Source organism: Pseudomonas quercus (assembly GCF_012033695.1).
Lineage (GTDB): Bacteria > Pseudomonadota > Gammaproteobacteria > Pseudomonadales > Pseudomonadaceae > Aquipseudomonas > Aquipseudomonas quercus.
In genome coordinates this window covers 1-57671 of the sequence record NZ_JAAVJI010000005.1, presented here as the reverse complement: position 1 = coordinate 57671, position 57671 = coordinate 1, and the positions used below count along the sequence as shown (strand labels likewise).

Sequence of the window (57671 nt, the reverse complement as noted above, 5' to 3'; positions counted from 1 at the left end):
TGCCACCCTAGGGAAAAACCAATGAACGCCCGTGCCTATGAGAGCCTGAAGTCCACCATCCCGCCCAGCGACTTCGGCCGCGTTGCTGTGTTGTATGGCGGCACCAGTGCCGAGCGTGAGGTATCGCTCAAGTCCGGCGCTCAGGTGTTGAGCGCGCTGCAGGCCGCAGGTGTAGACGCCTTCGGCATCGATGTGGGCAGTGATCTGCTGCACGTGCTGTTGCGCGAAAAGATCGACCGCGCTTTTATCATTCTTCATGGCCGTGGCGGTGAAGATGGCAGCATGCAAGGCCTGCTTGAATGCCTGGGTATCCCCTACACTGGCAGCGGCATCCTGGCGTCAGCCTTGGCCATGGACAAGCTACGCACCAAGCAGGTGTGGCACAGCCAGGGAATTTCGACCCCTCGCCATGCAGTGCTGGCCAGCGAAGCCGATTGCGTTTCGGCGGCTACGGAACTGGGCTTCCCTTTGATCGTCAAACCCGCCCATGAAGGTTCAAGTATCGGCATGGCGAAGGTGACCAGCAGCAACGAACTGGTCGCCGCGTGGAAAGACGCCAGCGCCTATGACTCGCAAGTTCTGGTCGAACAATGGATAGACGGCCCGGAATTCACCGTGGCCGTTCTCCGTGGCCAGGTCCTGCCTGCGATCGCCTTGGGTACGCCCCACACGTTTTACGACTACGACGCCAAGTACGTGGCAAATGATACCCAATACCGCATCCCCTGTGGCCTGGCCCCTGAAAAGGAACAGGAGCTGATGGAGTTGTGTCAGCGCGCCTGCGTGGCTATTGGGGTCAGCGGCTGGGGGCGGGTGGATGTGATGCAGGATGCCGACGGCACCTTCTGGTTACTGGAAGTGAATACCGCGCCAGGCATGACTGATCACAGCCTCGTACCCATGGCAGCGCGTGCCGCCGGGCTGGATTTCCAGCAGCTGGTAGTGTCCATTCTGGCCGACTCATTGCAGGCGAGGGGCTAACCCATGCGCGCCGTGAACCTTCGACATCAGCCCCCTGTGCCGGCCCGCAAGGCTCCGCCCCGCGGTGCTAGCCGCATGGCTGCCAAGGAGCCTGGGCGTGCGCGGCTGCCCGGCGGGGGGGGCGGCTTCCTCAAGCGGCTGATGTGGCCCTTGCTGTTGCTGGCGCTGGCGGCGGGGACTTACGAAGGTACGCAGCGCGCCTTGCCCTATCTGGACCGCCCGATTTCGAAGATCAACGTGCAAGGCGACCTCAGCTATGTGAGCCAGCAGGCGGTGCAGGAGCGTATCGCACCTTACTCCAATGCCCGTTTCTTCAGCATTGACCTGACCGGCATGCGAACCGAGCTGGAGCAGATGCCCTGGATTGCCCATGCCGAAGTGCGCCGCGTATGGCCGGATCAGGTAGTGATTCGTTTGGAAGAGCAATTGCCCATCGCCCGTTGGGGTGAGGCCCAGCTACTGAATAATCAGGGCCAAGCGTTCGCACCACGCGAACTGGCCAACTATGAGCACCTGCCACAGCTGTTTGGCCCACAGCGTGCTCAGCAACAGGTCATGCAGCAGTATCAAGTACTCAGCCAGATGCTCCGGCCTCTTGGTTTTTCCATAGTACGGCTTGAATTGCGTGAACGCGGCAGCTGGTTTTTGACAACAGGTGCAGGCAGTGCCGGCCCTGGAATCGACTTGCTGCTGGGGCGTGACCATCTGGTGGAAAAGATGCGCCGGTTCATCGCCATTTATGACAAGACCCTTAAAGACCAGATCACGAACATTGCCCGCGTCGACCTGCGCTATGCCAACGGCCTAGCCGTTGGCTGGCGCGATCCGAACGCGGCGGCGCCAGCGGTACCGACCGTGGCGAAGAATTGACAAGAGGCAGGACATGGCAAACGCGCAAAGCGGCAAAATGATCGTCGGGCTGGATATCGGCACCTCCAAGGTGGTGGCGCTGGTAGGCGAAGTCGCGGCCGATGGCACCCTGGAAATCGTGGGCATCGGCACGCACCCCTCGCGTGGGCTGAAAAAAGGCGTGGTGGTCAATATCGAATCGACGGTGCAGTCGATCCAGCGCGCCGTGGAAGAGGCCCAGCTTATGGCCGGTTGCCGCATTCACTCGGCCTTTGTCGGGGTAGCAGGCAACCATATTCGTAGCCTCAATTCCCACGGCATCGTGGCCATCCGCGACCGTGAGGTGAGCACGGCAGACCTGGAGCGTGTACTGGACGCGGCCCAGGCCGTGGCTATTCCCGCCGACCAGCGTGTGCTGCACACGCTGCCCCAGGACTACGTGATCGACAACCAGGAAGGTGTACGCGAGCCGCTGGGCATGTCCGGGGTTCGCCTGGAAGCCAAGGTGCATGTGGTAACCTGCGCAGTAAACGCCGCTCAGAACATCGAGAAGTGCGTGCGCCGGTGTGGCCTGGAAATCGACGACATCATTCTTGAGCAACTGGCGTCGGCTTACTCGGTGCTCACCGATGATGAAAAGGAGCTGGGTGTGTGCCTGGTGGACATCGGCGGCGGTACCACGGACATCGCCATCTTTACCGAAGGTGCCATCCGTCACACGGCGGTCATTCCCATTGCCGGCGATCAGGTAACCAACGATATTGCCATGGCGTTGCGCACGCCAACTCAGTACGCTGAGGAAATCAAGATCCGCTACGCCTGCTGCCTGGCGAAACTTGCAGGCGCCGGGGAAACCATCAAAGTGCCAAGCGTGGGCGATCGCCCGCCTCGCGAGCTGTCTCGCCAGGCCCTGGCTGAAGTGGTGGAACCGCGTTATGACGAGCTGTTCACATTGATTCAGGCAGAATTGCGCCGCAGTGGCTATGAAGACCTCATTCCGGCAGGCATCGTGCTTACCGGTGGCACCGCCAAGATGGAAGGTGCAGTCGAGCTGGCTGAAGAAATTTTCCACATGCCGGTGCGCCTTGGCGTGCCGCACACCGTACGTGGGCTGGATGACGTTATCCGCAGCCCCATCTATTCGACAGCCGTAGGCCTGCTGACCTATGGCCTGCAGAAGCAATCCGAGGGCGTAACCTTCACCGGCCTGGCAGGCCGTGAAACTCATTACGGGGATGAGCCCAAGGCGCCAGTATTCGAACGCCTCAAGAAGTGGGTTCAGGGCAATTTCTGACAACGGCAGTAGGCGAATAAAACTAGAGATTGAAAGGAGAGGGCATATGTTCGAGCTGGTAGACAACATTCCGCAAAGCCCGGTCATCAAAGTGATCGGTGTCGGTGGTGGCGGCGGCAACGCTGTCAATCACATGGTCAAAAGCAACATCGAAGGCGTTGAGTTCATCTGCGCCAACACCGATGCCCAGGCTTTGAAAAACATTGGGGCCCGTACCATTCTGCAACTGGGCACTGGTGTGACCAAGGGCCTGGGCGCTGGCGCCAACCCTGAAGTGGGCCGCCAGGCTGCCATGGAAGACCGCGAGCGCATTGCCGAAGTGCTGCAGGGCACCAACATGGTCTTCATCACTACCGGCATGGGGGGCGGCACCGGTACAGGCGCTGCGCCAATCATCGCTGAAGTGGCCAAGGAAATGGGCATTCTGACCGTAGCGGTGGTGACTCGCCCGTTCCCGTTCGAAGGCCGCAAGCGCATGCAGATCGCCGACGAAGGCATCCGTATGCTGGCGGACAGCGTTGACTCGCTGATCACCATTCCTAACGAAAAACTGCTCACTATCCTGGGCAAGGACGCCAGCCTGCTGTCGGCCTTCGCCAAGGCCGATGACGTGCTGGCCGGTGCAGTTCGCGGTATCTCCGATATCATCAAGCGCCCAGGCATGATCAACGTTGACTTCGCCGACGTTCGTACCGTGATGAGCGAAATGGGTATGGCGATGATGGGTACTGGCTGCGCCAGTGGCCCGAACCGTGCCCGTGAAGCCACCGAAGCCGCCATTCGCAACCCGCTGCTCGAAGACGTAAACCTCCAAGGTGCCCGTGGCATTCTTGTGAACATTACCGCAGGCCCAGACCTGTCTCTGGGTGAATACTCGGACGTTGGCAGCATCATCGAGGCCTTTGCGTCCGATCACGCCATGGTCAAGGTAGGCACCGTTATCGACCCGGACATGCGCGACGAGCTGCACGTGACCGTCGTTGCCACTGGCTTGGGCGCCAAGATCGAAAAACCGGTCAAGGTGATCGACAACGGCCTGCAATCCACCGCAGCCGCCCAGCAAACGCCGGCACCTGCACCGGTTCGCAATGACCAGGCAGCCGTCAACTACCGTGACCTGGAACGCCCAACGGTCATGCGTAACCAAGCCCACGCCGGTGCCGCTGCAGCCGCCAAGCTTAACCCTAACGACGATCTGGATTACCTGGACATTCCGGCCTTCCTGCGTCGCCAGGCCGATTAATGCAATTTATCAGGGCTATAAGGGTGATTGGTGTTCAGCAAAGGCAGGGTCTGTTATTATCGCCAGCCTTTGTTGATACCAGTTCGCAACTAGCGCTGAAGCGGCCATTGCCATGATTAAACAACGCACCCTGAAGAACATTATCCGTGCCACCGGCGTGGGCCTGCATTCCGGGGAAAAGGTTTACCTTACCCTCAAGCCTGCGCCCGTCAACACGGGTATCGTGTTCTGTCGTACCGATCTGAACCCTGTGGTCCAGATTCCCGCGCGTGCGGAAAACGTTGGTGAAACCACCATGTCCACTACCCTGATCCAGGGGGACATCAAGGTCGACACCGTGGAGCACTTGCTTTCGGCCATGGCCGGCCTGGGGATCGATAACGCCTACGTCGAACTCTCTGCGTCGGAAGTGCCGATCATGGATGGCAGCGCAGGCCCCTTCGTGTTCCTGATTCAATCGGCTGGCCTGGAAGAGCAGGACGCCCCGAAGAAATTCATCCGTATCCTTCATGAAGTGTCCGTGGAAGATGGCGACAAGCGCGCTACTTTCCTGCCTTTCGATGGGTTCAAGGTCAGTTTCGAAATCGATTTCGATCACCCTGCCTTCAAGGATCGCACCCAGAGTGCCAGCGTAGACTTCTCCAGCACCTCTTTCGTCAAGGAAGTGAGCAGGGCGCGCACGTTTGGCTTCATGAGCGACATCGAGTACCTGCGCAAGCACAACCTGGCCCTCGGCGGCAGCGTTGAAAACGCTATCGTGGTGGACAAGGAAGGCGTATTGAACGAAGACGGCCTTCGCTATGAAGACGAATTCGTCAAACACAAGATCCTCGATGCCATTGGCGACCTGTACCTGCTGGGCAACAGCCTGATCGGCGAATTCCGTGGCTTCAAGTCCGGGCACGCCCTGAACAATCGCTTGCTGCGCAAGTTGATCGAGCAGAAGGATGCCTGGGAAGTGGTCACGTTCGAAGACGCCAGCACCGCGCCTATCTCGTATATGCGCCCGGTTGCAGCGGTTTAAGTTCGAACCTCCTCTCTCTGTTCTTTCAAGGCCACCCTCGGGTGGCCTTTTTTATTCAAAGGCTGAAGGTTCGTTGTGGAAACTACGCGTGGGCCTTATGGGAGCTGGCGAAGCCTGCGAACTGGGCTGGGCACTTCATCCGGCAGGTTCCCGGCCTCCGCCTGTGGCTCCGACCGGCCCTACAGCTAGGCCGCCACCCCGGCGCCGATGCCTGGCCAGCCGTTCCAGAGCGGCCCGCAAGCTGGGGTCGGCGATGTTTTCGGCCGTTTCCTGCAAGCTGTCTGCCGCACTGTCAGACAAGTCCAGCCCAGCAGCACCCACAGGTGGAGGCGCCACGCTGGGTTGAACCTTGAATTGAATGCGCGAAAGGCCACTGAACTCAGGCATGCCGCTCAGGCCCTGCTGCAACCGCCGCTGCTGGTAGCGCAGGCGCGTGGCCCAATGCCCGTCTGTAACCACTAGCACCAAGGTGCCCTCCCGCCATTTAGCCACTTGGCAATGCGCGCGAGCGGCGGGTTGCAGCTGGGTATCCAGCAGCCGCTTGACCAGCGCCAGGCGCTGCGCCTGGCTCAGCAGTGCCTTGAGGGGCCGGGCCTCACGCAGCAGTGTGGCAGGCAGGCGGGCAGGGTGGGGGCGAAAGGCCAAATCTACGGTCTCCAGTGGGCCTGGCATGTTAACAGAAGGCCGCCAGCACGAAAGTCAGGAACATTGCCATGACGTTTGCTTCAGACGCTTGAAGTTGAAAAAAAAGGCCTTATTGTAAACCCGCCCCGTAAAAGCGCTGTGCCAGCATTGTGGCGTCGCCACTTTCCTCTCCATCGTTTCCGGGTAGAATGTTCGTTCGCGTGCGGCCATGAGGGCTGCTCGGGCGACTCCTTGGGGCCGCCCTCCATCCCTAAGTGTGGAAGATCCAGCCGATATGTTTGCGCCTTTGTTGAAAAAACTCTTTGGAAGCAAGAACGAGCGTGAAGTCAAACGCATGCTCAAGACGGTCGGCAACGTCAATGCCTTCGAAGAGAAGATGGTCGCGCTCTCGGATGAACAGCTGCGTGCCAAAACCCCCGAGTTCAAGGCTCGCATCGCCAAAGGCGAAACCCTCGACGACCTGCTGCCCGAGGCCTTTGCCGTATGCCGTGAAGCCGGCAAGCGCATCATGGGCATGCGCCACTTCGATGTGCAGCTCATTGGTGGCATGACCCTGCACGAGGGTCAGATCGCTGAAATGCGCACCGGTGAAGGTAAAACCCTGGTGGCAACGCTGGCGGTGTACCTCAATGCGCTGTCCGGAAAGGGCGTGCACGTGGTTACCGTGAACGATTACCTGGCGCGCCGCGACGCCAACTGGATGCGCCCGCTGTACGAATTCCTGGGCCTGACGGTGGGCGTGGTCACGCCCTTCATGCCTCCGGAAGACAAGCGCATCGCGTACAACGCCGACATCACCTACGGCACCAACAACGAATTCGGTTTCGATTACCTGCGCGACAACATGGCCTTCAGCCTGGACGAAAAATTCCAGCGTGAGTTGAATTTCGCCGTCATCGACGAAGTGGACTCCATCCTTATCGATGAAGCCCGTACCCCGTTGATCATTTCCGGGCAGGCCGAGGACAGCTCCCGCCTGTACATGGAAATCAACCGCCTGATTCCGCGCCTTGAGCAGCACATCGAGGAAGTGGAAGGCCAGGTGACCCAGCAGGGCCATTACAGCATCGATGAGAAAAGCCGCCAGGTGGAGCTCAACGAGTCCGGTCACCAGTTCATCGAGGACATGCTGACCCAGGCAGGCCTGCTGGCCGAAGGTGAAAGCCTGTACTCGGCGCACAACCTGGGCTTGCTGACCCATGTCTATGCCGGCCTGCGCGCGCACAAGCTGTTCCACCGCAACATCGAATACATCGTGCAGGACGGCGGCATTCTGCTCATCGACGAGCATACCGGCCGTACCATGCCGGGCCGTCGCCTCTCCGAAGGCTTGCACCAGGCCATCGAAGCCAAGGAAGGGGTCAATATCCAGGCCGAGAGCCAGACACTGGCCTCTACCACCTTCCAGAACTACTTCCGCCTGTACACCAAGCTGTCGGGGATGACCGGTACTGCCGACACCGAAGCCTTCGAATTCCAGCAAATCTACAACTTGCCTGTTCTGGTGATTCCGCCCAACCGTCCGTTGGCCCGAAAGGATTTCAACGACCTGGTGTACCTCACGGCCGAAGAGAAGTACGTCGCAATCATCGCTGACATCAAGGAATGCATGGCCACGGGCCGGCCGGTGCTGGTGGGTACCGCGACCATCGAAACCTCTGAGCACATGTCCAACCTGCTGCAGAAGGAAGGCATCGAACACAAGGTGCTCAACGCCAAGTACCACGAGAAGGAAGCCGAGATCATCGCCCAGGCCGGTCGGCCTGGCGCACTGACCATCGCCACCAACATGGCAGGCCGGGGTACGGACATTCTGTTGGGCGGTAACTGGGAAGTGGAAGTGGCCGCGCTGGAAAACCCCACCGATGAACAGATCGCCCAGATCAAGGCCGACTGGCAGAAGCGTCACCAGCAGGTGCTGGAAGCCGGTGGCCTGCATGTGATCGCGTCCGAGCGTCACGAGTCGCGCCGTATCGACAACCAGCTGCGTGGCCGTGCTGGCCGTCAGGGGGACTCCGGTTCCAGCCGCTTCTACCTGTCCTTGGAAGACCCGCTGATGCGTATTTTCGCGTCGGACCGGGTGAAGAACTTCATGAAGGCACTGGGCATGCAGTCCGGCGAGGCCATCGAGCACCGCATGGTGACCAACGCCATCGAGAAAGCGCAGCGCAAGGTTGAAGGCCGTAACTTCGACATTCGCAAGCAACTGCTCGAATTCGACGACGTGTCCAGCGAGCAGCGCAAGGTGATCTACCACATGCGCAACAGCCTGCTGGCGGCGGACAACATTGGCGACACCATTGCCGAGTTCCGCGAGGAAGTGCTCAACATCATCGTGTCCCAGCACATTCCACCGCAGTCCTTGCCTGAGCAATGGGATATCCCAGGCCTCGAGGCCGCTTTGCAGGCCGACTTCGCCGTCACACTGCCTATCCAGCAGTGGCTGGACGACGATGACAAGCTGTATGAAGAGACCCTGCGCGAGCGCCTGATGGCTGAAATTCTGGCGGCCTACAACGAGAAAGAGGACCAAGCCAGCGCCGAGGCCCTGCGTACGTTCGAGAAGCAGATTCTGCTGCGTGTGATCGACGACCTATGGAAAGACCACCTGTCTACCATGGACCACCTGCGCCACGGTATTCACCTGCGTGGCTACGCTCAGAAGAACCCGAAACAGGAGTACAAGCGCGAGTCCTTCACCCTGTTCCAGGAACTGCTGGATTCGATCAAGCGCGATACCCTGCGTGTGCTGTCCCACGTGCAGGTACGCCGTGAAGACCCGGCCGAAGAGGAAGCCCGCTTGCGCCGCGAGGCCGAGGAGCTGGCCCAGCGCATGGAGTTCCGTCACGCCGAGGCACCTGGCCTGGACCAGCCCGAGGTGTTGGAGGAGAGCACTGAAGGTGTTGTGGAAGCGGCCTTGGCGCCCATTCGCAACGAGCAGAAGCTGGGCCGTAACGAAGTGTGCTGGTGTGGTTCGGGCAAGAAGTTCAAGCACTGCCATGGCCGTATCGAATAACACGCACCTTTGAATAATCTCTGTTTTTCGTGTTGAATCACGCCGCGACTGGCCTTGCCATCGCGGCGTTACTTTTTCAGCGCTACCCCTTACAAGGAGTCTTACATGGCGGTTGGTCTTGGTCCCTTGCCTGTGCTGCACCCTGTTTCCGGTTTCGAGCTAGGCATCGCCTCGGCAGGTATCAAGCGGCCAGGGCGCAAGGATGTGGTAGTGATGCGTTGCGCCGAGGGCAGCACCGTGGCCGGCGTGTTCACCCTTAACGCCTTTTGTGCGGCGCCCGTGATCCTGGCCAAGCAACGTGCTGGCGGTGCCGTGCGTTACCTGTTGACCAATACGGGCAATGCCAATGCTGGCACTGGCCAGTCAGGGCTGCTGGCGGCCGAGCGTACCTGCGAAGCCTTGGGGCGGCTGACAGGCGTGCCAGCAAGCGCCGTGTTGCCCTTTTCAACGGGTGTGATCGGCGAGCCGCTGCCAGTGGAAAAAATCGAAGGCGCGCTGCAAGCTGCCTTGGACAACCTGTCCGAGCACCACTGGGCCGACGCCGCCACGGGCATCATGACCACTGACACCTTGCCCAAGGGCGCCAGCCGCCAATTCACCCATGACGGCGTTACCGTTACGGTAACGGGCATCAGCAAGGGTGCCGGGATGATTCGCCCGAACATGGCCACCATGCTGGGCTACATCGCTACCGACGCCAAGGTCGCCCAACCCCTGTTGCAAGACCTGATCCGCGATGCCGCGAACAAGTCGTTCAACCGCATTACCATCGACGGTGACACCTCCACTAACGACTGCTGCATGCTGGTCGCCACAGGCAAGGCTGCACTGCCTGAAATCACTGACGCTCAAAGCCCATTGTTCCAAGGGCTGAAGGCTGCTGTCTTTGAGGTGTGCATGGAGGTGGCCCAGGCCATCGTTCGCGATGGCGAAGGTGCTACCAAGTTCGTGACGGTGCAGGTCAATGGCGGAGGCAACCACCAGGAATGCCTGGATGTAGGCTATGCCGTTGCGCACTCGCCACTGATCAAGACTGCCCTGTTCGCCTCAGACCCTAACTGGGGGCGCATTTTGGCCGCCGTTGGCCGCGCGGGTGTGCCAAGCCTGGATGTAAGCAAGATCGACGTGTACCTGGGTGAGGTGTGTATTGCCAGCCAGGGCGGCCGTGCGCCTACCTACACCGAGGAGCAGGGCAGTGCTGTGATGGCGTTGCCGGAGATCGGTATCCGTATCGAGCTGGGCCGCGGTGAGTGCAGCGAAACGATCTGGACAACCGATCTTTCCCACGAGTATGTGAAGATCAACGCCGAATATCGCACCTGACCCGCGCAAGCGACGAGGAGGCACAATGAAACGGGTTCATGTAGCGGCTGCTGTGATTCGCCGCGCCGATGGCAAGGTGTTGATTGCCCGGCGCAATGCCGCTCAGCACCAGGGCAACCTGTGGGAGTTTCCTGGGGGCAAGCTGGAGGAGGGCGAGTCGCCCACGGCTGGCTTGGCACGAGAACTGGCCGAAGAGCTGGGCATTCAGGTCACGTCGGCCCGGCCTTTGATCAAAGTCGCCCACGATTATCCTGACAAGCAGGTGCTGCTGGATGTGTGGGAGGTGGACGGCTTCGAGGGCGAACCCCAGGGTGTCGAGGGGCAGCCATTGGCATGGGTCGCCCCCAAGGCCTTGGGCAACTATGACTTCCCGGCAGCCAATGCGCCCATTGTGAGTGCAGCGCGCCTCCCCGCCGCCTACCTGATTACCCCCGATGGCCTGCCAGGCCCTGAATTGCTGGGCGGGCTGCGTACGGCCATTGCCCAGGGTGCCAGGCTGGTGCAACTGCGCGCGCCAAACCTGTACGACCCTCAGTACCGGGACCTGGCAGTCGATGCGGCAGGGTTGTGTGCGGCCAAGGCGCAGTTGATGCTCAAGGGGCCGCTGGAATGGCTCGGGGACTTCCCTAGCGCAGGCTGGCACCTCACCGCTGAGCAGTTGCGCAAATATGCTCCCAATGGCCGGCCGTTCCCGGCAGACCGTTGGCTGGCCGCGTCCTGCCACGGCCCTGAAGAGCTGGAGCTGGCAGAACGCATGGGCGTGGATTTCGTGACGCTCTCGCCAGTACAGCCCACGCAAACCCACCCCGATGCGGTGCCTTTAGGATGGGCGCAGGCCGAGCAATTGATCGCAGGCTTCAACAAGCCTGTGTTCCTGCTCGGTGGGGTTGGGCCGGGTGATACCCAGCGGGCCTGGGAGATGGGGGCTCAAGGTGTCGCCGGCATTCGCTCGTTCTGGCCCGAAAAGCCGGCCTGAGTGTTCTGCCTGCTACGGGTTTGTGCTGCGGGTTTGTGTAGGAGCCTGCGAAGCGCAAGCGTAGCGGGCGAACAGGGCCTGCAAGGTCCATGTAGGGTGGCGGTTTGTGGGGCCCGTATTCGCATTCGTGCGTCCTGGCCCGAAAAGCTGGCCTAAAAGACGATTGGCCTGTTCCCGGGCTATGCCCGGTCCCATAAGGGCGAATGGGACCGGCTTAGTCTTCAGCGTGCCACCGCCTGTGCCCACAGCACCTCTTCCACACCCTCCAGCCGGGCGATCATTCTAGCGGCCACGAACAGCAGGTCCGATAGCCGGTTGAGGTAGGCCAGCCCTACACCGTCCAAGGGCTCTTCGCGCTGCAGCTGCTGGCACCTGCGTTCGGCAGTGCGTGCCTGGGCACGGCACATGTGCGCTTGCGCAATGCACACAGAGCCTCCAGGCAGAATGAAGTTGCGCAAGGGGCCTACCACCTCGTTCCAGGCATCAATGGCCGCCTCTACGCGTTCCACTTCACTGTTATACAACGCGCGATGGCCCGGCATGGCCAATTCGCCGCCCAGGTCGAACAGGCGGTGCTGGCAGGGGGCAAGTACGTCCTGCACCTGTGCCAGGTGGGGTTTTTCACTCAAGTGTGCCAGTAGCAGGCCCAGTTGGCTGTTGAGGGTATCCACTTCACCAATGGCCTCTACCCTGGGGTGATCCTTGGCGACCCTGCGCCCGTCTCCCAGCCCAGTCTCTCCAGTATCCCCAGTACGTGTGTAGATTTTCGACAGCCTGAAGCCCATGTCATGCTCCTGAGGCGATGGCGCTTGTCACGGCTGGCTGCACCAGCGGCAGGCGCAGGGTGAAGCAGGTGCCCACCCCCAGTGTCGACTGCACTTCCATCTGCCCTTTGTGGTTATTGGTAATGATGAAGTAGGACACGGACAACCCCAGCCCAGTGCCCTGGCCTACTTCCTTGGTGGTGAAAAAGGGCTCGAACATACGCTTGCGTACATGCTCTGGCATGCCCACGCCGTTGTCTTCCACCTGTATTTCCGCCCAAGGGCCATTAAGGCGTGTGCGCAACACAATACGGCCTGCCTCACTGGGGTGTTCACGCTGGTGAATGGCCTGGGCCGCATTTTTCAGCAGGTTGAGTATCACCTGCTCCAACTCATTGGCCGTGCAGGGAACAGGGCCTAGCCGGGGGTCGAACTGGCGCACAATGGACGGGCCTCGGAAGTCGAAACCGATGCTCAGATCAAAGTCGCTGCTGGCGATTTCCACAGCCTGGTCGATCAGGGCAGGCAAGTCACAAGGCGCCAGTTGCCGATCGCTGCGCCGGCTGAAGCTAAGCATGTGGGTCACGATCTTGGCTGCGCGTGCTCCGGCGCTGTGTATACCCTCCAGCAGTTGGGGGATCTCACGGGCCTGCAGGTAACGGTTGATACCTTCAAGAGGAACGCCTGCGGCCTGTGCCTGTTCCAGGTTCTTGGGCAGGTCTGGAGACAGGCGGCGGCGGACATTCTGCACGTTGTGCAGGATGGCCCCCAATGGGTTATTGATCTCATGCGCCATGCCCGCCGCCAACCCTCCCACGGACAGCATTTTCTCGGACTGCACCATCATCTCTTCCAGCGACAGCCGCTGTGTGATGTCGTCGAGCCGGATGACCACGCCACGGCCCGCACCGCCTGCCAAGGGGTAGCACGTCAGTGCATAGTGATGGGCTACGTCATCCTTGAGCCAAGTGACGCGCTCCACTTTGACCACGCGGTGTTGCTCCACCGAGGCACGCAGCTGCGTCAGGAAAGGTTTGAGTGGTTCGAAGGCCAGGAATATGGGCTGGTTCAGCGCCTCGTCCAAGGGGGTGCCTGAGAGGGCGCTGGCCTCTTTGTTCCATTGGGTGACGTACAACTGCTCATCCAGGGCGATAAGCGCCGAGGGCATAGAGTCGATGATGCTGTTGAGGTAATTCTGAAAGCCGGTGAGCTTTTTCTCGATCTTGCTGCGTACCTGCACTTCAAGCTCAAGCTTGCGATTGGTATGCCGGGTTTCCTCGGCAAGGCCTTGGGCCGCGTCATAGGCACTCTGGGCATCATCGCGTGCGCGCTTGAGCTGCTGTTCCCGCGCCTCCATACGCGACAGCATGGTGTTGAAGGCTTCGGCCAGGCTGCCGATTTCGTCATGGTTGCCGGGCAGGGCGCGCAGCGAATAGTTTTCCTCGCGTGTGACCTGCCGGGTCAGCTCTTCCAGGTCGTAGATGGGGCGCGTGATCAACCGGCGGATCTGCCGCGCGATAATCATCCATAGCAGCACACTGAACACCAATATCCCCAGGCTGGCCGTAAACGTGCCGGTATAGAACGCCACAGGCAGTTCACTGGACGCCACTAACAGCAAATGGCCTGGCAACCCGTCATCGGACGGCAGCTCAGCGACCTGGGTACTGCGGAATTCGGTCAAACGCCACTGGCCCAGCTCCTCGAACACATGCGGCACCGACAGCTTGCTGCCATGCTGCAATTGCGCCAGCCGCTGACCATCCGGCGCGTATACCGCGGCCGCACGCAGGGGCGAGTAGCTGTCCAGCTCGCGAAGCAGGTCATTGGCGGCCTCGGCAGAGCGGGCGGCCTGGTGCGCCAGCTGCGGCTGGCTGACCAGCCGAGCGATGGTCTGCATGGCCTGAGGCGCCATGCTCTCGTGGGAAATCCAGTAGGCAGCCGTGATGAAGGTCAGGTTGGCTGCTACCAGTACCGTGACCATCAGGACCAGCAGGGCGGCCAGCAGCTTTTGCCCAACAGGAAGGTTTTCGAGGCGCTGTCGCAGAGGCATCACACATCCAGCTCAAGGGAACGGAGCGAGTGTAGCAAGGGTGCGCTTAGTCTGTGGGTAAGCCTTCGCTTAGTCTGTGGGCAAGCCTTCGGCATGAAGGTGGGCGATCAGGTTTTGACGAAGCTGTTCAAGCGCAGGTACAGCCACGCAAAGGCGTGCTGCTTCAGCGCAGGCATAGCCGATCAGGTAATGGATTTCGGTTCGGCGCCCTGCTGTCACGTCCTGGTACATGGACGAATAATTCTGCGAGGTGGCGGCTATCACCTCCCATACAGCGTCCAGCAGCCCTACGGCAGCGTTGGGTAGGCCAACTGCCTGTAACAGCCGTGCCAGCTCCTGGCACAGGCCAGTGATCGCAGGCGCATGCTTGGTCAATTCGCCGTTGCGGCACCCATGAAGCACGGTCAGCGGGTTGATGGCGCAGTTGATAGCCAGCTTGCGCCATAGCCTGGCCAGTATGTCAGGCGTCCATTGGTGGGGAATGCCGGCCTGTTCCAGCTCGCTTAGCCACAGGGGGGCAGGCCGGGCGCCTGTGGGGCCTAGCCAGGTGAAGCCTTGCCCGGCAAACACGACGGCACCGTCGTCACGCCTGAAGGCACCTTCGGTGGTGGACGCCAGTGTGACGCAGGCTTCGGGGAGGGTGGCCGCCAGGGCGTGCTGGCTGCCCAGGCCGTTCTGCAACAGAATCACCTGTGCGCCGGGTACCAAGCGGTGCCTCACAGCCGCCACAGCCGCGGCTACGTCGTAGGCTTTGCACGCTACCAGCAGCTGGGCAATGGGTTGCGGGGCATCCGGCAGGTCGCCGGGCAGCCGGAAGGTGCGTTCAACACCGCCCTCTACCCACCGTAACCCAGGGCCCTGCTCATAGCGGGCCAATTGCGCGGGGCCGCGCATCAGAAGGCGTACGGTTGACCCCGCACGTGCCAGCCGGCAGGCCCACAGGGTGCCAATGCTGCCTGCGCCCAGTACATGCCAGGGGGGGGGCGCCATGGTTTCAGGTTTTGGCGGGCAGGCGGCGGGCGTTGACCAGCCCGGAAACATAGGACTCCTGCAACAGGCGGCTGGCCTCACCAAACAGGCTCACTGGCTCTATGGGAAGGCTTTTCTCATCCAGCCCTACCAGGCTGATGCCTGCGCTCAGGTCCACCAGGCCGCCGCTGGTCATGAACCCCCTGAGGTTCAACCCGTCATGGAGGCGCTTGAAACTGCTAGGCGCGCACTCCTGCAAGCTTCTGGGCAGGGTGAGCAATACAAAGTGCTGGTCATCCACACGCGCCAGTACGTCCAGCGGGCGAACCATCTGCTGAAGGCGACGGCCTACGCCCTGAAGGAGTTCTTCATAGAGGGCCTCCCCATGTTGCTGCTGCAGGGTGCCAGCGTTCTGCAACCCGATCAGCAGGTAGCACAGCGCACCCCCGCGGGCCTGGATCTGGCGAAGGCTGTCTTCGAGTTTCTGGCGCAGGTAGCGTGCATTGCCCAGGCCGGTCAGCGAGTCCACCAGGTTGCGTTGCTCCAGGCTGGCGATGTTGTCACGCAGCAGCCTGTTTTCGCGGGCCAGGCGCTGCAGTACGCTGTGCATCCGATCCCCGGCGTGCACCCGTGCCAGCAAGTGCGCGCCGATCAGCTCAGGTGGCAGTAGGTCGTCAACCCCCAGGTCGGCCGTTTCGTCGAGCACCTGTTCGCTTGCCTGCTCGCTCAAAAGCAATACCCAGGTATGGCCGTTAGTGGCCTCGTCCAGCACCCGAACCTTTGAGGCCAGGCGCATGCCAGCCTCACCGTGGGCCACCAGCAAGTCAGCCGCACGTTGGTCCAGTTCACCCGGTGCGTCCTCCACGGTGCAGGTACGTACGTCGTGATACCCCCCTTGCGACAGCAACTCAGCCGCGCAGTGGCGCATGCCTGCATCACCGATGGCCAGGAGAATACTCAGGTTGGGGTTTGACATCTGGAGCTCGCACTCTCGCAAGGAAGGAAGGGCCGCTGTGTAGCGGAAGCAATGCTGCCCACGGGCTTGTGACCAGATTCGGGAGGAATGCGTGTCTCAATGCTGGCACTCGTTATAATGATCCGTGCTTTTAGTCGTCAAGCCAAGTGCGCAGGTTTATCGTGCTTAACCGACAGAATCACTCGTACGCCGCTTATTTGTAACATTTTGGAGAAAACTCAATGCCCTCGTTCGACGTAGTGTCCGAGTTGGACAAACACGAAGTCACAAACGCCGTCGACAATGCTGTCAAAGAGCTGGACCGCCGCTACGACCTCAAAGGCAAGGCGCAGATGTCCTTCAATGACAAGGACAAGACGGTCAACCTCACCGCCGAGGCGGAGTTCCAGCTCGAAGCTACCTTGGAAATCCTGCGCATGGCACTGGTCAAGCGCAAGATCGATGTGCAGTGCCTGGAAGTGAAAGAGGCTTATGCCTCCGGCAAGGAGATGAAGCAGGACGTGGTCCTTCGCGAGGGCCTGGACAAGGAAATGGCCAAGAAAATCGTGGCCCGCGTCAAGGATGCCAAGCTCAAGGTCCAGGCTGCCATTCAAGGTGAGCAAGTGCGTATCACGGGCAAGAAACGCGATGACCTGCAGGAAGCCATTGCGCTGCTACGGGGTGAAGAATTCGGCATGCCGCTTCAATTCAACAACTTCCGGGACTGAGGCACGCTTGGGAAAGTAGCCGCCCAGGCGCTTTCCCGAGGAACCATCACGGGTGGATCGGCGTCGGACGGCTGTTAACGGGGCGCCTGGTCCGCCCCTCGAAAGCCGATACAGGAGCCCCCTATGGATCTGAACGCCCAAGTCAACCACCTTGTCCGTGCCTCCCAGGCCTGGATACCCATGATCATGGAATACGGCAGCCGTGTGCTGCTGGCCGTGACTACACTGCTCATCGGTTGGTGGCTGATAAACAAGGTCACGCGGGAAATTGGCAAGTTGCTGGCCCTGCGTCACGCCGACCTTGCCCTGCAAGGGTTCATCAGCACCCTGGCCAACATCATTCTCAAGATCCTGCTGTTAGTGAGCGTGGCCTCGATGATCGGTATCGAGACAACCTCCTTCGTGGCAGCGATCGGTGCAGCCGGCCTAGCCGTAGGCCTGGCCTTGCAAGGCAGCCTGTCGAACTTCGCAGGCGGGGTGTTGATTTTGCTGTTCCGGCCCTTCCGCATCGGTGACTGGATCGAAGCCCAAGGGGTAGCCGGAACCGTGGACGCGATCCAGATCTTCCACACGGTGCTACGCACGGGTGATAACAAGACCGTGATTGTGCCTAACGGCAACCTGTCCAACGGCATCATTACCAACACCAACCGCCAGCCGACCCGCAAGATCACCCTGGACATTGGTGTGGACTACGACGCAGACCTGCAAAAAGGCCGCGAAGTGTTGCTGGAACTGGCCAAGGACCCGCGCGTGCTGGAGAGCCCGGCACCGGAAGCGGTGGTAGCCGCATTGGGCGACAGCGCTATTACCCTGTCGCTGCGCCTGTGGGTCAATACTGGTGATTACGGTGGCGTTCTGAACAAGCTCAACGCCGAAGTACGTGACCGGCTGCGCGATGCCGGTATCGACATCCCGTTCCCGCAGCGGGTGATTCGCCTAGTGCAGGAAGATGGCAAGCCGTTGCCCGCGTCGCCAGCACCTCAGGCCAAGGCCGATTAAGGTTTTTCCGGATCAGCTTCGCTGCTGGCAGCTTCCATGTCAGCAGCGTTGTGATAGCGCCAGTGCAGCAGGATCAGGAACAGCGTAGGTACACCCATCAGGGCTGTGATAAGGAAGAAGGTGTGATAACCGTACTTCTCCACCATCACGCCCGAGTAGCCCCCGATCAGGCGGGGCAGCAGCAACATGATGGAGCTAAGGAGGGCGTACTGTGTGGCCGAAAACTTCAGGTTCGTGAGGCTGGACAAGTAGGCCACGAAGGCGGACGTCGCCAAACCTGAACTGAGGTTGTCCAGGGAAATGGTCACAATCAGCATGCGCAGGTTAGGACCCATGTCTGCCAACATCAGGAACAGGATGTTGGTCGCTGCCGAAGCCGCCCCGCCGATGAACAGGATAGGCATGATGCCGAACCGTACAATCAGCAACCCGCCTGCACCTGCGCCTAGCAAAGTCATCACCAGCCCGAACACCTTGCTGACACTGGCAATCTGATCCTTGGTAAAGCCCTGGTCGATATAGAACACATTGGCCATTACGCCCATGACTGTGTCCGACATCCGGTACGTGGCAATCAGGCCGAGCAGCAGCAAGGCTTGCCAGCGATAGCGCAGAATGAAGTCGTTTACCGGCGTAAGCACCGGGGCCAGGCCGCGGCGGCCTACGGCAGACAGGCACAGCGCGGTGAGGATCGTATACAGCAGCGCTCGAAGAAACGCGCGGTCCTGCAGCAGCAGGTCCAGTGGGCTCATGTCACCACTGAGCACACTGGCGAAATCGGTGTTATACAGCTGCGTGAACATGGCGGGCACCGATACCAACAGAATGATCAGCACAACCACTGACGCGACCTGGTGGATGAACCCGTAGCGTGCTGCTGACAACTGGGTGCGCAGTGGCACAGGTGGCTCACGCATGAGCAGGGTGGTGACCAGCGCGGGCACCATCAGTACGCCGAACAGCAGATAGGTACCGGCCCAGGCTTTGTGCAGGTAGGCAAACCCCGTAGACCCGAACCATTCTGCGAAGAACAGCGCGCCAGCGGTGGCCAGCAGCGCTGCTACGCGATACCCCGCCATGTAACTGGCTGCTAGCGCGGCCTGACGCTGGTCACCAGCGATTTCAAGGCGATAGGCATCCACGGCAATGTCTTGGGTGGCAGACGCGAAGGCCACGACCACGGCAATGGCGATCAACCAGGACAGGTGCTTTTGAGGGTCGCAAAAGCTCATGCCGATCAGGCCCAGGATAACCAGCGCCTGGGCAAGTACCAGCCAGGAGCGCCGTCGCCCCAGGCGTGCCAATAATGGCAGGCGCCATTGGTCCAGTAGCGGAGACCATACCCACTTGAAGGCGTATGCCAGGCCGATGAGACTTGCATAGCCGATGGTTTCCCGCGCCACGCCGGCTTCACGCAGCCACACCGACAAGGTAGAGAACACCAACATGTAAGGCAGGCCAGAGGCGAAGCCGAGAAGCAACAGCACCAACGTGGAGGGGCTGGCATAGGCGGCCAAGGCGGCGCGCCAGGTTTTACCGGGCATGGGCGGAGCGGTGCCTCACATCTGCAAAAACAAAGCGCGCACTCTAACCGCTGTGCTCGCCTGGGCGCCAGCCATGGCTCAGGATATCCACACGATTCCCGTTAATTGTCATGCCTTCGTCTTGCAGGCGAGCACGCTGTTCATCTCCGCTTGGGCTACCCACTGGCAGGCTCAGGCGCCCCCCGGCGGCCACTACGCGATGCCAGGGCAGGGTAGAGCCAGGCGGCAATTGGCTCAGCTGGCGGCCTACCCAACGTGCCGCACGGCCAAGGCCTGCCAGCTCGCCCAACTGGCCGTACGTCACCACATGCCCTGGCGGAACGGCAGAGAGCACCGTATATAACGCCAGCTTGCGGGCGTCAGGTAACGGATCCGTTACATTATTACAGTCAGCGAAGCGGAACTCATTTGGCATAATCAGGTCAGTCCTGAGCCCTGTGTTGTCGCAAGATAACGTTGATCTTCCACGAAACCGAGTCCGTAGTCGCCTATGTTCACCAGAACCCTGCTGTGTGTGGCTGTCACCTGCACCATGTCTTCCGCCTTCGCCGACACTGTCTGGTTGAAAAACGGCGACCGTATCACCGGTACCATCAAGGTATTCGATGGCGGCAAGCTGATGGTCGATACCGCTTACGGTGGGTCTATCCCGGTGGACATGAAACAGGTCAAGACCTTGCAAAGCGACCAGCCGCTGCTGGTACGCCAGGACGCGAACGATGACGAAGTCATCAATTCGCTCAAGCCCTCGGACGAAGGCAAGGTCGTGCTATCCAGTGGAGACGCGCCCCAGACCGTGGAACTGGCCAGCATTCACCAGCTGATGAAGCCCAAGCCGCTGGTGCAAGACCTGAACTGGAAGGGCAACATCGATGCCGCCATGGACTTCAAGCGCGCCGATACCAATACCGACGACTACAACATCGGCTTCAAGACCACAGCCCGTCATGGCCAGTGGCGCCATATCGCCGACGGCGAGTACAACCGCGAAGTGGAAGACGGCACGACGGGTACCGACAACTGGGGCATGGAGTACTCCCTGGACCGCTTCCTTACGGACCAGTGGTACTGGCAGGGCCGCCTGAACTACAAGCACGACAACATTGAAGACATACGTCGCCAGCGCACCGTGGGTACTGGCCCAGGCTATCAGTTCTGGGACAACGAGCTGGGAGCGTTCTCCCTGGGCAGCCTGGTCAACCGCACCGACTACCTGTTCGCCGATGACTCGAAGGAGAACTTCTACTCGGTGGCTGTGAAGTGGGATTACAACCGCTACCTCATTGGTAAAACCGTCGAGTTCTTCACCACAGGCGAACTGGGGCGGCCTTTGAGCAACGTTGCGGACTACAGCCTCGATGCCGAGGCAGGCCTGCGCTACAAAGTGACCGAATGGGCCTCGCTCAACCTCAAGTATGAGAAGGATGTGGTCACCGGTACGACCAATGGCAACAACCTGGACAGCAGCCGTTACACCGCTGGCTTCGGCGTAACCTGGTAATACATCACCCGCGCAATACCTGGAAACACCTGCGCCAGCCCAGCACTGGCGCGGCTTTCAGGGCTTGTTGAAAGTAATGTCACAAGCGTTGGCTTGAAATGAGGCGTATCGTCGTCACATATGCAGGTGACTTTCGCCGAGGATAGTTCGATGCGTGCGTTTCTGGTGTTGCTGCTCCTGTTTCCTGTGCTGGAGCTTTACGTTTTCTTCAAGGTGGGGCAGGCCATAGGCTTCTTCCCGGCCTTGCTGCTGATCATCGCGGGTTCTGCAATAGGGGTGCTGGTACTTCGGGTCGCGGGCCTCGCTACCGCCCTGCGAACGCGGGCCAGCCTGCAAAGCGGAGAGCTGCCGGCCCAGGATATGCTCAACGGCGCAATGGTGGCCGTGGGTGGCCTGCTGTTGATCATTCCAGGGTTCATCAGTGACCTTGTTGGCCTGTTCTTCCTCTTGCCCATGACTCGTCGAGTGATGGCTGACAAGCTCAGTGCCCGTACCCAGGCACATGTGATGCGCCAGCGTTCGTTCACGGATGCAGGGCCAGGCGTGCCGCCACAGGGCGCCCGGCAGCCAAATGTGATTGAGGGCGAATACGAACATCGCGATTCCTGACCCCTGGCTTGTAGCTCTATTACGCCTCCGTTTTCGGGGGCGTAGTGCATTCTGGGCGACAGAAAAGGCAAAAAATTTTTCAGGGCTGGCCTTGCAATCCAGGTGCACGGCCTTATGTATGGGTCACCGCAAGGTTCCGGCGCGAATGCCGGTCAATAATCTGCGTTGGGCCTATCGCGCAACGCGACCGGCGATAGCCGGACTGCATCAATGGGCCGGGTGAACCTGGCCGATGAACAACCATAATTAGGAGAGATCGACAATGAAGCTTCGTCCTCTGCATGACCGCGTCGTCATTCGCCGCAGCGAAGAAGAGTCCAAGACCGCCGGCGGTATCGTTCTGCCAGGTTCGGCTGCCGAGAAACCCAACCGTGGTGAAATCGTTGCAGTTGGCACCGGCCGCGTTCTGGACAGCGGTGAAGTACGTGCCCTGGCGGTCAAGGTCGGCGACAAGGTCGTATTCGGTCCTTACTCGGGTAGCAACACTGTCAAGGTTGATGGCGAAGACCTGCTGGTCATGAGCGAGAACGAAATCCTCGCCGTCGTCGAAGGCTAAGTGCCCGCACTGGCCTCCCGTCATCCCTTCTGCTTACAGGAAAACCATCATGGCTGCTAAAGACGTAAAATTCGGCGATTCCGCCCGCAAGAAAATGCTGGTTGGCGTTAACGTTCTGGCTGACGCTGTCAAAGCGACCCTGGGCCCGAAAGGCCGCAACGTTGTACTGTCCAAGAGCTTCGGCGCACCGACCATCACCAAGGACGGCGTTTCCGTTGCCAAGGAAATCGAACTCAAGGACGCCTTCGAGAACATGGGCGCCCAGCTGCTGAAAGACGTAGCCTCCAAGGCTAACGACGAAGCAGGCGACGGCACCACCACCGCTACCGTTCTGGCTCAGGCCATCGTTAGCGAAGGCCTGAAGTCTGTCGCAGCTGGCATGAACCCAATGGACCTCAAGCGCGGCATCGACAAGGCGACCATCGCCATTGTTGCCGAGCTGAAGAACCTGTCCAAGCCTTGCGCCGACAATAAGGCTATCGCTCAGGTAGGTACCATTTCTGCCAACTCTGACCGTGCCATCGGCGACATCATTGCCGAAGCCATGGAAAAAGTCGGCAACGAAGGCGTGATCACCGTTGAAGAAGGCTCGGGCCTGGAAAACGAACTGTCCGTTGTAGAGGGCATGCAGTTCGACCGCGGCTACCTGTCCCCTTACTTCGTGAACAAGCCGGACACCATGGTGGCCGAGCTGGACAACCCGCTGCTGCTGCTGGTTGACAAGAAGATCTCCAACATCCGCGAACTGCTGCCAGTTCTGGAAGCCGTTGCCAAGTCGGGCCGCCCGCTGGTTATCGTTTCCGAAGACGTTGAAGGCGAAGCGCTGGCCACCTTGGTGGTGAACAACATGCGCGGCATCGTTAAAGTGGCAGCCGTCAAGGCGCCTGGCTTCGGCGACCGCCGCAAGGCCATGCTGCAGGACATCGCCATCCTGACCGGTGGTACTGTGATTTCCGAAGAAATCGGCCTGACCCTGGAAACCACTACCCTGGAACACCTGGGCACCGCCAAGCGCGTGACCATGACCAAGGAAAACACCACTGTTGTTGATGGTGCAGGTTCCAAAGAAGACATCCTGAGCCGCGTTTCCCAGATCCGCGCCCAGGTTGCCGATACCTCGTCCGATTACGATCGCGAAAAACTGCAAGAGCGCCTGGCCAAGCTGTCTGGCGGCGTTGCAGTGATCAAGGTTGGCGCTGGTACCGAAGTTGAGATGAAAGAGAAAAAGGCCCGCGTTGAAGACGCCCTGCATGCTACCCGTGCAGCCGTTGAAGAAGGCGTGGTACCTGGCGGTGGTGTTGCCCTGGTACGTGCTCTGCAGGCCATCGTTGACCTTAAAGGTGACAACGAAGACCAGAACGTGGGTATCGCATTGCTGCGCCGTGCTGTTGAATCGCCGCTGCGCCAGATCGTGGCCAACGCTGGCGACGAGCCAAGCGTCGTAGTAGACAAGGTCAAGCAAGGTACCGGCAACTACGGTTACAACGCGGCAACCGGCGAGTACGGCGACATGATCGAAATGGGTATCCTGGACCCAGCCAAGGTCACCCGTTCCGCGCTGCAAGCAGCATCTTCCATCGCTTCGCTGATGATCACCACCGAAGCCATGATCGCTGACCTGCCGGAAGACAAGGCAGCTGGCGGCATGCCAGACATGGGTGGCATGGGCGGTATGGGTGGCATGGGCGGCATGATGTAAGCCAGCCTCACCTCGCTCCATGAGGCCCTGCCGGTAAAACGACAGGGCCAGCGTCAAGACAAACCCCTGCCTACGTGCAGGGGTTTGTCGTTTCTACGGGGTGCCTTTCTTCCAGCGCACCGCATTGGCCCTGTAGGAGCCTGCGAAAGCGGGCGAACCAGAGCCCTCAGGCGATCCTGAATAGGCGGTAAGCGCCCCTATCCCACCACCTCAACAGCTCCGCTAAGGGTAGCGACCGGCCGCCGGTACAACACCGCACAATAGGCCCCAAGGCAGATCCACCAGCAGAACACGGCCGTCCACACATTGTGGGAAAAGAAGTGTGCACCCTGAAGCATGCGGCCTACGGAAAAGATGACCCCTAGCCCCAAGGCAAAACCGAAGGCGTAGCGCGCCAGCCGCGGCCGCCGGTCACGCAAGGCGAAATAGAGCGCGAACAGTGTAAAGCCTGTGGCGGCATGGCCTCCCGGCCAGCAGCGGCCAGGGCTGTCGGTTACCGGCCGGGTGTCGAACACTTTGCTGTAGGTTTCGGTGCCGCCGAACTGCGTCAGGCTCCAAGGGCACTGCACAGCCGTAAGGGCTTTCAACGGTGTGACGAAACTGGTCGAGAGGGCCATCGACAGCACCACACAGCCCAGCTCCCTGCGCCACGGTTTGAGCTGGCGCACAACAAAAGCCCCTGCAAATGCCAGCAACGCGAACAGGGCAATTGCGATCACGGCCTGCTTGGCCCGGTCGTGCAATACGTTTTCCAGGAACGCACTGTGCCGGCCAAGGAATTGGCGTGCACGGCTGTCATAGGCCATGCGCGCCATCCACATGTCCAGGTTGGTGAATTCGAGCAACAGCAGGCCTACCACCAACAGCGCTGGAATACCCAATGCAAGTGGCCAGTTGAGCGGGCGGGAACGATGCAACACCATGGTGCCTCCAAATACTGGGCAAGGGCCGGATGGCGCCATACTGTGTCCGTGCATGCGTGGCAGTGGCGTCAAGCCGGTGTGAAAATTTCGGAGTGACGTTTACGCTGGCCGAAGGCAGCAAACAGGGGGTAAGCTGCCCCCCGCTTCAGGCCGTGCAGCGTTCACAGAGGAAACACCCATGCGCATTCTCGTGGTGGAAGACAACCGCGACATTCTTGCCAACCTGGCCGATTACCTTGGCCTCAAAGGCTATACGGTCGATTGTGCCCAAGATGGCCTGTCGGGGCTGCACTTGGCAGCCACCGAGCATTACGACCTGATCGTGCTAGACGTGATGCTGCCCGGTATCGACGGTTTTACCCTGTGCAAGCGGCTGCGCGAAGACGCCCGCCGTGATACGCCCGTGATCATGCTGACGGCGCGGGACCAACTGGATGATCGCCTGCAAGGCTTCCGGCATGGGGCAGACGACTATCTGGTCAAGCCCTTTGCTCTGTCGGAATTGGCTGCTCGGATCGAAGCCGTGATGCGGCGTGCTCAAGGCGGCGGCCGGCGAACCTTGCAAGTGGGTGAACTGCAATACGACCTGGACACCCTGGAGGTGACCCGCGAGGGCAAGTTGCTCAAGCTCAACCCTGTAGGGTTGAAGCTGCTGGCGGTGCTGATGCAGAAAAGCCCACACGTGCTACGGCGTGAGGTGCTGGAAGAAGCCCTGTGGGGAGACGATTGCCCGGACAGCGACAGCCTGCGCAGCCATGTGCATCAGCTGCGGCAAGTGATCGACAAACCCTTCGCCAAGCCGTTGCTGCATACCGTCCACGGTGTGGGCTACCGCCTCACCGAGGGGCGTGATGGAGTTTAAGCAAAGCCTCGCCCAACGGATCATCATCGCCTTTGCCTTGATGAGCGCATTGGTGGCTGGCGCTTTCGCCGTCGGTATCGTGGCCACTGTGCACCTGGTGGAAGAAAAGCTGATCTCTTCAGGCCTTGGAGGGGACCTTCAGCGCCTGCTGCTGATGGACACCATGGACGACTGGAGCCACCGGCCAGAGCCGGACCAGCTGTTCTATTTCAGCGATGGCCAAGGGGACTTCGCCCTTCCCAAGGACCTTCGGCACCTTTCGGCAGGGTTTCATGAGGTGTTTCGTGGAGACCTGTCCTACCACGCCATGGTCGAAATCGTAGATGGCCGGCGGTATGTGCTGCTTCAAGACCAAAGTGATTTCGAGGAGCGCGAGCGCATTCTGTTCGCCGTGGTTCTGGTGGGTTTCGTACTCAGCCTGGCGCTGGCCGGCTTCTTGGGCTGGGTACTGGCTCGCCGCGTGATGGCGCCGGTGATTCGCCTGGCCCGGCAAGTGCGGCACCGGGACCAGCTGCTGGGGCTTGCTCCACCCCTGGCGCCAGACTACGCCCAGGATGAAGTAGGGCAGTTGGCTGTTGCGTTCGACGCTACCCTGGGGCGGCTGCGCCAGGCGCTCACCCGCGAGCGGCTGTTCACCAGCGACGTGAGCCACGAATTGCGAACCCCCTTGATGGTGCTGGCCACGTCCTGCGAACTGTTGCTGGCCAACGATAACCTGGACACCCGCGCCCGTGCCCAGGTTGAGCGTATTACCCGTGCCTGCGAAGAAATGCGCGAACTGGTTCAAACCTTCCTGATGCTGGCCCGTGCACAGCGCAATGAAACCATGGGCGCCCAGACCACCCTAGGTAAAGTGGCCGACGACCTTGTGGCCCAATGGCAGCAACCCATCGCGCAGAAGGGTTTACGCTTGGTTTATGAACGGGGCGAACCTGGGGATCAGCACTTTAACGCCACCTTCCTGCATACCGTGATGAGCAACCTGTTGCGTAATGCCTTGCACTACACCGACCAGGGCTTCATTCGCCTGAGCCTGAACCAGGAAGGGTTCAGCGTCGAGGATTCGGGGGTTGGTATTCCCGAAGAGAAGCGCGAAGCCATGTTCCAGCCGTTCGTACGCGGTAATGAAAAGCGTGGAGAAGGCCTTGGGCTGGGCCTTTCACTGGTGCAGCGCATCTGCGATGACCAGGGCTGGGTAGTCACCCTCACCGCGAATGAGCCCCACGGTTGCGCGTTTCATGTAGTGCTGGGGCCGACGTCTCCCGTACACCCTGTGCGCTGAAACGTATTTTCAGACAGCGGCGTATTGAAACATCTGGCAACAGCAAGTTCGGCCTGTTAACGTCCATGACGGTTTTTTCACGTTTAGATGACTGGTCGATGACCTCCTGGCACCTAATGTGCGCACAGGTTTCAGGAGGTTCCAATGACCAGCCCCATCAAGCTTGAATTTTCCGAAAAATACGACGAAGCCCACGCGCAGCGTTATTTCCAAAAGCATCAGGACGGCTTGTCACGCCGCCTGTCACACATGCGCGATGTGCAGCTGGCACGCAAGGCGCTCGAACTGGCCGGCGATCCTAGCCTTGTTCTGGACCTTCCCTGTGGCGCTGGGCGCTTTTGGCCCATGCTGGCGGAAAAGCAGAACCGGGTGATCATCGGAGCGGACAATTCGCCAGACATGGTCGCCACGGCTTGCAGGATGCAGCCCAATGACGTAGTGGAACGCGTGCGGCCCATGCAGACGTCAGCCTTCGACATTGATTTGCCGGACAACGCGGTAGACAGCATTTTCTCCATGCGCTTGATGCACCACATCGGAGAGTCCAGCCATCGGCTGGCGATGCTGCGCGAGTTTCATCGTGTCACTCGGGATTCAGTCATTTTGTCGTTGTGGGTAGATGGCAATTTCAAAGCCTGGAAGCGCCAGCGTTCAGAACACCGCCGTACCCGTCGTGGTGAAGGGGCGGCTTACCAGAACCGGTTCATGTTGCCAGCTGCCACGGTCGAGGCCGAGTTTGCCCAGGCAGGTTTCAGGCTTCAGGAACGTTTAGATTTCTTGCCGCTGTATGCCATGTGGCGAGTGTATGTATTACGTAAGGAGTGAGGACCATGGCAGTACAACCGGCAAGCGAACTCAACCAGCCCAGCGGGCCTTCCGGGTTCGATCACTACTGGCGTACCAAGGGCGAGTGGGTAGAGGAGCCCAATCGGCGGCGGGGCGGTGAAAGCGGTGTGCAGCGTGTATTGCTGGGCACAGATCACCTGATTTACGTCAAGCGCCAGGTGGGCCACATCTACCGCTCGCCTTTGCATCCTTTTGGCCGCCCTACCGTGTTGCGCGAGCGGGATGCCTTGCAAGGCTTGAGCAAGTTGAATGTGCGCGTTCCCAAGCTGTTGTTCTGCGATGCTCAACGTGACACGGCGCTGGGCTGGAAAGCCTTGTTGGTAACCGAGTCCCTCGACGGGTTCGAGGAGATTACTCAGTGGTATGAAAAAGGCGGCCGTGAACGTTACGGCGAGGCGGTGCACGACCAGTTGCTCAAGGACCTGGCCGATAACCTGGCCCGCATGCACCAGGGGCGCTGGCAGCACAGTTGCTTGTATATCAAGCACGTATTTGTGCGGGTAGTGGAAGGTGCCAGTGGCCTGCGCGCTGAGGTGGCACTGCTGGACCTTGAAAAGTGCAGGCGCCGCTTTACTGCCGCAGCCGCTTCCCAGCACGACATGAAGCAATTGCGCCGCCATTCGTCGTTCAGCAAAGCGGACTGGACCAAGCTGGTCTACTTTTATGAGAACGCGTTTGGTAGCGTTGTCAAAGGGTTAGAGCGATGAACCTACACATTGCACGAAGTTTGTTTCTGCTGGGCTCACTGGCAGTGGCGACTGCAGCGTTCGCGGCATGGGACGAGCCACGCCCCGGTGTACTACGCGCCGAAGACGGCCAGGGGTTCTGCGTGTTCCCGCGAGCCCAGAAGGGTGAGGCTGCCTCAGCGGTTCAGCCAAGCCACAACGCCCTGCTATTTATGTTTGGGCTGACCCAGGGCCTGCGCTCCGGCGCGTGAAGCGCTTCCCCTAGTTCGCAGGCTTCGCCAGCTCCCACAGTATGCAGAGGCCGGGAACTGCGGCGTGAAGCGCCCTATCCAGTTCGCAGGCTTCGCCAGCTCCCACAGTATGTATCGGGGGGCATGTAGGACCGGTCGTAGCCAAAGGCGGAGGCCAGGAACCTGCGGCGTGAAGCGCTCTCCCCAGTTCGCAGGCTCCGCCAGCTCCCACAGGATGCGTCGGGGGGACATGTAGGACTGGTAGTAGCCAAGGGCGGAGGCCGGGAACCTGCGGCGTGAAGCGCTCCCCCCAATTCGTAGGCTTCGCCAGCTCCCACAGTATGCGTCGGGGGTATGTAGGACTGGTCGTAGCCAAAGGCGGAGGCCGGGAACCTGCGGCGTGAAGCGCTCCCCCAATTCGCAGGCTTCGCCAGCTCCTACAGAGGGCTGGGCTGAATGCCTACAGCCCAACCACCTGCACATGGTTATCCCAATAAGCCGAAGGCAGGTCCAGGGGCGTACCTAACCATTGCCCTGAATGGGCACTGTAATAGCGGCAGCGCCCTTGGCCGGATGTCACCACAAACCCCCCATTCACCGCGGCCACACCGGCGCAGTCCGGCATAGGCGCATCCACCTTTACCTCAGCCGTGTCTAGGTGCCAGACGAAAAAGCGGTTCGAGCGCGGTGCGGTAATAGCCACCAGCCGCAGTTCGTCGTTGATCGCAACGCTGGCCGTGTAGTGCCCCATCGAGCGTAATTGTGCGTCGCTTACTGGGAAGGGCACGAACGCCTCCCCGGGCCGCTTGATCGCCAGCAACGGCGCCACTTCCTCTGCACTGCCCATGAATTGCTGGCATGCCGCCACGGTGCCGTCGTGGGCAATCGCCAAGTGCCGGATGCTGTTCATAGGCTGGGCCAAGGTTTCCTTACTGATCAGGGTGCCGTCCCGGTGCATCAGTACAAGGCTGGGCGCCATGGCGTTCAGGTTCATGTCTACACGGCTCTCAGCTTCAGTCCGGATGCCGCCGTTGGCAATCACCAGGGTTTCGCCATCGGGCATCCAGGCCAGCTCGTGGGGCCCGATGCCATGGGTCGTCAGCTCACCAGCAAAGGTTAGGTGTTCACCCGTGAACCGGTACAGGCCCACCACGCCTCTGCCTGGCTCAGTGGTGTCATTCTCGGTGGTGTACAGCCACTCCCCGCTGCTGTGAATCACGGCATGGCCATAAAAGTGCCTGCCTGGCCGGGCGTACAGGGTTTGCACCAGCCGGCCCTCACGCAGGTCAAGCAGGTAGCACTCAGTGCCCGGCCGCCTTGCGACGAACAATGCCAAAGGCTGCGAAGGGTGCTCGATGATGGCATGGCAGCGTTGGGACACCGGCGTGCTGAACGCCACACGCCCATCCAAACGGTAACCTACCGCGTAGTGACCACCTTGCGCGTCATCACGCGCAGACAGCAGCAAAGGTGTTGCGCCCCGGTTGCCGGCCAGCCGCCAGCCTCCCAATTGCAAGGCGCCGGTGAGCCGGCCAACCAGTGCCGAAAGCGAACGTGGCCACATGTCAGTCACCGTCGTTGGCATTGAAGCCCAGTTGAATGTTGAGTGCCCGGGCCAACTCGCCTTCGTGCAGCCGGTGAACCGTGTTCAGGCTGTCGTAAAGGTGGTTGAGCGTCTGCAGGCCGGCGGGGTCGGCCAGCAGTTCAGTCAGGGTTTTGGTGTTGTCAGCCAAGGCCTTGCCAGCTACCGCATAGGCGGCATCGATTTTCTGTGCCAAAGGCTTCTGGTCATCAGGTAGCAGGTTGCGCAAGCCCTTGCCGTCCACGCCGTTCCACACGGCTTGGGCCGCATTCAAGCTGGCTTGCAGGCTTTTCAGGGACGACTGGCTGCGCCAGGCTTCGGCCTGGTAAGGCTGAGGCACGCCTTTGCTCTGGCGGCCCATAGGGGCGCCGAGTTTTTTCTTCAAGCTGTCCAGCGCGGTAACCTGCGCACGCAGCAGGTCTGCAATGGCTTCGTGAGCATCGGCATAGCGTTGGTTGGGGAAGGTACTCAGCTGCGAGAGCATGCCGTCGTTACGCTTCCAGCCTTCGAGTATGTCCTCGGCCAAGGCTTTCTGATGGGCGCCAATGGCCACTAGCAGCGGGCAGTAGCTGGCCTTGCGTGCGCTGTCGGCCACTTCCGGCTTGCTGTCGAACAGGATGTATTCGTAGGCGGAGAGTCCTTGAACCACCACACTGGCCTTGGCCAGGGAGGCCGCGTCTACCGCGCCGCCCGCCACCAGTTGTTCGACCTGGCGGCCTACGAGGTTTTTCTTGTCCGGCCAGAACTGCACGGACCAGGGGCGATTACCTTCGGCCAGTGGGCCGATCAATAGGGGCTGCAAGGCCGCCCAGGCTTTCTGGGCAGCGAGGAAGTCTGCACGGGCCTTGTCCAGGCTTTCGGTGCCCTGGCAGAACGCCAGGGCGCTTTGGGCCAACTGGCGGTCGGCGTCTACCCACTGGCTGTAAGTAGGCAATATGACTTGTTTGGCCAGGGCGGCGCTGGTCACGGCCTGCGGGTCCTGAGGGGCACAGGCCCCAAGGGCCAGGGCGGCGAGGCTGGTGAACAACAGCTTGGGACGGAACATGAAAGGCTCCAGGGTAAAAGGGTAGGAATGTTATAGGGATTCGAGAAAGGCCACCAATGCCGCGCGCTCGCTGGCATCAAAGCCCAGTACATGAGCCTTGGCCTCGGCAGCTTCGCCGCCGTGCCACAGCACCGCTTCAAGGGGGGAGCGTGCACGGCCATCGTGCAGGAAGCGCCCACGGGGGTTCACGGTGCTCGACAGGCCCAGGCCCCACAGTGGCGGTGTGCGCCAGTCCTGCCCCCGTGCTTCGAACTCGCTATGGGCATCTGCCAGGCCGGGGCCCATATCATGCAGCAACAGGTCGGTATACGGGCGGATCACCTGGTTGGCCAGCTCGGGTTCGGCGGCATCGGCCCGCGTACGGTACTGGGGCACATGGCAGGTTTGGCAGCCGGCTTGATAGAACAGGGCCTTGCCCTGCAGCACCTGCGGCTCACCTTCGCCACGGCGCGCTGGCACACCCAGGTTGCGGCTGTAGAACAACACCAGGCGGCGAATATTGTCACTGACCTCGAAAGGTTCTTCGGCGCTCTGGTTGCCATTGATGGCCTGCAGGCAGGCCGCTTGGGCTGGCGTACAGTCGTCGTTCAGGTGCACTGAGGAGGTGATCCCCAGGTCGCCTGCAAAGGCATGGGCATTTTGCTGGTCCACGGTGGGCTGCGCCGCTTTCCAGCCGAACCGGCCAACAACCTGCTGCCCGGTAACATCGTCAAACACGCGGTTGGGCCGCCCTTTTACCCCGTTGCCAGCAAGGGCCTGGGCGCTTGCCGTGTCCAGAAGGGCCTGTTCCGGAATGGCCTCCAGCAGGCCCAGCCCGATCATCGGCGGGGCAATGCGGGCCGACATCCGTACCTCAGGGGCCAGTGCGCCGTAGCCCAATTGATCGATTCGCAGCCTAGGCTTGCGCAGCTCTACCGTAAAGCCATCTGCAAAGGTGACGGGCACGGGGTCATAGTCCACACGCACACGACCTTCGGGTGCCACACCTGGAATGGCCATGTCCTGTAGCTGCATGCCGTATACCGGCTCCGGTGTAAAGCCAAGCCGGCGTACAACGTCCAGGTCAGGATCAACCGTGGGCACAGACAGCCGTACCAGCATGGACACGGCGTTGGTGGCACCGGGCTCAGGTGGCTGGCCCCGGCCATCGCGAATGTGGCAGTTCTGGCAGGCGTTGGTATTGAACAGCGGCCCCAGGCCGTCACGCGCCGTGGTCGTGGAGGGCGCGATCACCCATGGGTTGCGAAAGAAGCTGTTGCCCACGCTGAAATCCACCCGGCGGGCCGGGCTCAGGTTGGCAGAGGGCAGGGCATAGGCGTTCACATCGGTGCGTTGTACGGTCGCTGTGCCGCCGGACAGGCGCTCACCTGGCTCGGGCTGGGTGAAACGGGGCGCCTGGTCGCACGCCGCCAGTGCAGCGCACAGTACCGTCAGCAACAGTGGCAAACGAAGCGGCATTGCGAACATCGGAACAACCTGTGCTGCAAAGATGCAAAAGCGAGCCACTGCAGGGCAGGGCTCGCCAGTAGGGCGGCCTTGAAGGCCTGCGATCAGAACTCGTGTTCAGCGTTGTCCGGGTTCAGGTCGGTGATACCCAGCTTGCCCGAGGCCTGCTCGATGGCGCCGGTCTGCTTGACCAGTGCACCAATAGCGTCCCGTACGATCTGGTTGCCGGCGGTATTGCCTGCAGCAATTAACTGGTCGAAGTGTTCACCCTTGTTGGCGTGGTCCACGATCACCTGCATCTTGGCTTCGGTATCGGCCAGGTCGGCCTTCAGGGCGTCATCCGTGGCGGGGTCGATCTTGGCCACCAGCGACGACAGGCTTGGCCCGGTCAGGCGTGTGCCGTCTGTGCGCACGTACTCGCCCAAGTACACATTGCGAATACCCTTGGCGTTGTAGAAGGCCGAATTGTGGGTGTTGTCGCTGAAGCAGTCGTGTTCGTCTTCCGGCGAATTAGCCTCCAGTGCCACCTTCAACCGTTCGCCTGCCAGTTCGCCCAAGGACAGGCTGCCCATGCCGAACAGCATTTTGCGCAGGCCACCGTCCACCGGCTCGGCTTCCAGGCTGGCGCGGTAATTGTCTGCTACGTTTGGCTTCCAGTTGCCCACCATTTCAGTGAGGTCACTGACCAGCAGGTCGGTGGCTGCCTTGAGGTAGGCGCGGCGGCGGTCGTTGTGGCCACCGGTGGCACCCTTGCCTTCGAGGTAGTCGCTGGCGGGGCGGTTGCCGGCGCCTGGGCCTGTACCGTTGAGGTCCTGGCCCCACAGCAGGAACTCGATGGCGTGGTAGCCAGTGGCGACGTTTGCCTCCGAGCCTCCCAGTTCATTGAGGCTGGCCAGTTTCTCCGGCGTGATGTCTTTTACGTCTACCTTGTCCTCGCCCACCTGGACCTGGGTGTTGGCGATGATGTTGGCGGTGGCGCCTGGGTTGCCCAAGGCCGGCTCGTAGCCCTTGGCGACGTAATCGATCAGGCCTTCGTCCAGAGGCCAGGCGTTCACTTGGCCTTCCCAGTCGTCGATGATGGTATTGCCGAAGCGGAAGGCTTCACTTTGCAGGTAGGACGGGCGAGCGGCCAGCCAGGCATCCCGTGCCGCTTTCAGGGTGTTGGCGTCAGGCTTGGCCAGGAAGGCGTCCACAGCACCTTGCAAGGTGGTGGCAGTAGTGAGGGCATCGCTGAACACCGCATACACCATCTCACTGTAGTGGGCGACCACAGCCTTGGCCGCGGTTTCGTCCAGGGCAACGGCCGCTGGCGTAGCGCTGGCGTTGGTGGCTGCAGGCGTGGAATGCTGAGCAGCGGCTTTTTCCTTGTCGCTGTCACCGCAACCGGCGAGCGAAATGGCGACAGCCAGGAGACTGGCAACCAAGGGCGTACGGATCATGGGCAATTCCTGCGTCAAAGTGGCGATAGGCGCCCGTGGCGCCGAACGAAGCGGGCCACATGATGCGAAGGATTTGCATTTGATGTAAAGGGCCGGGTGAAAAATAATTCATGGGCCCGGCAGGTTCACAGTGGCAATGAGCTAGCGCGTTCCGCTTGCTTGAGGAAGGCTAGCAATTCTCTGGCCGGCAATGGGCGGGAATAATAGTAGCCCTGGCCCTCATGGCACCCCTCGGCAATGATATAGGCCTCCTGCTCGGCGGTTTCCACCCCCTCGGCGATCACCTGCATGCCCAGGCTTTTGCCCAGCTGGATCACCGCACGCACAATGGTAGCGTCGTCTTCGTCGTCCAACAGGTCCTTCACGAAGCTCTTGTCGATCTTGATCTTGTCCAGCGGCAGCGAGCGCAGGTAGCCCAGCGACGAATAGCCGGTGCCAAAGTCGTCGATCGCAATCAGCGCGCCCGAGCGGCGCAAGCTCAGCAAATGCTGGGCAGCCGTGCTGATGTCTTCCATCAGGCCGGTTTCCGTGACTTCCAGCTCAAGGCTGCGCGGTGGTAGGCGGTAGGTTTGCAGGATATTGCTCACAACCCTAGGCAGTTCGCTGTGGTGCAGTTGCACAGTAGAAAGGTTCACGGCCATGCGCAGGTGGGTATAGCCTTGGTCATGCCACTCACGCAGTTGCTTGCAGGCCTGGTCCAATACCCACTCGCCAATGCCCACGATAGTGCCGTTCTGCTCGGCCAAGGGGATGAACTGGTCAGGTGGGATAAAGCCGAATTCAGGGTGCTGCCAACGTATCAGGGCTTCCACCCCTACAATGCGATGGTCCCGGTAGCTGATCTGCGGTTGGTACACCAGGAACAGCTGGTTACCCGCCATTGCATCGCGCAAGGCCTTTTCCAACTCACGGCGACGGCGCATTTCACTGTCCACGCTGGCCACGTAGAACTGGTAACGGTTGCGCGACCGGGTCTTGGCCAGGGTCATGGTCTGCTCGGCCTTTTGCAGCAGCTTTTCGGTGCTGTCCCCATCTTCGGGGAACAAGGTGATGCCAATGGTGGCACGCAAGCGAATTTCCCGACCGTCCAGCGCAAAGGGCGCGGCCAGATCATCCAGAATCTGCTGGGCGAGGGCGGCTGCTTTGTAGGGCTCTTCGATATTGGCCTGCACCAGGGCGAATTGGTCGCCACCCAGCCGGGCCAGTGCGCCCAGGCGCCCGCTATGGGCCCGCAGGCGGTCTGCCGTGGCCAGTAGCAATTGGTCCCCGGCCTGGTAGCTGAACTGCTCGTTCACCCCTTTGAAGTCATCCAAGCCCACACAGATCACGGCCACTCGCCGTTGCAGGCGGGCAGCATCGATCAGGATCTGGTCCAATTGCTGCTGAAGCTGAAGGCGGTTGGGCAAACCGGTCAAAAAGTCGTACTGGGACATGCGCAACAGGCTGTCCTCGGCTTCGCGGCGCAGGGTGGTATTGCGTTCGATCGAGGCCAGCAACTGGTTCGAGGTGCGTACCCATAGCCCCAATTCGTTGTGTTCGTGCCCCGGAGGCACCGGTAACTGGTATTGGCCTGGCCGGTCTGGCGTGATTTCGCTCAGGTGCTGCAGCAGGCGCGACAGTGGCTTGGTCAGCAGCCAGTGGTAGATCAGGTACAGCACCAGGCCCATCAGCATGGCGCGCAATACGCCGGACACGAACAGCACCCCAGAGCTGCGTACGAACTCGTCCCCGTAGGTAACGGTATCAAGGGTGATGTTCAGGTCGCCGTAGTACTCACTGTACGGCGGGTGGCCCACCAGCCGGATGCTGAACGAACGCTCTTGGCCCAAGGCCGGGTCGGTCAGCCAGCGGGTGGGCGAAGCCGTCAGTGGGCGTTCGCGGCTGGCCAGCATCTCATCACCGGGGTAGCCGATGGACGCCGCACGCACGGCCGGGTCCTGGAACAGGCCTTCGATCACCTGCATGGCCATTTCCTTGTCCAGGCTGTAGACCGCCTGGGTGGAAGGGTCCTGGAACATGTCAAGGATGCGCTGGGCGTCTCGGGCGATCATATGGCGGGTTTTATAGGCATCCAGCACAATCTGCCCACAGCTGAGCGCCACACCTACGATAAGCGTCGAGAGTAGTACGATCCTCAGCAGTTTCAGCGATAAGCTGTGCTTGAGTTTCACCTTCAAAGGAAGATTCCTTGTTCCGAGCGCGCGGTACTAGTCGGCCGAGTATTGGCAAAACCAGGGGTGACCGTCAAAGGGTTCGAGCAGATTCAAGACGCGGCGTGCCACGCAGCCGACGAAAAAAGTGCGTCACCTCTGTATCGGAGCGTAGCGAGGGAACTTGAGGGGGAGTGGCCAAAACCTGCCCAACGGTAAGGGCAGTGTGCTGAAGCGCTAAAACCAGGAGGGTGTAAGCCCGCGAACCGGAGAGTTCGCGGGTGATGCAGCTGGGCAAAGCGTTACGCTTTGAAGGTGCTGCCTTCGAACTGCTCGGCTACGAAGGCCCAGTTCACCACGTTCCAGAACGCTTCGACATATTTCGGGCGAACGTTGCGGTAGTCGATGTAATAGGCGTGCTCCCACACATCGCAGGTCAGCAAAGGCGTGTCGCCACTAGTGATAGGGTTGCCGGCGCCAATGGTGCTGGCCAAGGCCAGGGAGCCGTCAGGTTTTTTCACCAGCCAGCCCCAGCCGGAGCCGAAGGTGCCGATAGAGGTTTTACTGAACTCTTCCTTGAATTTTTCGAACGAACCGAAAGCCTCGTTGATGGCCTCGGCCAGCTTGCCCGACGGTTCACCGCCGCCGTTGGGCGACAGGCAGTTCCAGTAGAAGGTGTGGTTCCAGACCTGGGCGGCGTTGTTGAAGATGCCACCGGACGAGGACTTCACGATGTCTTCGAGGGTTTTGCCTTCGAATTCGGTGCCTGGAACCAGGTTGTTCAGGTTCACGACGTAGGTGTTGTGGTGCTTGTCGTGGTGGAATTCCAGGGTTTCCTTGGAAATGTGCGGCTGCAGGGCATCGTGTGGATAGGGCAGCGGCGGCAGTTCAAAAGCCATGTGAAACTCTCCTAGTCAGGCTGTTGCATTATGCGCAAGGCCGATCACGGGCGGCCGTGGCTGCACCCGCAGGGCGGGCACAGGCCGAGGATCATAGCACCCGTGGCAGGGCATCACCACGCGCCAACGTCAGGCGCTAGACACTGCGCGCAGGCCAGGCGCGCCTAACCGCGGATCAGCTGCACCGCCACTGCGAACATCATCAGGGCGACACACAGGTCCAGCACCCGCCACGTGGCCGGGCGCGCCAGCCAGGGCGCCAACCAGGCAGCGCCCAGTGCCAAGGTGAAAAACCACACCACCGATGCGCTGGCGGCCCCTGCTACATAGGCCTCCGGTACGGCCTGGCGCGCGCCGACACTTCCGATCAGCAACACCGTGTCCACGTACACATGGGGGTTGAGCAGGGTAACGGCCAGTGCGCTGAGCAGCACGGCCTGGCGCGAGCGTGGCGCCTGGTTGGCAGCCGCTAGGGCCTGCCGTGAACAGGCACGGCGCAGGGCGCAGTAGCCATACCACAACAGAAACGCCGCGCCGCCCCAGCGGGCAGTGGCTAGCAGAGTAGGGCTTTGGGCAAGTACGGTGGCCAGGCCGAATACCCCTGCGCTCACCAGCAGCACATCACACAGCACACACAGGGCTGCCACAGGCAGGTGGTGTTCACGCCTGAGGCTTTGAGCCAGCACAAAAGCGTTCTGTGCACCGATGGCAATGATCAGGCCGATCGCGATGATCAGCCCGTTAAGGTAACTCTGCAGCATGATCTGTCTCCCTTGAATAGGTGACAGTTTGCGGGCCCGTAAGCTATAAGAAAAACACATCTTGCTCATGAGGCATTAGCAGAACTGATGTTCGATTACAAACTGCTGTCGGCGTTGGCCATGGTGATCGAGCAGGGAGGCTTTGAACGCGCGGCCCATGTACTGGGCCTGTCGCAGTCGGCGGTATCCCAGCGCATCAAGCTGCTGGAAGCGCGGCTGGGTGAACCGGTGCTGGTTCGCGCCACACCGCCCATCCCGACCCCAGTAGGCCGCCAGTTGCTCAACCACGTGCAGCAGGTTCGGTCGTTAGAGCATGACCTGCGCGACGCTGTGCCCCGCCTGGACGACAGCACGCTGCCAGAGCGCTTGCGTGTGGCGATCAACGCCGACAGCCTGGCCACCTGGTGGGCTGATGCCGTAGCCAGCTTTTGCCAGGAGCGCGGGGTACTGCTGGACCTAGTCGTCGAAGATCAGGACGTGGGGCTGCGGCGCATGCGGGCTGGCGAAGTGGCCGGCTGCCTGTGTGCCGAGGCGCGGCCGGTGGCAGGCGCCCGCAGCGAAGCCTTGGGGGCCATGCGTTACCGGGCGGTGGCTACCCCGGCGTTCCTGGCGCGTCACTTTCCTCATGGCTTCACCGCACCTCTGCTAGCCCAGGTACCCGCGTTGGTCTACGGGCCCGATGACCTGCTGCAACACAGGTTCATGGCGTCATTGGGGCTCGATGGAGGGTTCGCGCACCACTTGGTGCCTTCCTCGGAGGGCTTTGTGCGCATGACTGAAGCGGGCCTGGGCTGGGGGTTGGTGCCTGAGCGGCAGGTGCAGGTGCAACTGGCCAGCGGTACGCTGGTGGAACTGCTGCCAGACCGGCCCAGCGATATTCCGTTGTACTGGCACCATTGGCGCAATGGCGGCAAGCTGCTCGCCGACCTGACCACCGAACTGGTAACCGCAGCGGGCCGTGCCTTGGTGCCGCTGGCAAGCGTCGGCCCTGTGGACGTGAACACCTGATGAGCAACCTATGAACATACTGGTCACCGGCGCAAGCGGATTCATTGGCGCCAGCTTCGCTTATTACGCCTTGAGCCAAGGCTTGGCCGTGCGTGCGACCGGGCGCCGGCGCGAGCGCCTGGCGCCCCTTGCCCAGTCAGGGGCTGAGGTTGTGGAGGGGGACTTGGCCGATGCGGCGTTCGCGCGCCGCGTCTGCCAGGGTATGGACGCGGTGGTGCAGTGCGCCGGGCTGGGCGGGCACTGGGCGCGTGTGGCGGACCTGGAGCGCGCCAACCTGGTTGTGACCGAAAACATTGTGGAAGCCTGCCTCAAAGAGCAGGTGCAGCGGTTGGTGTACCTGTCCAGCGCCCAGGTGTATGAGCGCCCTCGCACAACCCAGCCCTTGCGAGAGGATCAACTTCCCGCACGCCGTCGCACCGTGCAGGCCGATATTCGCGTTCGTGCCGAACAACGGGTGTTCGGTGCCGAGGAGTTCGGCCTCCAGGTACTGGTCCTGCGCCCGGCCCCAGTGGTGGGCGAAGGGGAGCCGACGTTCTGGCCCGGCGTGTTCGGCCGGTGCGCCAAAGGGCGCTTGCGTATTCTGGGCAAGGGCCTGAACACCGTGGACTTTACCACCCAGGCCAACCTGAACCAGGCACTGCTGGCGGCGCTGTACGCGGGTGAAGACGCCGTGGGCCGCGTGTACAACATCGCCAATGGCGCACCGGTACCCTTCTGGGACGTACTCAACTATGGGCTTCGCCAATTGCAGCTGCCGCCGTTGCGGGTCTATGCAGGCGCAGGGCTGGCCCGCTTCAAAGCCGGTGCCTCGGCCTTGGCCTGCGAGTACTGGCCTGGCCGCCCAAAGCCTTTACTGCTGCCCGCCGATATCGCTTGGATGACTGAGGATTTCGCCCTGGACATCACCCGCGCCCGTCAGTACCTGGATTATCAGCCCAAGGCCTCGGTGTGGGCCGGCATGGACGCCTTATGCCAAGGCTGGCGCGCCAGGGACACGTCCGGCAAATACCGCTAGCCACGGCGGCCGGCCTTCCGGCGTGGCCACGGTGGTAAACTGGGCGCCTTCTGCCACTTACCGTTCCGGAACGCTTGCACATGCGCAAAGACGCCTCAGACGATTACGACAATTTGCCCAGCCTTACGGCCAACGACCGCGACGACGATGCCCCTTTGCTTGATCAGCCGGCCAACCGCCACGAGGCGGTGTATTCACGCGACACGCCTGTGGTGAAGGTGAAGGCACCGGGGTTCGGTGCGCTCTGGGCGCTGGTAGCGGCCCTGTTCATTGCCCTGGGTGTGTTGGGTTGGTGGAGCTTCCAGCAGATGTCCATGATGGAGCAGCAACTGGTCGCCACTCAGGACAGTTTTGCCAAGGTCAGCGAAGAAGCCGCAGGGCGGTTGCAAGCCATCAGCGGCAAGGTGGCCGATGGCGAAAACAGCGTGGCCAGCGACACAGAAGCCTTGAAGCTGCAGGTGCGCCAACTGCAAGCCAAGCTGGATGACCAAAGCCGCCAGCAGCAAGGCACCAGCGGGCAGCAAGGTGCTACCGACAAGCGTGTGGAGCAGCTGGGTAGCCAGTTCAGTGCGCAGCAGGCCGCTGTAGAACAAGTACAGAACCAGCTCAAAACCCTGGCAGCCGACCTGGCCACCCTCAAGGCGGCACAAGAAGGGCAGGCGGCCCTTGATACCCAACTCAAGGGCTTGGCTGCAGACGTCGCTGCGTTAAAGAAACAGGGGGACCCTGCCAGCCGCATCGAACGCCTGGAGCAGGACCTGATCGTGGTGAAAAGCGAACTGGACAACCGCCCGGCCCCTCAGGCTGCCGGCCCCAGCACTACCGAGTTTGACAGTTTCCGAGGGCAGACCACCCGTAACATCAATGGCCTGCAGGCACAGATCCAGAACCTTCAGCAGCAACTGGACCGTAAAGGGCCATAAGGCCCCTTACGCCCCATAGGGGTGTTGCACGCCTTTAGAGCGCAGGGTAATCCACGTAACCTGTGGCGCCTTCGGCGTAGAAGGTTTCCGGGTGGGGTGCGTTCAACGGGGCATCAGCCGCCAGGCGCTCGGGCAAGTCTGGGTTGGCAATGAACGGTACGCCAAACGCGACCGCATCTGTGTCACCCCGGGCGATAGCCGCATTGGCGCTGGCCTTGGTGAAGCTTTCGTTGGCCACGTACACGCCACCAAACGCGGCTTTCAACTGTGGGCCCAGGCTGTCAGCCGCCTCTTTCTCGCGGGCGCAGATAAACGCAATGCCCCGCTTGCCCAGCTCGGTAGCCACGTAGGTAAAGGTTTCGGCACGGTTGGCATCGCCCATGTCGTGCAGATCCGCCCGTGGCGACAAGTGCATGCCTACGCGCCCTGCGCCCCATACGCCCACGACCGCATCGGTCACTTCCAGCAACAGGCGGGCACGGTTTTCCACGCTGCCGCCGTACTGGTCGGTGCGCTGGTTGGTGCTGGTTTGCAGGAACTGGTCCAGCAGGTAGCCGTTGGCGCCATGGATTTCAACGCCGTCGAAGCCGGCTTTCTTGGCGTTCTCAGCGCCCAGGCGATAAGCCTCGACGATCCCTGGAATTTCCGCCGTCTCCAACGCCCTCGGCGTTTCGAAGGCGGTGATAGGGCGCACCAGGCTCACATGGCCGGCCGGCTGAAGGGCGCTGGGGGCGACGGGTAGCTTGCCGTCCAGATAGCGGGAGTGGGAAATACGGCCCACGTGCCAGAGCTGCAGGAAAATACGCCCGCCCGCCGCGTGCACGGCCTGGGTAACCTTGGCCCAGCCGGCCACCTGCTCATCGTTCCAGATGCCAGGTGTGTTGGGGTAGCCCACACCCATAGGCTCTACCGAAGTGGCTTCGGACAGGATCAGCCCAGCGCTGGCGCGCTGAACGTAGTACTCGGCCATCAGGGCGTTGGGAATGCGGCCTTCATCGGCACGGCAGCGGGTGAGCGGGGCCATGAATACCCGGTTGGGCAGTTCAAGGTCGCCTACACGAATGGGGTCGAACAGCGTCGTCATCGATCAGGCCTTTCGTCAGTGGGTTGCAGGTGCCAGGCCGGCAGTGCCGCCCCGGTAAAATGTAAAGAAGGTCACAATCAGTGCGAGCACGGCCAAGGCCGCAGCGGCCAGGGGCACACGGGTAAGGCCCAGGCCGTGGTCAATCACGCTGCCGCCCACCCAGGCGCCCAAGGCGTTGCCCACGTTGAACGCGCTGATGTTCAAGGTGGACACCAAGTTCGGCGCAGCCTTGCCAAAGCTCACCACGTTCACTTGCAGCGCGGGCACGGCGGCGAAGGCGGCCATGGCCCATACGAACAACGTGACCTCGGTAGGCACCACGGCCACGCTGGCCCAGGCCAGCACCGTGCACATCACCGCCATGGCGACAAACGCACCGGCCAGGGTGCCGGCCAATTGCCGGTCCGCCAGCTTGCCGCCTACGATATTGCCCAGGGTCAGCCCCAGGCCGATCAGCAGTAGGGTGAGGGTGATGCCCCGGTCAGACACCCCTGTCACTTCGCCCAGCAACGGCGCGATGTAGGTGAACAGGGCGAACATGGACGCAGAGAACAGGGCCGTCATGCTCAAGGACAGCCAAATGCCACGACCCTTGAGGCCTGCCAGTTCGGCGCCCATGTCCAGCTTTTGCTCGTCGTGGCGGTTGGGCAGGAAACGCAGCAGCCCCACGAACGCCAGTACGCCGATCAGGGTCACGCCCCAGAAGGTGGCACGCCAGCCCAGGGCCTGGCCCAGCGCGGTGCCCAGTGGCACCCCCAGCACGTTGGCCAGGGTAAGCCCAGTGAACATCAAGGCCACGGCCGAGGCCCGTTTGTTGGGGGCGACCAGGTTGGCGGCCACCACCGAACCGATACCGAAAAACGCGCCATGGCACAGGGCCGTGACTACCCGGGCGAACATCAGTACGTTGTAGTCGGAGGCTACGGCGCACAGCAGGTTGCCCACGATAAACACGGCCATCAGCACCACCAGCGCCAGCTTGCGGGGCAGGCGTGCTGTGGCCATGGCCATGAAGGGTGCGCCCAGTGCTACGCCCAGGGCATAGCCTGTGACCAGCCAGCCTGCGCCGGGAATGGACACGCCCAGGTCCTGTGCCACATTAGGCAACAGCCCCATGATCACGAACTCGGTGGTGCCGATGGCGAATGAGCTCAGCGCCAGAATAAACAACGGAAGTGGCATGAAGGGTCCTTTCAGAGCTGGTCGCTCAATTGCGTGAGGAACAGCTGCAACTGGGCCTCGTTACGTTGGAAGTAATGCCATTGCCCCACCTTGCGGCTGGTTACCAGGCCCGCCCGTTGCAAGGTGGCCAAGTGAGCCGACACGGTGGACTGGGACAAGCCGCAGCGCTGGTCGATCTGCCCGGCGCACACGCCGTAGCCCAGGCTGTGGCACTGGCCTGGAAACTCCGCTTCCGGGTGTTTCAACCAGCGCAGAATGTCACGGCGCACCGGGTGGGACAGGGCTTTGATGATGTCGTCGAGGTTCATAGGCTTAGTGCCAAGGGCCAATAGCGGTACAAGGATCAGGGCATAACGGTATATCGCGATGCAGCGAACTATAAATCGTTATATCGCGATATACAAATATCGTTCTGTCGTAATGCCCCGGTTTCTGGCTATATGGCACCGCCACCCAGTGATACGCTGCAGGTATGAATTTTCTTGCGCACCTCCACTTGGGTGGCCCTTCCCCCGAGCAAATGCTCGGCAGCCTGTACGGCGACTTCGTCAAGGGCACGCTTGAAGGTCGGTTTCCTGCCCAACTGGAAGCGGGTATTCGCCTGCACCGGGCCATTGACCGCTACACCGACACCCACCCTCGCGTCTTGGAAGCCCTTGGCCGGTTCCCTGCCGAGCGGCGGCGGTATGCCGGCATCGTTCTGGACGTTTTTTTCGATCACTGCCTGGCGTTGCACTGGGCGGACTACCACCCCGAACCCCTGCCGGTGTTTACCCGGCGCGTGTATGACGTGTTGAACGACACGCCGGACCTGCCAGGCCGGCTGGCCCGCATGGCGCCCTACATGGTGATGGACGACTGGTTAGGGTCCTATCAGGACTTCGAAGTGCTTGGCCCTGTGCTGCAAGGTATTTCGCGGCGGCTGTCCCGGCCGGAAGGGCTGTTGGGGGCTTTGCCGGAGCTGCGTGCGCTGTATCCGCAGCTGTTGAACGACTTTCGGCTGTTCTACCCGCAGGTGCAGGCGTTCGCCTCAGGTTACGGGCAGGGGCAGGGCACCGTTAGCAACTAAACGGCCGGGGCTGGGTCTTTTTCCACAGGCCCTGTCTATTGAAGGATGTTCACGTGCGCTGTCCCCTGCGCGGCCTGGCCTGATCCATGGCCGGCCCTATATTCCCCTGGCGTGGCGATAACCGCTTCGAGCTGCTGGTCGACGGCCCTGCCTTTTTTCCGCGCATGCTGGCGGCTATCGAGGGTGCGCAGGAGTGCGTGGACCTGGAGCTGTACCTGGTAGAAGCTGGCGCGTGTGCGGACGCCGTGGTGAAGGTGCTGGTGGCCACCGCCGAGCGAGGTGTGCGGGTACGGTGCCTGTTCGATGGCTATGGCAGCCTGGCCTTTGCCGAGCCGTCGCGCCAGGCCCTGATCGCGGCCGGGGTGGAGCTGCGGCTGTATAACCCTGTGTCCTGGCGCCGAGGCGGGCGCAACCTGTTCCGCGACCATCGGAAAGTGCTGCTGGTGGACCACACCCTGGCGGTAGTGGGCGGGACAGGCGTTACGGATGAGTTCTGGCGACCCGGCGAGCCCACCAGCGAATGGCACGAAGTGATGGTGGAAATGCACGGCCCAGTGGTGAACGACTGGCAGATGCTGTTCGACCGCCAATGGCGCGCCAACGTGCGGCGTACCGCCTGGCGCCCACCCACCCATTTTGGCCTGCCGCGTGTACCGCCCATGCCGTCCAGTGGGGAAGGGTATGCCAGGGTGGCGTACTGCGATGCCCGGCAACACCGGGACATTCTCCGCTCACTGGTGCGCGCCCTGCATTCAGGCCAGAAGCGAATCTGGCTAGCCACGCCTTATTTCCTGCCCACCTTCAGTGTGCGCCGATCCTTACGCCGTGCCGCAGCACGGGGCGTTGATGTGCGCCTGCTGCTCACCGGCCCCCGCACGGACCACCCCTCCGTGCGCTACGCCGGGCATCGCTACTACCCAAAACTGATGCGCGCGGGCGTCAAGATTTTCGAATACCAACCCTGTTTCTCTCACCTGAAAATGGTGCTGGTGGATGACTGGGTAAGCCTGGGCTCGTGCAACTTCGATCACTGGAACCTGCGGTTCAACCTGGAAGCCAATGTGGAAGCGCTAGACCCCACGTTTACGGCTGCCGTGGTGGCCAGCTTCGAGGCAGACTTCGCTAACAGCCACGAAGTGACCCAGGCACACTGGCAAGCCCGCCCGCTATGGCGCCGAGCCAAGCAACGGGTGTGGGGCTGGTTGGACCGGCTGGTGGCGAACCTGCTGGATACGCGCGGCTAGCGCCTGCCCTGTAGGACCGGGCGCAGCCGAAGGCGGAGACCGGGAGCGGGCCGCCGCGGTGTATCAAGTGCCCAGGTTCGTCCGCTACGCGAACTCCCACAGGGGGCAATCCACGCTGTAGGACCGGGCGCAGCCGAAGGCGGAGACCGGGAACAGGCCGCCGCGGTGTGGCGGCTGCCCAGGTTCGTCCGCTGCGCGAACTCCCACAGAAGATAGGCGGCGCCAATGTGGGTTGCCTCAACCACCAACCCCTCCCAAACCCCCCGCCCCAGAGCAGCCGACTTCATAGGGTTTGTGAAAAAAACCTTAAGAAATCCCCCGTCCGTCCGATAGTTACTGTGCGCTCAGCTAGCTGGATCCACTCGTCCCGATTATTTGACGCCAAAAATTGAGCTATTTAGCATTGTGTCGAATGATGCCTTTGTGCCATTACTGGGAATGCTTCTGTGGAACGTTTCACTGCTCGGATCGCACTGTCTACGCTACTGCTCGGCTTGCCCTTTACAGCCATGGCCGCGCCCACGCCGGGCGACCAAGACCTGCTGCGTGACCGCCAACAGCAGTTGCTGGAAGAGCAGCAGCGGCGCCTGGAAGACCTGAAGAACCTGCCCGGCCAGCAGGCGCCTGCGCCTGCCCCCGCAGCCCCTGAAGACACCCGCTGTTTCACCATCAATACCATCGAACTCAAGGGCGCCGATACCCTGTCCGCTACCGAGCGCGCCCGTTTAACGCAGCCCTACATCGGCCAATGCCTGGGTGTAACCGGGCTGAACGCGCTGCTCAAGGCGGTCACCAACCTGTACATCGAGAAAGGCCTGGTCACCAGCCGGGCCTACCTGCCCCAGCAAGACCTGTCCAAAGGGCACTTGCAGGTGCTGGTGATCGAAGGCGCCCTGGAAAACCTCAAGGGCGACGCCAACAGCGGCCTCACCGACCGAGAACTGGCCATGACCTTCCCAGGCCGTACCGGGGCGTTGGTGAACCTGCGCGAAATCGAACAGATGGTGGACCAGCTCAACCGCCTGCCGTCCAACCAGGCGCAAATGGAACTCACCCCTGGCAAAGCCGTAGGCGGCAGCGACGTGGTGGTGAAGAACACCCCGCAAAAGCCGTGGCGCGCCAACTTGGCGCGCACCAACGATGGCCAGCGCAGCACCGGCGAGCAGCAGTGGAACACCGGCTTTGAATGGGACAACCCCCTGGGCCTGGCCGACCAGCTGAACCTGCGCGGCGGCCACGACGCCATGACCGACCACCAGCACACCAGCCACAACGCCGGCCTGGCCTACAGCCTGCCCTACGGCTGGTGGACCTTCAGCTACAACTACAGCGAAAGCGACTACCGCTCCCAGGCCGCCGCCAACGGCTTTAACTTCAAGCAGACCGGCGACAGCCAGACCCACCAGGTACGGGCCGAGCGCGTGATCTACCGGGATGCCCTGAGCAAGACCTCCCTGAACATCGGCCTGTCCAACCTGCGCACCAACAACTACATCGAAGACAGTCGCCTGGCCCTGAGCAGCAACCGCATCACCGAAGTGCAGTACGGGCTCAACCATGGCCGCCGCGTGGGCTCGGCGTTCCTGAACATCGACCTGGGCATGCAGCAGGGCATCAGCGCTTTTGGTGCCCAGGCCAACAACCACCCTGGCCCCGGCGAAGCCGATGCCCGCTACCGCAAGTACACCAGCACGCTGAGCTACCTGCAGCCCTTCACCCTGTGGGGCCAGAACCTGAGCTTCAGCAGCCTGGCCACTGGGCAGCGCAGTGAAGATGTGCTGTTCAGCGGCCAGCGCATGAGCCTGGGCGGCACCTCATCGCTGCGTGGCTACAAGGACCAACTGCTGGCCGGCGACAGTGGCGGCTACTGGCGCAACGAGCTGCGGCTCACGCGCCCCGTCACCCTGGGCTGGCTGCGCCCGGCGTTTGCCCAGTACGGCGCTGCCGTGGGCTACGACCAAGGCGTTATCAGCAACGACCGCTACAACGGCACCCAGCACGGGCGGCTATCCAGCAACGCCCTGGAGCTGTTTGCCAAGGGCCAGCATGTGGCCGCCAGCGTGACCTTCGCCCATTCGCTGGAGCGCCCCAGCGGCCTGATCGAACGCGAATCACCGATCTACTTCAGCCTCGCCTGCTTCCTCTAGCCCGCACCCGCACAGGACTGTTTACATGGACGTTCGTCACTTCGATTTCCTCGTGCGCCAGCCCTCTGCCCGGCTGGTGGAGCGGCATACCTTTTGGGGCCTGCCCAAACGCGGCATTGCGCTGATCCTGATCAACGCCCTGTTCTGGCAACCCATCTGGGCCCAGGCCGAAGGCATTGCCGTGAGCGGCGGCACCAACACCACCTTGAACCAGGCCGGCAACGGCGTGCCCATCGTCAACATCGCCGCGCCCAATGCCACGGGCCTGTCCCACAACCAGTACCAGCAGTACAACGTGGGCAGCGAAGGGGCGATCCTTAATAACGCCACCGCCCGCACCCAGAATACCCAGCTGGGCGGCATCATCGTCGGCAACCCCAACTTCCAGGGCACAGCTGCCACCACCATCCTCAACGAAGTGGTCGGCGCCAACGCCAGCCAGCTCAAGGGCTACACGGAAGTGGCCGGGCAGGCAGCGCGGGTAATCGTGGCCAACCCCTATGGCGTGACCTGCAACGGCTGCGGCTTTATCAACACCCCCAGGGCCACCCTCACCACCGGTACGCCGGTGCTGGACAACGGCCGCCTGGACCACTTCCAAGTGAACGGCGGCCAGGTCACGGTGGAAGGCCAGGGCCTGGACGCCAGCAGCGTCGACCAGTTTGAAATCATCACCCGCGCCGCCCAGATCAACGGCCAGATCAATGCCCGGCAACTGACCGTGGTGGCCGGCCGCAACGCGGTGGACGCCCAAACCCTAACCCCCACGGCCCTGGCGGACGACGGCAGTGCCAAGCCTACGGTGGCCATCGACAGCTCGGCACTGGGCGGCATGTATGCCGGTGCGATCAAGCTGGTGGGCACCGAAGCCGGGGTAGGGGTGAAGCTGGCCGGTAACCTGGCGGCCAGTGCCGGGGACATCCAGATCGACGCCAACGGCCAGTTGACTGTGGCCCAGGCCTCTGCCGCCGCCGCTGTGAACGTCAACGCCGCCGCCCTGGAGGCTACAGGGTCGGTGTATGCCGGTACCGCCGTTACCGCCACCACCACAGGGGACCTGGCCAACCGGGGCAACCTGGCTGCACGAGATACCGTGCGCCTGAGCAGCGGCGGGCAGCTTACCAACAGCGGCATCGTGGAAGCTGGGGTGAATGCGGACAACAGCCGCAACGCCACCGGTGACGTAACGCTCACCGCCCAGAACCTTCGCAACACCGGCAGCGTGACCGCCAGCCGCGGCCTCACCGCCACGGCCCGGCAAACCCTGAACAACCAAGGCGGCACCCTCAACAGCCAGGCCCGCACCCAGGTCACCGCCACTACCCTGGACAACCGCCAGGCGGGCCGGGTACTGAGCCAAGGCAGCCTGGACCTGGCCACCACGGACCTTTTGAACAGCCAAGGCACCCTGTACGCCAAAAACGCCCTTGGCCTGAACGCCCGCCAGGCTGTGAACAACGACCAAGGCACCCTGCGCAGCGACGGCACCCTGAACCTGCAGGCCGCTAGCCTGGGCAACAGCGGCGGCAGCGTGACCAGTGCTGGCGCGCTCACCCTCACCACCAGCGGGGCCGTGGTGAACCGGGGCGGCGAAATACTGACCAACAGCACCCTCACGCTCACCAGCGCCAGCCTGGACAACCGCCAGAAAGGCCGCCTGGCCGGTAACGGCGTAGTGGTCAACACCAGCGCCTTCAGCAACCAGCAAGGCGGCAGCCTCACCAGCACCGGCGCGCTCCAGCTCACGGCCGGCCAGGTGGACAACAGCGAAGCGGGCCGCATCGCCAGCGCCATGGCCCTGACCGCCAGCGTCACGGGCCTGGACCAGCACAACGACGGGCGCCTGTACAGCAACGGCAACGTCACCCTGGACCTGAACAACGGCCTGCTCAACAACCAGGGCGGCCTGATCACCGCCCCCGGCCAACTGCTGCTGCGCAACCTCAACGCCGTGAATAACCAGAACGGTGAAATCTCAAGTACCAACGCCTTCACCCTGGCGGCCAACAGCCTGCAGAACACCGACGGTTCGCTCCTTAGCCAGAACGCGCTCACTGTGCGGGTGGCCCAGCAGCTGGCCAACGTGCGCGGTCTGGTCTCGGGCAACAGCCTTGAGGTAAACGCAGGCGACCTGCTCAACGACAACGGCGCCCTGAGCAGCGATACCGACCTGGCCCTGCGCACCACGGGCGTGCTCAACAACGATCAGGGCGACGTGTCTGCCGCGGGCAACGCCACCGTGACCGCCGCTAGCCTGAGCAACCGGGGCGGGCAGGTAACGGCCGATCAGCGCCTGAACGTGGCAGTGACTGGGGCCCTCGACAACCAGGGCGGCACTCTGGGGGCGGGGCAGGGCCTCACCCTTAACGCCGGTAGCCTGGACAACCGCCAGGCCGGTGTCGTAGTCACCGACGGTGAGCTGAACGCCACCGTGGGCGGCACCCTGGACAACCGCGACAGCGGCAGCGTGCAGGCCAAAGGTGCGCTTACCCTCGCTAGCAAAGCCCTGGACAACCAGGGCGGGCGCGTGGCCTCCCAGAACGTGTTAAGCCTGCGCACCGACACCGCGGACAACCGCGGCGGTGTACTGCGCGCCACTCAGGCCATGCACCTGGCCGTGGGCCAACTGGACAACAGCGCCCAAGGCGTAATCACCGGCAGCGCCGGTATCGACCTCACCGGTCAGCAGCTCAACAACCAAAGCGGCCTGCTCAACGCCACCGGCCCGTTGCAGGTACAAGTGGGCACCGTGCTCAACGGCGCCGGCCGTATCGCCAGCCAGGCCGACCTCACCGCCACCGTTGACACCCTAACCCAACAGGGCGGCGAACTGGTCGCCCAGGGTGCACTGCACCTGACCGGCAACCAGTTGGACAACCGTGCCGGCGGGCTGGTGGGTGCCACAAAAGCGCTGACACTCGATGTGGCCCAAGTGGACAACCGCGGCGGCGAGCTGAGCAGCCAAGTGGGCGTGGCCCTCAACGGCCAGCAACTGGACAACAGCGACGGCGGCAAGGTACTGGCTGGCACCGCGCTGGCCCTGGCCGTGGAACGCGTGATCAACCAAAACAAGGGCCTGCTGTTCGGCGACACCCTCAGCCTGACCGGCCATAGCCTGGACAACACCCAAGGCACCCTGGCCGGCCAGCACGGCACCACCCTGGCCCTGCGCGACGCCCTCAACAACAGCGCCGGCACCGTCAGCAGCGAAGCCCTGCTCACCGTGAACGCCGGCACCGTGCAAAACGCGGGCGGCAGCTTCTCTAGCGCGGCGGCCCTGATGCTCACTGCCACCGGCGAGGTGAGCAACCAGGGCGGCGCCATTACCACCGACGCCGCCCTCACGGTTCACAGCGCCAGCCTGGACAACCGCAACGGCGGCCTGCTCTCCGGCAAGGGCGCCACCACCGTGACCACCGGCGCCTTCGACAACAGCCAGGGCCGCCTCACGAGCACCGACACCCTGGCCCTCACTGCCACCCAAGTGACCAACCAGGCCGGTGGCCGCATCGCCAGCGCCCAGGCGCTGACCGCCAACGTGACCAGCCTGGACCAACAAGGTGGCCAGCTGTTCAGCAACACCGCGCTCACCCTGAACCTGAACAACGGCCTGCTGAACAACAGCAACGGCCTGATCAATGCCCCCGCACTCACCCTGAATAACCTGGGCGTGGTGATCAACCAGAACGGCGAACTCTCCAGCGACCAGGCCTTCACCCTGGCCGCCCAGCAACTGGACAACCGCAGCGGCAAGGTGCTGAGCAACCAGGGCCTTACCCTGCGCATCGCCCAGGTGCTGAACAACCTCAAGGGCGCTGTCGCTGCCCGTGGCCTGGACGTACAGGCCGACACACTGGACAACAGCGACGGCCTGCTCAGCAGCCGCGACAGCCTGGCCCTGAACGTGGCCCAGGGCGTGCTGAACCAGAACGGAGCCGTTATCGCCGACAGCGACCTGCAACTGACCGCCGCCACCCTGGACAATAGCCAGGGGCAGGTGTCGGCCAAGCGCGACCTCACTGCCCACGTTAACCACCTGCAACAGCAGGGCGGGCAGTTCATTGCCCAAGGCTCCCTCGACCTCACCGGCGACAGCCTGGTCAACAACGCCGACGGCCTGATCGCCGCCACCCAAGGCCTCACGCTGGCGGTGGCCGATATGGACAACCGGGGCGGGGAGCTGTCCAGCCAGGGCGATATCACCCTCACCAGTCAGCAACTGGATAACAGCGACGGCGGCAAGGTACTGGCGCAACGGGCCCTGGCCCTGAACCTGGCCCAGGTCACCAACCGCAACCGGGGCGTGCTGTCTGGCCACACGGGCCTTACCCTGACCGGCACGGGCCTGGACAACCAAGGCGGCACCCTGGCCAGCCTCGGCGCCATCGACCTGGCCGTGGCCGACCTGCTGAACAACAGCCAAGGCGTGATCACCAGCGAAGGCACCCTCAACGCCCGCGTGGGCAGCCTCACCAACACCGGCGGCAGCCTCTCCAGCGCTGGCCTGCTCACCCTTAGCGCCACCGGCGCCGTGCTGAACCAAGGCGGCGAAATCGTCACAGACAGCGCCCTCACCCTTACTAGCGCCAGCCTGGACAACCGCAACACCGGCAGCCTCAGCAGCAAGGGCGCCCTGGCGCTCACCACCGGCGCCCTGAACAACACTGCCGGGCGCATCAGCACCGCCAGCCAGCTGGCCCTGACCGCCGGCCAAGTAACCAACCGCGACGGGGGCAGCCTCGGCAGCGGCCAGGCCCTGGTCGCCAGCGTGACCGGCCTGGACCAACAAGGCGGCCAGCTGTTCAGCAATACCGCGCTTACCTTGAACCTGAACAATGGCCTGCTGAACAACCAGAACGGCCTGATCAACGCCCCCGGCGCCTTGCTGTTGCAGCAACTGGGCGAGGTGCAGAACCAGGGCGGCGAGATCTCCAGCAGCGAAGGCTTCACCCTGGCCGCGCAACAGCTGAACAACAATGGCGGCAAGGTGTTGAGCAACCAGGCCCTGAGCCTGCGCATCGCCCAAGCCCTGAACAACGTCAAAGGCATGATCGCAGCGGCCAGCCTGGACGCCACCGCCACCAGCCTGGACAACAGCAACGGCACACTCACCAGCCGTGGCGACCTGCAACTGACCGCCAGTGGCCTGCTGAGCAACCGCGACAACGGCCTGATCAACGCCGCCCAGGCCCTGACCCTGTTCGCCGGCAACCTGGACAACCAGGCCGGCCAACTGCTGGGCAGCCGTACGCTTACCCTTACCACCGGCACCCTGAACACCACCGCCAAGGGCCTGATCAACAGCCAGGGCACCCTGAACCTCACCGCCACCCGCCTGGACACCAGCAGTGGGGGTGAAGTGTCCTCAGTGGGCGACATGGTGCTGGCCCTCAACGGCCTGACCCAAACCGGCGGCCGCCTGCTCAGCGACGCAGGCCTTAACCTGGACCTTCACGGCGCCGACCTGGACAACCGCACCGGCCTGATCAACGCCAAAGGCCCACTCCTGCTGCAGCGCGTGGCCAACGTGAACAACCAGGGCGGCGAAATCTCCAGCGCCCAAGGCTTTACCCTGGGCAACGACGCGCCTATCGGCACCCTGGATAACACCAACGGCAAGCTCATCAGCAACGCCCAGCTGGGCCTGAACGCCACCAACCTCATCAACCAGAACGGCCTGATCTCCGGCTGGCAGGGCCTGAGCCTCGCTGGCGGTAGCCTGGACAACCGCAACAACGGCACCCTATCCGCCCGTGCCGGTAACCTCACCGCCACCCTCAGCGGCGCCGTGCTCAACAGCAACGGCGGTGCCCTGGTCAGCCAGCAGGCTCTCACCGTGTCGGCCGCCAGCCTGGACAACCGCGGCGGCATTCTCTCCAGCGGCACCGCACAAAGCCTTTCTATCAACGGCGTGCTGGACAACAGCCAGAACGGCCTGATCGACAGCGGCGCCGACCTGGCCCTCACCGCCGCCAGCCTGAACAACGCCACCGGCCAGGTAAACGCCGCCCAAGGTGCCCGCTTCACCGGTACCACCCTAGACAACAGCGCCGGCACCTTCAGCAGCCAAGGCGCGGTCACCCTGGACCTGCTAGGTGCCCTCATCAACACCAACGGCAAACTGGCCAGCGGCGGCGCCCTGGAACTGCTGCGCAGCAGCCAAGTGGCCAACCAGGGCGGGCAACTGGTCAGCCAGCGGCTGATGACCCTGAACACCGGCAGCCTGGACAACCGCAACCGCGGCACCATCGCCGCCCACGAGCGCCTGGCCCTCACCGCCAGCGGCGAGGTGCTCAACAGCAACGACGGTTTGATCTACAGCCAAGGTGCGGACGTGCAGCTGCAAGCCGCCAGCCTCACCAACACCAGCGGCGCCGTGCAAAGCCAGGGCGCGCTGGGCGTGAACGTGGGCGGGGACCTGGGCAACCTGGACGGCCGTCTGATCGCTCAGAACGGCGACCTCAGCGTGACCGCCGCCAACCTGGACAGCCGCGGTGGCGTGCTCTCCAGCCTGCAAGGCGCCTTCACCGCCCGGGTGACCGGCGTACTGAAAAACGGCTACGACCTCAACCGCCAGGGCGGCGTGATTCAGGCCCAGCGCCTGGACCTGCTCGCTTCCAACGGCCTGGACAACTATGGCGGCCGCGTGTCCGCCCAGGGCGGCGATGCCCTGGTGAACGCCAGCAGCTTCGACAACCGCAACGGCGGGCTGTACGCCAAAGGGTTGGTGCGCTTCACCGGAGACACCTTCGACAACAGCGGTGACAACGACGGCCAGATCGCCGGCAACCAGATAGACCTGAACCTCACCGGCGCCCTGAACAACCGCTTTGGCGTGATCGAAAGCGACACCACCCTGAACGTGACCGCCGCCAGCCTGGACAACCAGACCGGCAAAATCCGCGCCTTGGGCAGCGGCGGTGCCACCCGCTTCAACATCGGCGGCACCTTCGACAACCGCAACGGCACCCTGGAAACCGCCAACAGCGACCTGGCCTTCAACGTCGGCAACTTCCTCAACACCAACGGCAGCCTGCTGCACGTGGGCACCGGTGAATTCGGCATTTCCACCGCCAACATCACCAACGCCGGCGGCAGCATCGTCACCCGTGGCGGCCTGACCCTCAACGCCGACAGCTGGACCAACAGCAGCGTGATCCAGGCCGGGCGCCTCACCGTCAACGTGGGGCAGTTTGTGCAAACCGCCAGCGGGCAATTGCTCGCGTCCGACGCATTTGTGGGCACCGGTGGGAACTGGACCAACGATGGGTTGATAGCCAGTGATGGCAGCCTGAGCCTGAACTTGAGTGGTGCATACGGCGGTAATGGCCGGGCCTCCAGCCTAGGCAACCTCACCCTCAGCGCCGCACAGTTGAACCTCAGCAACGCCGCCAGCCTCGCCGGCGGTGGCAGCACAGGCATCAACGTAAGCGGGCAACTGACCAACTACGGCCGCCTCACCTCGGCCGGCGACCTTACCGTAGGCGCGGGGGGGATAAGCAACTATGGCACCTTGGGGGCCGGGCAGAACCTGACGGTGAATGGCCCGTCTCTGGTGAACGACCACGGGTTGGTGTTCAGTGGTGGGGACATGCAACTCAATGTCGCCAACGTCACCAACCAAAGCGGCGATTTCTATGGGCTGCGCAATGTCACGCTGGCAGGGTACGGCACAGCGCGGGCTGACCAGGTATTGAATATCTCGGGCTCTATGGAGAGTGGCGGGCAGTTTTCTATTGCCGCGACGGCGTTTGAGAACCGGACGCAAGGCTCGGACGGTGCGCAGAACTTTGCAGTTGGCCGTACCCTGATCAAAGGGTTTATTGCGGTAGAGTGTTTGGACTGTTCAGGGAGCACCTTCTCAGTTAACTACATTGCTCGCGAAAACTTTGAAGGTGGCCAAGACAGTGATAATAGTTCCTCATCGCTTGTGACGGCTGACGGAGATTTTATATTTGTAGGCGGAAAATTTTTAAACAGTAAAAGCACTATCAGTGCAGCCGGCAATATTTCGATACAGGCGGATAGTGTAAAAAATATCGGCGCGGTCAGCGGATCTATAGAACGTACTCGGACCTATTCTCAACTTGGTGTCACAGACGGTACGGTGATGCGACTTTTGCCAAAGGTGACTGAGTATAATCAGCGTAATAATCCCAATTTTCCTAACGTTTACTATGTGGGGGCTGGTGGCGAACTGAGGCTTGCTTCTCCTCGTTGGGAGCAGGGAAGTGATGGTGCAGAAAATTATGTGGTACTAAGCGATACAGAAACTCGAAAAGATCTGGATATTAGATACCCCCCTACAGTAACGTCTTACGCGGGGAACGGTTTTTCAGGGTCTCGGGATACTGATTTCCCCCAGTCGCAGTATGATTCGAAGAATCTTGTGCAGTTACCATCTGCTATCACTGGGCTTAAGCTTGTAAGCGACGTAGAAGTCGCCAAAGACGGCTCTGGAAACGGCGGCCGCAGCGCCGTCATCCAGGCCGGCGGAAAAGTGTCCATCACAGCCTCGCAAGACCTGCAAAACAGCGTTATCCATGAAGATTACGCTGTAGGCGGTGGTACCAGTAAGGTTCAGGGCACACAAGCATCCGGCACCAGTACGCCTGTTGTTTTGAGGATCAACGCCCAACTCCCCCCCAACCTGGCCCAGCAACAAATCAACCCCCTGAGCCTGCCGGGCTTCAGCCTGCCCACCGGCCAGAACGGCCTGTTCCGCCTGAGCGGGCAGGGCAGCAGCACCCCGCAATTCACCCAAGCCACTGGCACGCCCCAAAGCTGGACCCTCACCGGCGCCAGTATTTCAACGGCCCAGCGTGAGCAAGGCGCACCTGCCACCCAAGCGCGGGACGTACAGTTCGGTTCGGCGGCTCTGCTAGCCGCCAGCGCCGGCCAGTTGGCCAGCGTTACCCGGCACGGTGCGGGCATTGAGGGCACCGCCACCGCCGTCACCACCCAAGGGGATACCGGCACGGGCGGCGGCACCTACGTGGTGCCCAGCTACCAGGCCGGTACAGGTGGCATGACTCAGGTTGGCGGTGTGGCCGTCGGCAGCGCAGGTTCTGCCCCTGCTATTGCGCAAACCGTCAGCAAAGTACAAGGCCTGCCCAGCTCAGCAGCGCAGCCCAACCACAACAAATACCTAATCGAAACCAACCCGGTACTCACCGACCTCAAGCAATTCATGAGCTCGGACTACCTCCTCGCCGGCCTGGGCTACGACCCCGACCAGAGCGCCAAGCGCCTGGGCGATGGCCTGTACGAACAGCGCCTGGTGCAGCAAGCCGTTACCGCCCGCACCGGGCAGGCGTTCATCGATGGACAAACCTCCAACGAGGCCCAGTTCAAGTACCTGATGAACAACGCCCTGGCCAGCAAAACCGAGCTCAACCTCTCGGTGGGCGTGAGCCTCACGGCCGAGCAGGTCGCCGCGCTTACCCACGACATCGTTTGGATGGAAAACGCCGTAGTGAACGGCGAAACCGTATTGGTGCCCGTGGTGTACCTGGCCCAGGCCAGTGGCCGCCTTGGCCCTACCGGCGCGTTGATCGCCGGTAACGACGTGACCCTGATCGCCGGCCAGAACCTGGACAACGTGGGCACCCTCAAGGCCGCCAACAACCTGTCCGCTACAGCGGGCAATGACCTGGTGAACAGCGGCCTGATCCAGGCCGGTAACCGCCTGGACCTGCTGGCGGGCAACACCATCGTCAACAAGGCCGGTGGCATCATTGCCGGTCGCGATGTAAGCGTGACGGCGGTTAACGGCGACGTGCTCAACGAACGTACAGTAACGTCAACCGATTCCACCTCTGGCCAGCGCCACACCGACTACACCGACAACGCCGCCCGCATCGAAGCCGCCAACGACCTGAGCGTGCAGGCCGGGCGGGACATCAACAACCTGGGCAGCACCCTACAAAGCGGCCGCGACCTGAGCTTGAGCGCTGGCCGTGACGTGAACATTGCCGCCACCCAGCTCACCAACAGCGTGGTACTGGACCGCAAGCACACCAGCAGCGACATCACCCAACTGGGCGCCACCGTCACCGCCGGCCGCGACCTCAGCGCCCAGGCCGGGCGTGACCTGAACGTGATCGCCAGCTCACTG

General features: G+C 62.0%; 45 protein-coding genes (1 of these 45 running past the window's edge). 27 read left to right on the top strand and 18 right to left on the bottom strand.

Features of this window, described 5'->3' with window-relative positions; translation table 11 throughout:
- The 6 genes from murC to lpxC form a co-directional block, all read left to right on the top strand.
- Positions 1–25, top strand: partial view of a UDP-N-acetylmuramate--L-alanine ligase gene (murC, locus tag HBH25_RS10740; protein WP_168083914.1) — the end only. Its footprint begins 1430 nt before the window's first position; 25 of the gene's 1455 nt are visible here — the last part of the coding sequence; its start codon lies beyond the left edge, outside the window; its stop codon occupies positions 23–25.
- Positions 22–981 carry a D-alanine--D-alanine ligase gene (locus HBH25_RS10735; RefSeq protein ID WP_168083913.1) on the top strand — a complete coding sequence of 320 codons (960 nt, stop codon included), beginning with the start codon at positions 22–24 and terminating at the stop codon, positions 979–981. The genes murC and HBH25_RS10735 overlap by 4 nt, the downstream gene beginning before the upstream one ends.
- A gap of 3 nt (positions 982–984) precedes the next feature.
- Complete coding sequence (locus HBH25_RS10730; RefSeq protein WP_168083912.1) at positions 985–1851, top strand: cell division protein FtsQ/DivIB; 867 nt, start codon at positions 985–987, stop codon at positions 1849–1851.
- A gap of 13 nt (positions 1852–1864) precedes the next feature.
- On the top strand, positions 1865–3124 hold the full coding sequence (ftsA, locus tag HBH25_RS10725) for a cell division protein FtsA (RefSeq protein WP_168083911.1): 1260 nt from the start codon (positions 1865–1867) through the stop codon (positions 3122–3124).
- A 46-nt stretch (positions 3125–3170) separates the two neighbouring features.
- A complete protein-coding gene (ftsZ, locus tag HBH25_RS10720; RefSeq protein WP_168083910.1) occupies positions 3171–4367 on the top strand; it encodes a cell division protein FtsZ in 1197 nt (398 codons plus the stop codon).
- A 112-nt stretch (positions 4368–4479) separates the two neighbouring features.
- Positions 4480–5391, top strand: a complete 912-nt coding sequence (gene lpxC / locus HBH25_RS10715; protein ID WP_168083909.1) for a UDP-3-O-acyl-N-acetylglucosamine deacetylase — start codon at positions 4480–4482, stop codon at positions 5389–5391.
- A 135-nt stretch (positions 5392–5526) separates the two neighbouring features.
- Here the strand turns inward: lpxC and HBH25_RS10710 are convergent, their stop codons facing one another.
- Positions 5527–6036: a DUF721 domain-containing protein gene (locus HBH25_RS10710; RefSeq protein WP_168083908.1), complete on the bottom strand. Its 510-nt coding sequence runs from the start codon at positions 6034–6036 to the stop codon at positions 5527–5529.
- Positions 6037–6310: 274 nt separating this feature from the next.
- Here HBH25_RS10710 and secA point away from each other — a divergent pair, with 274 nt between their 5' ends.
- From secA to HBH25_RS10695, 3 genes are all read left to right on the top strand, one after another.
- The gene (gene secA / locus HBH25_RS10705) at positions 6311–9052 is read left to right on the top strand and encodes a preprotein translocase subunit SecA (protein WP_168083907.1); all 2742 of its coding nucleotides are present in this window, start codon (positions 6311–6313) and stop codon (positions 9050–9052) included.
- A 105-nt stretch (positions 9053–9157) separates the two neighbouring features.
- A complete protein-coding gene (gene argJ, locus HBH25_RS10700; protein WP_168083906.1) occupies positions 9158–10375 on the top strand; it encodes a bifunctional glutamate N-acetyltransferase/amino-acid acetyltransferase ArgJ in 1218 nt (405 codons plus the stop codon).
- Between the two features lie 25 nt (positions 10376–10400).
- On the top strand, positions 10401–11351 hold the full coding sequence (locus HBH25_RS10695; protein ID WP_168083905.1) for a Nudix family hydrolase: 951 nt from the start codon (positions 10401–10403) through the stop codon (positions 11349–11351).
- A 221-nt stretch (positions 11352–11572) separates the two neighbouring features.
- Here the strand turns inward: HBH25_RS10695 and HBH25_RS10690 are convergent, their stop codons facing one another.
- The 4 genes from HBH25_RS10690 to HBH25_RS10675 all read right to left on the bottom strand — a co-directional run bounded on the left by HBH25_RS10690 (position 11573) and on the right by HBH25_RS10675 (position 16113).
- Positions 11573–12136 (bottom strand): cob(I)yrinic acid a,c-diamide adenosyltransferase, encoded by a 564-nt coding sequence (locus tag HBH25_RS10690; protein WP_168083904.1) that lies wholly within the window; start codon positions 12134–12136, stop codon positions 11573–11575.
- Between the two features lies 1 nt (position 12137).
- Entirely contained in the window at positions 12138–14168 is a 2031-nt protein-coding gene (locus tag HBH25_RS10685; protein ID WP_168083903.1) for a sensor histidine kinase, read from the bottom strand.
- 69 nt (positions 14169–14237) lie between these two features.
- Positions 14238–15158, bottom strand: coding sequence for a putative 2-dehydropantoate 2-reductase (locus tag HBH25_RS10680; protein WP_168083902.1), 921 nt, complete (start codon positions 15156–15158; stop codon positions 14238–14240).
- Between the two features lie 4 nt (positions 15159–15162).
- Entirely contained in the window at positions 15163–16113 is a 951-nt protein-coding gene (locus HBH25_RS10675; RefSeq protein ID WP_168083901.1) for a GGDEF domain-containing protein, read from the bottom strand.
- A 221-nt stretch (positions 16114–16334) separates the two neighbouring features.
- Here HBH25_RS10675 and HBH25_RS10670 point away from each other — a divergent pair, with 221 nt between their 5' ends.
- Positions 16335–16820, top strand: a complete 486-nt coding sequence (locus HBH25_RS10670) for a YajQ family cyclic di-GMP-binding protein (protein WP_168083900.1) — start codon at positions 16335–16337, stop codon at positions 16818–16820.
- Positions 16821–16943: 123 nt separating this feature from the next.
- Positions 16944–17822: a mechanosensitive ion channel family protein gene (locus HBH25_RS10665; RefSeq protein ID WP_168083899.1), complete on the top strand. Its 879-nt coding sequence runs from the start codon at positions 16944–16946 to the stop codon at positions 17820–17822.
- On the opposite strand, the gene HBH25_RS10660 is transcribed toward HBH25_RS10665, so the two are convergent.
- Together HBH25_RS10660 and HBH25_RS10655 are read right to left on the bottom strand one after the other, a co-directional pair.
- Positions 17819–19366 (bottom strand): AmpG family muropeptide MFS transporter, encoded by a 1548-nt coding sequence (locus HBH25_RS10660; RefSeq protein ID WP_168083898.1) that lies wholly within the window; start codon positions 19364–19366, stop codon positions 17819–17821. The genes HBH25_RS10665 and HBH25_RS10660 overlap by 4 nt on opposite strands.
- Before the next feature lie 43 nt (positions 19367–19409).
- Positions 19410–19781, bottom strand: coding sequence for an MGMT family protein (locus HBH25_RS10655; RefSeq protein ID WP_168083897.1), 372 nt, complete (start codon positions 19779–19781; stop codon positions 19410–19412).
- Positions 19782–19856: 75 nt separating this feature from the next.
- On the opposite strand from HBH25_RS10655, the gene HBH25_RS10650 reads away from it, so the two are divergent.
- The 4 genes from HBH25_RS10650 (at position 19857) to groL (ending at position 23731) form a co-directional block, all read left to right on the top strand.
- Positions 19857–20867 carry a DUF481 domain-containing protein gene (locus HBH25_RS10650; protein WP_168083896.1) on the top strand — a complete coding sequence of 337 codons (1011 nt, stop codon included), beginning with the start codon at positions 19857–19859 and terminating at the stop codon, positions 20865–20867.
- A 150-nt stretch (positions 20868–21017) separates the two neighbouring features.
- Positions 21018–21476 carry an FxsA family protein gene (locus tag HBH25_RS10645; protein WP_168083895.1) on the top strand — a complete coding sequence of 153 codons (459 nt, stop codon included), beginning with the start codon at positions 21018–21020 and terminating at the stop codon, positions 21474–21476.
- A gap of 262 nt (positions 21477–21738) precedes the next feature.
- A complete protein-coding gene (locus HBH25_RS10640) occupies positions 21739–22032 on the top strand; it encodes a co-chaperone GroES (RefSeq protein WP_028696642.1) in 294 nt (97 codons plus the stop codon).
- A 49-nt stretch (positions 22033–22081) separates the two neighbouring features.
- Entirely contained in the window at positions 22082–23731 is a 1650-nt protein-coding gene (gene groL, locus HBH25_RS10635) for a chaperonin GroEL (RefSeq protein WP_168083894.1), read from the top strand.
- Between the two features lie 197 nt (positions 23732–23928).
- Here groL and HBH25_RS10630 read toward each other — a convergent pair whose 3' ends face one another.
- Positions 23929–24654, bottom strand: a complete 726-nt coding sequence (locus HBH25_RS10630) for a phosphatase PAP2 family protein (protein WP_168083893.1) — start codon at positions 24652–24654, stop codon at positions 23929–23931.
- A gap of 178 nt (positions 24655–24832) precedes the next feature.
- Between HBH25_RS10630 and HBH25_RS10625 the strand changes: the two genes are divergently transcribed.
- The 5 genes from HBH25_RS10625 (at position 24833) to HBH25_RS10605 (ending at position 28581) form a co-directional block, all read left to right on the top strand.
- On the top strand, positions 24833–25516 hold the full coding sequence (locus HBH25_RS10625; RefSeq protein ID WP_168083892.1) for a response regulator transcription factor: 684 nt from the start codon (positions 24833–24835) through the stop codon (positions 25514–25516).
- Positions 25506–26798 (top strand): sensor histidine kinase, encoded by a 1293-nt coding sequence (locus HBH25_RS10620; RefSeq protein WP_168083891.1) that lies wholly within the window; start codon positions 25506–25508, stop codon positions 26796–26798. Before HBH25_RS10625 ends, HBH25_RS10620 begins: the two co-directional genes overlap by 11 nt.
- 144 nt (positions 26799–26942) lie before the next feature.
- Positions 26943–27623, top strand: a complete 681-nt coding sequence (locus tag HBH25_RS10615; RefSeq protein ID WP_168083890.1) for a class I SAM-dependent methyltransferase — start codon at positions 26943–26945, stop codon at positions 27621–27623.
- Positions 27624–27628: 5 nt separating this feature from the next.
- Positions 27629–28351: a lipopolysaccharide kinase InaA family protein gene (locus HBH25_RS10610; RefSeq protein ID WP_168083889.1), complete on the top strand. Its 723-nt coding sequence runs from the start codon at positions 27629–27631 to the stop codon at positions 28349–28351.
- Complete coding sequence (locus HBH25_RS10605; RefSeq protein ID WP_168083888.1) at positions 28348–28581, top strand: hypothetical protein; 234 nt, start codon at positions 28348–28350, stop codon at positions 28579–28581. The genes HBH25_RS10610 and HBH25_RS10605 overlap by 4 nt, the downstream gene beginning before the upstream one ends.
- Positions 28582–29020: 439 nt before the next feature.
- On the opposite strand, the gene HBH25_RS10600 is transcribed toward HBH25_RS10605, so the two are convergent.
- The 7 genes from HBH25_RS10600 to HBH25_RS10570 form a co-directional block, all read right to left on the bottom strand.
- Entirely contained in the window at positions 29021–30124 is a 1104-nt protein-coding gene (locus tag HBH25_RS10600; RefSeq protein WP_168083887.1) for a DUF1513 domain-containing protein, read from the bottom strand.
- A gap of 1 nt (position 30125) precedes the next feature.
- Positions 30126–31187, bottom strand: coding sequence for an imelysin family protein (locus HBH25_RS10595; RefSeq protein WP_168083886.1), 1062 nt, complete (start codon positions 31185–31187; stop codon positions 30126–30128).
- Between the two features lie 30 nt (positions 31188–31217).
- Positions 31218–32654: a di-heme oxidoreductase family protein gene (locus HBH25_RS10590; protein WP_168083885.1), complete on the bottom strand. Its 1437-nt coding sequence runs from the start codon at positions 32652–32654 to the stop codon at positions 31218–31220.
- Positions 32655–32737: 83 nt separating this feature from the next.
- A complete protein-coding gene (locus HBH25_RS10585; protein ID WP_168083884.1) occupies positions 32738–34072 on the bottom strand; it encodes an imelysin family protein in 1335 nt (444 codons plus the stop codon).
- A gap of 125 nt (positions 34073–34197) precedes the next feature.
- On the bottom strand, positions 34198–36249 hold the full coding sequence (locus HBH25_RS10580) for a putative bifunctional diguanylate cyclase/phosphodiesterase (RefSeq protein WP_168083883.1): 2052 nt from the start codon (positions 36247–36249) through the stop codon (positions 34198–34200).
- A 275-nt stretch (positions 36250–36524) separates the two neighbouring features.
- Entirely contained in the window at positions 36525–37121 is a 597-nt protein-coding gene (locus tag HBH25_RS10575; protein ID WP_168083882.1) for a superoxide dismutase, read from the bottom strand.
- A gap of 164 nt (positions 37122–37285) precedes the next feature.
- Positions 37286–37882, bottom strand: a complete 597-nt coding sequence (locus tag HBH25_RS10570) for a LysE/ArgO family amino acid transporter (RefSeq protein WP_168083881.1) — start codon at positions 37880–37882, stop codon at positions 37286–37288.
- A gap of 87 nt (positions 37883–37969) precedes the next feature.
- Between HBH25_RS10570 and HBH25_RS10565 the strand changes: the two genes are divergently transcribed.
- From HBH25_RS10565 to HBH25_RS10555, 3 genes are all read left to right on the top strand, one after another.
- On the top strand, positions 37970–38890 hold the full coding sequence (locus HBH25_RS10565; RefSeq protein ID WP_168083880.1) for a LysR family transcriptional regulator ArgP: 921 nt from the start codon (positions 37970–37972) through the stop codon (positions 38888–38890).
- 10 nt (positions 38891–38900) lie between these two features.
- Positions 38901–39905, top strand: coding sequence for an NAD-dependent epimerase/dehydratase family protein (locus tag HBH25_RS10560; RefSeq protein WP_168083879.1), 1005 nt, complete (start codon positions 38901–38903; stop codon positions 39903–39905).
- Between the two features lie 80 nt (positions 39906–39985).
- Positions 39986–40828: an ATPase gene (locus HBH25_RS10555; RefSeq protein WP_168083878.1), complete on the top strand. Its 843-nt coding sequence runs from the start codon at positions 39986–39988 to the stop codon at positions 40826–40828.
- Between the two features lie 34 nt (positions 40829–40862).
- Here the strand turns inward: HBH25_RS10555 and HBH25_RS10550 are convergent, their stop codons facing one another.
- From HBH25_RS10550 to HBH25_RS10540, 3 genes are read right to left on the bottom strand one after another with little or no spacing between them, the layout of a single operon-like run.
- Complete coding sequence (locus HBH25_RS10550; protein ID WP_168083877.1) at positions 40863–41912, bottom strand: alkene reductase; 1050 nt, start codon at positions 41910–41912, stop codon at positions 40863–40865.
- 15 nt (positions 41913–41927) lie between these two features.
- Complete coding sequence (locus HBH25_RS10545) at positions 41928–43094, bottom strand: MFS transporter (RefSeq protein ID WP_168083876.1); 1167 nt, start codon at positions 43092–43094, stop codon at positions 41928–41930.
- 11 nt (positions 43095–43105) lie between these two features.
- The gene (locus HBH25_RS10540; protein WP_168083875.1) at positions 43106–43402 is read right to left on the bottom strand and encodes an ArsR/SmtB family transcription factor; all 297 of its coding nucleotides are present in this window, start codon (positions 43400–43402) and stop codon (positions 43106–43108) included.
- Between the two features lie 164 nt (positions 43403–43566).
- Between HBH25_RS10540 and HBH25_RS10535 the strand changes: the two genes are divergently transcribed.
- From HBH25_RS10535 to HBH25_RS10520, 4 genes are all read left to right on the top strand, one after another.
- Positions 43567–44163, top strand: coding sequence for an acyl carrier protein phosphodiesterase (locus HBH25_RS10535; RefSeq protein ID WP_168083874.1), 597 nt, complete (start codon positions 43567–43569; stop codon positions 44161–44163).
- Positions 44164–44249: 86 nt separating this feature from the next.
- Positions 44250–45407: a phospholipase D-like domain-containing protein gene (locus HBH25_RS10530; protein ID WP_168083873.1), complete on the top strand. Its 1158-nt coding sequence runs from the start codon at positions 44250–44252 to the stop codon at positions 45405–45407.
- A 509-nt stretch (positions 45408–45916) separates the two neighbouring features.
- Positions 45917–47554: a ShlB/FhaC/HecB family hemolysin secretion/activation protein gene (locus HBH25_RS10525; protein ID WP_168084124.1), complete on the top strand. Its 1638-nt coding sequence runs from the start codon at positions 45917–45919 to the stop codon at positions 47552–47554.
- Positions 47555–47579: 25 nt separating this feature from the next.
- Positions 47580–57671 (top strand): two-partner secretion domain-containing protein (locus HBH25_RS10520; RefSeq protein ID WP_168083872.1); only part of this gene is annotated, 10092 nt, incomplete at its 3' end.

Coding starts and splice junctions, on each gene's coding strand:
- HBH25_RS10670 (WP_168083900.1), top strand. CDS start 16,335: ATGCCCTCGTTCGACGTAGTGTCCGAGTTGGACAAACACGAAGTCACA.
- groL (WP_168083894.1), top strand. CDS start 22,082: ATGGCTGCTAAAGACGTAAAATTCGGCGATTCCGCCCGCAAGAAAATG.
- HBH25_RS10535 (WP_168083874.1), top strand. CDS start 43,567: ATGAATTTTCTTGCGCACCTCCACTTGGGTGGCCCTTCCCCCGAGCAA.
- HBH25_RS10680 (WP_168083902.1), bottom strand. CDS start 15,158: ATGGCGCCCCCCCCCTGGCATGTACTGGGCGCAGGCAGCATTGGCACC.
- HBH25_RS10625 (WP_168083892.1), top strand. CDS start 24,833: ATGCGCATTCTCGTGGTGGAAGACAACCGCGACATTCTTGCCAACCTG.
- HBH25_RS10575 (WP_168083882.1), bottom strand. CDS start 37,121: ATGGCTTTTGAACTGCCGCCGCTGCCCTATCCACACGATGCCCTGCAG.
- HBH25_RS10665 (WP_168083899.1), top strand. CDS start 16,944: ATGGATCTGAACGCCCAAGTCAACCACCTTGTCCGTGCCTCCCAGGCC.
- HBH25_RS10675 (WP_168083901.1), bottom strand. CDS start 16,113: ATGTCAAACCCCAACCTGAGTATTCTCCTGGCCATCGGTGATGCAGGC.
- HBH25_RS10525 (WP_168084124.1), top strand. CDS start 45,917: ATGGCCGCGCCCACGCCGGGCGACCAAGACCTGCTGCGTGACCGCCAA.
- HBH25_RS10685 (WP_168083903.1), bottom strand. CDS start 14,168: ATGCCTCTGCGACAGCGCCTCGAAAACCTTCCTGTTGGGCAAAAGCTG.
- HBH25_RS10620 (WP_168083891.1), top strand. CDS start 25,506: ATGGAGTTTAAGCAAAGCCTCGCCCAACGGATCATCATCGCCTTTGCC.
- HBH25_RS10735 (WP_168083913.1), top strand. CDS start 22: ATGAACGCCCGTGCCTATGAGAGCCTGAAGTCCACCATCCCGCCCAGC.
- HBH25_RS10690 (WP_168083904.1), bottom strand. CDS start 12,136: ATGGGCTTCAGGCTGTCGAAAATCTACACACGTACTGGGGATACTGGA.
- HBH25_RS10600 (WP_168083887.1), bottom strand. CDS start 30,124: ATGTGGCCACGTTCGCTTTCGGCACTGGTTGGCCGGCTCACCGGCGCC.
- lpxC (WP_168083909.1), top strand. CDS start 4,480: ATGATTAAACAACGCACCCTGAAGAACATTATCCGTGCCACCGGCGTG.
- HBH25_RS10630 (WP_168083893.1), bottom strand. CDS start 24,654: ATGGTGTTGCATCGTTCCCGCCCGCTCAACTGGCCACTTGCATTGGGT.
- HBH25_RS10730 (WP_168083912.1), top strand. CDS start 985: ATGCGCGCCGTGAACCTTCGACATCAGCCCCCTGTGCCGGCCCGCAAG.
- HBH25_RS10565 (WP_168083880.1), top strand. CDS start 37,970: ATGTTCGATTACAAACTGCTGTCGGCGTTGGCCATGGTGATCGAGCAG.
- HBH25_RS10695 (WP_168083905.1), top strand. CDS start 10,401: ATGAAACGGGTTCATGTAGCGGCTGCTGTGATTCGCCGCGCCGATGGC.
- HBH25_RS10560 (WP_168083879.1), top strand. CDS start 38,901: ATGAACATACTGGTCACCGGCGCAAGCGGATTCATTGGCGCCAGCTTC.
- argJ (WP_168083906.1), top strand. CDS start 9,158: ATGGCGGTTGGTCTTGGTCCCTTGCCTGTGCTGCACCCTGTTTCCGGT.
- HBH25_RS10660 (WP_168083898.1), bottom strand. CDS start 19,366: ATGCCCGGTAAAACCTGGCGCGCCGCCTTGGCCGCCTATGCCAGCCCC.
- HBH25_RS10610 (WP_168083889.1), top strand. CDS start 27,629: ATGGCAGTACAACCGGCAAGCGAACTCAACCAGCCCAGCGGGCCTTCC.
- HBH25_RS10550 (WP_168083877.1), bottom strand. CDS start 41,912: ATGACGACGCTGTTCGACCCCATTCGTGTAGGCGACCTTGAACTGCCC.
- HBH25_RS10650 (WP_168083896.1), top strand. CDS start 19,857: ATGTTCACCAGAACCCTGCTGTGTGTGGCTGTCACCTGCACCATGTCT.
- HBH25_RS10570 (WP_168083881.1), bottom strand. CDS start 37,882: ATGCTGCAGAGTTACCTTAACGGGCTGATCATCGCGATCGGCCTGATC.
- HBH25_RS10585 (WP_168083884.1), bottom strand. CDS start 34,072: ATGATCCGTACGCCCTTGGTTGCCAGTCTCCTGGCTGTCGCCATTTCG.
- ftsA (WP_168083911.1), top strand. CDS start 1,865: ATGGCAAACGCGCAAAGCGGCAAAATGATCGTCGGGCTGGATATCGGC.
- HBH25_RS10590 (WP_168083885.1), bottom strand. CDS start 32,654: ATGTTCGCAATGCCGCTTCGTTTGCCACTGTTGCTGACGGTACTGTGC.
- HBH25_RS10645 (WP_168083895.1), top strand. CDS start 21,018: ATGCGTGCGTTTCTGGTGTTGCTGCTCCTGTTTCCTGTGCTGGAGCTT.
- HBH25_RS10640 (WP_028696642.1), top strand. CDS start 21,739: ATGAAGCTTCGTCCTCTGCATGACCGCGTCGTCATTCGCCGCAGCGAA.
- HBH25_RS10530 (WP_168083873.1), top strand. CDS start 44,250: ATGGCCGGCCCTATATTCCCCTGGCGTGGCGATAACCGCTTCGAGCTG.
- HBH25_RS10595 (WP_168083886.1), bottom strand. CDS start 31,187: ATGTTCCGTCCCAAGCTGTTGTTCACCAGCCTCGCCGCCCTGGCCCTT.
- secA (WP_168083907.1), top strand. CDS start 6,311: ATGTTTGCGCCTTTGTTGAAAAAACTCTTTGGAAGCAAGAACGAGCGT.
- HBH25_RS10540 (WP_168083875.1), bottom strand. CDS start 43,402: ATGAACCTCGACGACATCATCAAAGCCCTGTCCCACCCGGTGCGCCGT.
- HBH25_RS10605 (WP_168083888.1), top strand. CDS start 28,348: ATGAACCTACACATTGCACGAAGTTTGTTTCTGCTGGGCTCACTGGCA.
- HBH25_RS10555 (WP_168083878.1), top strand. CDS start 39,986: ATGCGCAAAGACGCCTCAGACGATTACGACAATTTGCCCAGCCTTACG.
- HBH25_RS10615 (WP_168083890.1), top strand. CDS start 26,943: ATGACCAGCCCCATCAAGCTTGAATTTTCCGAAAAATACGACGAAGCC.
- ftsZ (WP_168083910.1), top strand. CDS start 3,171: ATGTTCGAGCTGGTAGACAACATTCCGCAAAGCCCGGTCATCAAAGTG.
- HBH25_RS10655 (WP_168083897.1), bottom strand. CDS start 19,781: ATGCCAAATGAGTTCCGCTTCGCTGACTGTAATAATGTAACGGATCCG.
- HBH25_RS10545 (WP_168083876.1), bottom strand. CDS start 43,094: ATGCCACTTCCGTTGTTTATTCTGGCGCTGAGCTCATTCGCCATCGGC.